This is a genomic window from Lacinutrix venerupis, assembly GCF_003663945.1.
Taxonomy (GTDB): domain Bacteria; phylum Bacteroidota; class Bacteroidia; order Flavobacteriales; family Flavobacteriaceae; genus Lacinutrix; species Lacinutrix venerupis.
The window spans coordinates 230,686-288,356 of record NZ_RCCH01000005.1 but is presented as its reverse complement, the minus strand read 5'-3'; the positions used below and the strand labels follow the sequence as shown (position 1 = coordinate 288,356).

At 30.3% G+C, this 57,671-nt stretch carries 50 protein-coding genes and 1 tRNA gene (2 of these 51 only partly in view); 23 read left to right on the top strand and 28 right to left on the bottom strand.

Translation table 11 applies throughout. The annotated features are described in order from the left end of the window. Positions 1-1,595, bottom strand: partial view of a GEVED domain-containing protein gene (locus CLV86_RS14305; RefSeq protein ID WP_121051898.1) — the 5' portion only. The gene continues 823 nt to the left of window position 1, outside the view; only the first 1,595 of its 2,418 coding nucleotides appear in the window; its start codon is at positions 1,593-1,595; its stop codon lies beyond the left edge, outside the window. A 181-nt stretch (positions 1,596-1,776) separates the two neighbouring features. Here CLV86_RS14305 and CLV86_RS09520 point away from each other — a divergent pair, with 181 nt between their 5' ends. Then, positions 1,777-3,462 carry an ABC transporter ATP-binding protein gene (locus tag CLV86_RS09520; RefSeq protein ID WP_121051896.1) on the top strand — a complete coding sequence of 562 codons (1,686 nt, stop codon included), beginning with the start codon at positions 1,777-1,779 and terminating at the stop codon, positions 3,460-3,462. Positions 3,463-3,769: 307 nt separating this feature from the next. Here CLV86_RS09520 and CLV86_RS09515 read toward each other — a convergent pair whose 3' ends face one another. From CLV86_RS09515 to rsmI, 4 genes are all read right to left on the bottom strand, one after another. Then, positions 3,770-4,423, bottom strand: coding sequence for a CoA transferase subunit B (locus CLV86_RS09515; protein WP_121051967.1), 654 nt, complete (start codon positions 4,421-4,423; stop codon positions 3,770-3,772). 102 nt (positions 4,424-4,525) lie between these two features. After that, positions 4,526-5,227 carry a CoA transferase subunit A gene (locus tag CLV86_RS09510; protein WP_121051894.1) on the bottom strand — a complete coding sequence of 234 codons (702 nt, stop codon included), beginning with the start codon at positions 5,225-5,227 and terminating at the stop codon, positions 4,526-4,528. A 97-nt stretch (positions 5,228-5,324) separates the two neighbouring features. Further along, complete coding sequence (locus CLV86_RS09505) at positions 5,325-6,617, bottom strand: dihydrolipoyl dehydrogenase family protein (protein WP_121051892.1); 1,293 nt, start codon at positions 6,615-6,617, stop codon at positions 5,325-5,327. Between the two features lie 76 nt (positions 6,618-6,693). Further along, positions 6,694-7,365 carry a 16S rRNA (cytidine(1402)-2'-O)-methyltransferase gene (gene rsmI, locus CLV86_RS09500; RefSeq protein WP_121051890.1) on the bottom strand — a complete coding sequence of 224 codons (672 nt, stop codon included), beginning with the start codon at positions 7,363-7,365 and terminating at the stop codon, positions 6,694-6,696. Positions 7,366-7,456: 91 nt separating this feature from the next. Here rsmI and CLV86_RS09495 point away from each other — a divergent pair, with 91 nt between their 5' ends. Continuing rightward, positions 7,457-11,233 carry a DUF7933 domain-containing protein gene (locus CLV86_RS09495; RefSeq protein WP_121051888.1) on the top strand — a complete coding sequence of 1,259 codons (3,777 nt, stop codon included), beginning with the start codon at positions 7,457-7,459 and terminating at the stop codon, positions 11,231-11,233. Here the strand turns inward: CLV86_RS09495 and CLV86_RS09490 are convergent. Further along, entirely contained in the window at positions 11,223-11,591 is a 369-nt protein-coding gene (locus CLV86_RS09490; RefSeq protein WP_121051886.1) for a DoxX family protein, read from the bottom strand. The genes CLV86_RS09495 and CLV86_RS09490 overlap by 11 nt on opposite strands. Before the next feature lie 8 nt (positions 11,592-11,599). Continuing rightward, complete coding sequence (locus CLV86_RS09485; protein WP_076731625.1) at positions 11,600-12,328, bottom strand: hypothetical protein; 729 nt, start codon at positions 12,326-12,328, stop codon at positions 11,600-11,602. A 119-nt stretch (positions 12,329-12,447) separates the two neighbouring features. On the opposite strand from CLV86_RS09485, the gene CLV86_RS09480 reads away from it, so the two are divergent. From CLV86_RS09480 to CLV86_RS09455, 6 genes are all read left to right on the top strand, one after another. Further along, the gene (locus CLV86_RS09480) at positions 12,448-13,089 is read left to right on the top strand and encodes a thymidine kinase (RefSeq protein ID WP_076731624.1); all 642 of its coding nucleotides are present in this window, start codon (positions 12,448-12,450) and stop codon (positions 13,087-13,089) included. Beyond that, positions 13,082-14,188, top strand: coding sequence for an alanine racemase (gene alr, locus CLV86_RS09475; RefSeq protein WP_121051884.1), 1,107 nt, complete (start codon positions 13,082-13,084; stop codon positions 14,186-14,188). The genes CLV86_RS09480 and alr overlap by 8 nt, the downstream gene beginning before the upstream one ends. 99 nt (positions 14,189-14,287) lie before the next feature. Then, entirely contained in the window at positions 14,288-14,689 is a 402-nt protein-coding gene (gene mscL / locus CLV86_RS09470; RefSeq protein WP_121051882.1) for a large conductance mechanosensitive channel protein MscL, read from the top strand. 162 nt (positions 14,690-14,851) lie between these two features. Next, on the top strand, positions 14,852-15,841 hold the full coding sequence (locus CLV86_RS09465; protein ID WP_121051880.1) for an aspartate-semialdehyde dehydrogenase: 990 nt from the start codon (positions 14,852-14,854) through the stop codon (positions 15,839-15,841). Between the two features lie 160 nt (positions 15,842-16,001). After that, positions 16,002-18,167: a prolyl oligopeptidase family serine peptidase gene (locus CLV86_RS09460; RefSeq protein WP_121051878.1), complete on the top strand. Its 2,166-nt coding sequence runs from the start codon at positions 16,002-16,004 to the stop codon at positions 18,165-18,167. 67 nt (positions 18,168-18,234) lie between these two features. Further along, on the top strand, positions 18,235-19,155 hold the full coding sequence (locus CLV86_RS09455; protein WP_121051876.1) for an ABC transporter ATP-binding protein: 921 nt from the start codon (positions 18,235-18,237) through the stop codon (positions 19,153-19,155). Here CLV86_RS09455 and CLV86_RS09450 read toward each other — a convergent pair. The 10 genes from CLV86_RS09450 to pdxA form a co-directional block, all read right to left on the bottom strand. After that, entirely contained in the window at positions 19,139-19,588 is a 450-nt protein-coding gene (locus CLV86_RS09450; RefSeq protein ID WP_076731618.1) for a 3-oxoacyl-ACP synthase, read from the bottom strand. The genes CLV86_RS09455 and CLV86_RS09450 overlap by 17 nt on opposite strands. Continuing rightward, positions 19,588-20,268 (bottom strand): monofunctional biosynthetic peptidoglycan transglycosylase, encoded by a 681-nt coding sequence (gene mtgA, locus CLV86_RS09445; RefSeq protein WP_121051874.1) that lies wholly within the window; start codon positions 20,266-20,268, stop codon positions 19,588-19,590. Before mtgA ends, CLV86_RS09450 begins: the two co-directional genes overlap by 1 nt. A 3-nt stretch (positions 20,269-20,271) precedes the next feature. Beyond that, a complete protein-coding gene (locus CLV86_RS09440; RefSeq protein WP_121051872.1) occupies positions 20,272-21,387 on the bottom strand; it encodes an NAD(P)/FAD-dependent oxidoreductase in 1,116 nt (371 codons plus the stop codon). A 92-nt stretch (positions 21,388-21,479) separates the two neighbouring features. After that, positions 21,480-24,242 carry a zinc-dependent metalloprotease gene (locus tag CLV86_RS14360; protein ID WP_121051870.1) on the bottom strand — a complete coding sequence of 921 codons (2,763 nt, stop codon included), beginning with the start codon at positions 24,240-24,242 and terminating at the stop codon, positions 21,480-21,482. Between the two features lie 260 nt (positions 24,243-24,502). Further along, positions 24,503-25,855, bottom strand: coding sequence for an acetyl-CoA carboxylase biotin carboxylase subunit (gene accC, locus CLV86_RS09430; protein WP_076731614.1), 1,353 nt, complete (start codon positions 25,853-25,855; stop codon positions 24,503-24,505). Positions 25,856-25,947: 92 nt separating this feature from the next. Beyond that, on the bottom strand, positions 25,948-26,430 hold the full coding sequence (accB, locus tag CLV86_RS09425) for an acetyl-CoA carboxylase biotin carboxyl carrier protein (RefSeq protein ID WP_121051868.1): 483 nt from the start codon (positions 26,428-26,430) through the stop codon (positions 25,948-25,950). A 33-nt stretch (positions 26,431-26,463) separates the two neighbouring features. Beyond that, positions 26,464-27,459: a beta-ketoacyl-ACP synthase III gene (locus CLV86_RS09420; protein ID WP_121051866.1), complete on the bottom strand. Its 996-nt coding sequence runs from the start codon at positions 27,457-27,459 to the stop codon at positions 26,464-26,466. A 177-nt stretch (positions 27,460-27,636) separates the two neighbouring features. Continuing rightward, positions 27,637-27,840 (bottom strand): 50S ribosomal protein L32, encoded by a 204-nt coding sequence (rpmF, locus tag CLV86_RS09415; RefSeq protein WP_013869593.1) that lies wholly within the window; start codon positions 27,838-27,840, stop codon positions 27,637-27,639. Positions 27,841-27,849: 9 nt separating this feature from the next. Beyond that, a complete protein-coding gene (locus CLV86_RS09410; protein WP_076731611.1) occupies positions 27,850-28,389 on the bottom strand; it encodes a YceD family protein in 540 nt (179 codons plus the stop codon). Between the two features lie 72 nt (positions 28,390-28,461). Next, entirely contained in the window at positions 28,462-29,541 is a 1,080-nt protein-coding gene (gene pdxA, locus CLV86_RS09405; protein WP_076731610.1) for a 4-hydroxythreonine-4-phosphate dehydrogenase PdxA, read from the bottom strand. A 66-nt stretch (positions 29,542-29,607) separates the two neighbouring features. Here pdxA and CLV86_RS09400 point away from each other — a divergent pair, with 66 nt between their 5' ends. Further along, entirely contained in the window at positions 29,608-30,198 is a 591-nt protein-coding gene (locus CLV86_RS09400) for a riboflavin synthase (protein ID WP_121051864.1), read from the top strand. A gap of 1 nt (position 30,199) precedes the next feature. Here the strand turns inward: CLV86_RS09400 and CLV86_RS09395 are convergent, their stop codons facing one another. The 4 genes from CLV86_RS09395 to mce all read right to left on the bottom strand — a co-directional run bounded on the left by CLV86_RS09395 (position 30,200) and on the right by mce (position 32,647). Beyond that, entirely contained in the window at positions 30,200-30,406 is a 207-nt protein-coding gene (locus CLV86_RS09395; protein ID WP_076731608.1) for a hypothetical protein, read from the bottom strand. A gap of 200 nt (positions 30,407-30,606) precedes the next feature. After that, a complete protein-coding gene (locus CLV86_RS09390; RefSeq protein ID WP_076731607.1) occupies positions 30,607-31,986 on the bottom strand; it encodes a sugar porter family MFS transporter in 1,380 nt (459 codons plus the stop codon). A gap of 123 nt (positions 31,987-32,109) precedes the next feature. Beyond that, positions 32,110-32,183: transfer RNA gene (locus CLV86_RS09385), tRNA-Ile, on the bottom strand. Between the two features lie 62 nt (positions 32,184-32,245). Continuing rightward, positions 32,246-32,647 carry a methylmalonyl-CoA epimerase gene (mce, locus tag CLV86_RS09380; RefSeq protein WP_121051862.1) on the bottom strand — a complete coding sequence of 134 codons (402 nt, stop codon included), beginning with the start codon at positions 32,645-32,647 and terminating at the stop codon, positions 32,246-32,248. A 135-nt stretch (positions 32,648-32,782) separates the two neighbouring features. Here mce and rbfA point away from each other — a divergent pair, with 135 nt between their 5' ends. After that, complete coding sequence (gene rbfA / locus CLV86_RS09375) at positions 32,783-33,184, top strand: 30S ribosome-binding factor RbfA (RefSeq protein ID WP_076731605.1); 402 nt, start codon at positions 32,783-32,785, stop codon at positions 33,182-33,184. Positions 33,185-33,191: 7 nt separating this feature from the next. Then, a complete protein-coding gene (locus CLV86_RS09370; RefSeq protein ID WP_121051860.1) occupies positions 33,192-34,406 on the top strand; it encodes an ABC transporter permease in 1,215 nt (404 codons plus the stop codon). 139 nt (positions 34,407-34,545) lie between these two features. Here the strand turns inward: CLV86_RS09370 and dusB are convergent, their stop codons facing one another. Next, on the bottom strand, positions 34,546-35,541 hold the full coding sequence (gene dusB, locus CLV86_RS09365; RefSeq protein ID WP_076731603.1) for a tRNA dihydrouridine synthase DusB: 996 nt from the start codon (positions 35,539-35,541) through the stop codon (positions 34,546-34,548). A gap of 121 nt (positions 35,542-35,662) precedes the next feature. Here dusB and CLV86_RS09360 point away from each other — a divergent pair, with 121 nt between their 5' ends. Genes CLV86_RS09360 through CLV86_RS09350 form a run of 3 tightly spaced genes read left to right on the top strand, consistent with a single transcriptional unit; the run spans position 35,663 to position 38,002 of the window. Beyond that, positions 35,663-36,406: a prolipoprotein diacylglyceryl transferase gene (locus CLV86_RS09360; RefSeq protein ID WP_121051858.1), complete on the top strand. Its 744-nt coding sequence runs from the start codon at positions 35,663-35,665 to the stop codon at positions 36,404-36,406. Next, a complete protein-coding gene (locus CLV86_RS09355; protein ID WP_121051856.1) occupies positions 36,396-37,787 on the top strand; it encodes a radical SAM protein in 1,392 nt (463 codons plus the stop codon). Before CLV86_RS09360 ends, CLV86_RS09355 begins: the two co-directional genes overlap by 11 nt. A gap of 2 nt (positions 37,788-37,789) precedes the next feature. Beyond that, positions 37,790-38,002 carry a hypothetical protein gene (locus CLV86_RS09350; RefSeq protein WP_121051854.1) on the top strand — a complete coding sequence of 71 codons (213 nt, stop codon included), beginning with the start codon at positions 37,790-37,792 and terminating at the stop codon, positions 38,000-38,002. Between the two features lie 41 nt (positions 38,003-38,043). Here CLV86_RS09350 and CLV86_RS09345 read toward each other — a convergent pair whose 3' ends face one another. Further along, positions 38,044-39,276, bottom strand: a complete 1,233-nt coding sequence (locus CLV86_RS09345; RefSeq protein WP_076731599.1) for a M28 family peptidase — start codon at positions 39,274-39,276, stop codon at positions 38,044-38,046. A 59-nt stretch (positions 39,277-39,335) separates the two neighbouring features. Here CLV86_RS09345 and CLV86_RS09340 point away from each other — a divergent pair, with 59 nt between their 5' ends. Further along, positions 39,336-40,448: a TolB family protein gene (locus tag CLV86_RS09340; protein WP_121051852.1), complete on the top strand. Its 1,113-nt coding sequence runs from the start codon at positions 39,336-39,338 to the stop codon at positions 40,446-40,448. Positions 40,449-40,524: 76 nt separating this feature from the next. Here CLV86_RS09340 and CLV86_RS09335 read toward each other — a convergent pair whose 3' ends face one another. Further along, positions 40,525-42,927, bottom strand: coding sequence for a TonB-dependent receptor domain-containing protein (locus CLV86_RS09335; protein ID WP_121051850.1), 2,403 nt, complete (start codon positions 42,925-42,927; stop codon positions 40,525-40,527). Between the two features lie 162 nt (positions 42,928-43,089). On the opposite strand from CLV86_RS09335, the gene lepA reads away from it, so the two are divergent. After that, a complete protein-coding gene (gene lepA, locus CLV86_RS09330; protein ID WP_076731596.1) occupies positions 43,090-44,886 on the top strand; it encodes a translation elongation factor 4 in 1,797 nt (598 codons plus the stop codon). Positions 44,887-44,960: 74 nt separating this feature from the next. On the opposite strand, the gene CLV86_RS09325 is transcribed toward lepA, so the two are convergent. Continuing rightward, a complete protein-coding gene (locus CLV86_RS09325; RefSeq protein ID WP_076731595.1) occupies positions 44,961-46,811 on the bottom strand; it encodes a cation:proton antiporter in 1,851 nt (616 codons plus the stop codon). A 320-nt stretch (positions 46,812-47,131) separates the two neighbouring features. Between CLV86_RS09325 and CLV86_RS09320 the strand changes: the two genes are divergently transcribed. From CLV86_RS09320 to CLV86_RS09295, 6 genes are all read left to right on the top strand, one after another. Next, on the top strand, positions 47,132-48,004 hold the full coding sequence (locus CLV86_RS09320; protein WP_121051848.1) for an MBL fold metallo-hydrolase: 873 nt from the start codon (positions 47,132-47,134) through the stop codon (positions 48,002-48,004). A gap of 24 nt (positions 48,005-48,028) precedes the next feature. Further along, a complete protein-coding gene (locus tag CLV86_RS09315; protein WP_121051846.1) occupies positions 48,029-49,642 on the top strand; it encodes a S8 family peptidase in 1,614 nt (537 codons plus the stop codon). 67 nt (positions 49,643-49,709) lie between these two features. Continuing rightward, entirely contained in the window at positions 49,710-51,545 is a 1,836-nt protein-coding gene (locus CLV86_RS09310) for a M1 family metallopeptidase (protein ID WP_121051844.1), read from the top strand. 139 nt (positions 51,546-51,684) lie between these two features. Next, positions 51,685-52,050, top strand: a complete 366-nt coding sequence (gene rnpA, locus CLV86_RS09305; RefSeq protein WP_076731591.1) for a ribonuclease P protein component — start codon at positions 51,685-51,687, stop codon at positions 52,048-52,050. A 4-nt stretch (positions 52,051-52,054) separates the two neighbouring features. Next, entirely contained in the window at positions 52,055-53,701 is a 1,647-nt protein-coding gene (locus tag CLV86_RS09300) for a S41 family peptidase (protein ID WP_121051842.1), read from the top strand. Positions 53,702-53,751: 50 nt separating this feature from the next. After that, positions 53,752-54,618 (top strand): OmpA family protein, encoded by an 867-nt coding sequence (locus CLV86_RS09295; RefSeq protein WP_170148530.1) that lies wholly within the window; start codon positions 53,752-53,754, stop codon positions 54,616-54,618. Positions 54,619-54,901: 283 nt separating this feature from the next. Here the strand turns inward: CLV86_RS09295 and CLV86_RS09290 are convergent, their stop codons facing one another. The 3 genes from CLV86_RS09290 to rpiB are packed head-to-tail and all read right to left on the bottom strand — an operon-like array spanning position 54,902 to position 56,698. Beyond that, a complete protein-coding gene (locus CLV86_RS09290) occupies positions 54,902-55,348 on the bottom strand; it encodes a GNAT family N-acetyltransferase (protein ID WP_121051837.1) in 447 nt (148 codons plus the stop codon). A gap of 3 nt (positions 55,349-55,351) precedes the next feature. Further along, positions 55,352-56,269, bottom strand: coding sequence for a cation diffusion facilitator family transporter (locus tag CLV86_RS09285; protein ID WP_076731587.1), 918 nt, complete (start codon positions 56,267-56,269; stop codon positions 55,352-55,354). Next, on the bottom strand, positions 56,270-56,698 hold the full coding sequence (gene rpiB, locus CLV86_RS09280; RefSeq protein ID WP_121051835.1) for a ribose 5-phosphate isomerase B: 429 nt from the start codon (positions 56,696-56,698) through the stop codon (positions 56,270-56,272). 967 nt (positions 56,699-57,665) lie between these two features. Between rpiB and rnr the strand changes: the two genes are divergently transcribed. Further along, on the top strand, positions 57,666-57,671 hold the beginning of the coding sequence (gene rnr, locus CLV86_RS09275; RefSeq protein WP_121051833.1) for a ribonuclease R. 2,193 nt of this gene lie beyond the right edge of the window; 6 of the gene's 2,199 nt are visible here — the first part of the coding sequence; the start codon lies at positions 57,666-57,668; the stop codon falls past the right edge of the window.

The window sequence follows — 57,671 nt, the reverse complement described above, 5'->3', positions numbered from 1 at the left end:
TCGTCTCCAGATCCTTGAGTCCATAATCCAAAATTAGACTCGAAACTTTCACTATATGGGAAAGATGAAATTGCTCCTGTACATCCTGTTGGTGGATTTGATCCTCCAGATGTTATATTTACAGTATAATCCTCTACCTCTCCATACGAGAATGTTTCGCAAGATGTTGGTATACCATTATATTTCATAGATACACGTAAACGCTTATCTCCACTTGCAGTTCCTGCTGGCACTGTAAATGTCCCACTAACTGGAGAAGACTGCGTTGCTGCAAGAGAGAAAATTTGTTCTCCAGAATCTGTAAAATCTCCATCGTTGTTATAATCTATCCATGCTGCGTAACCTTCGCTATATGTTGTTCCTGTCCAGGTTGGTGTTACCGTAATTGTGTAACTTGAACCTTTACTTAAATCTGTAGAAGTACTTGTGAAATCTGAATATAATTGTGCTCCAGAAGATTTATTAATACTTCCTACTTGCACTCTTGAAATATACTCATCGTTTACACTATTACCTTGAGATGCACAATATTGTGTACCTGTTTGACATGGAGTACAAGAACCACCACAATCTACTCCAGTTTCATCTCCGTTTTGTATACCGTCTGTACACGTTGGTTGTGCTACTGCTCCACATTTATCTGATAATGCTAAAGAACGTCTAACTCCTCCGGCTTCTAATACTGCACGCATTCTATTTTTTTGTCCTGTAGTAAACAAGTTCATACAAGAATCATTAGTATAATCCATATAATTTTGAACCATATCTGTAGAACCACAAGAAACTTGACCAACAGGACAACCTCCATTAGAGGTTTGATGAGTTGGTGTATCGCTTACAAAATCGTTTCCACAGTTGCTATCTCCCCAAATATGACGAAGATTTAAAAAATGACCTACTTCGTGAGTTGTTGTTCTACCTCCATCAAAAGGAGCACTTACTGCGCCCACTCTTCCAAAATAGTTATAACCCATTACAACACCATCTGTTGCTGCACTTCCACCTGGAAATTGAGCATAACCCAAAATAGTACCACCATTACTTAACATTTGTGGTACAACCCACATATTTAAATACTGACTAGTATCCCAAGGATCTATTCCTCCTGTAGAAGATCGTTTCATGTCGTCACTAGTTCCCCAATCACGACGTGTTGTAGATTTTCTTGTTATTCCAGTAGTAGCATTTCCATTAGGATCTACAGTTGCAAGACAAAACTCTATTTGAGTGTCTGCTGCTTGTGACCATGTATTATCTGCATCTGGATTAGTTCTTCTAAAATCTTCGTTTAAAACATCTAATTGAGACTGTATTTGTGCTACGCTAATATTCTCGGTAGCATTTCTATACAGTACATGTATTACAACCGGCAATGTTATTATATCTCCTACTACTTTATTTTGGCTATTACTATCCATTTGTTGTAGTTTCTGTCTTGTAAACGTTTCAATGTCTTCCATGCGTTGAGCAAGCTGAGGATCATTTTGTTTTCTATACTCCAAATTTTTCATTGTAGCACATTCTCTATCCACTTGTGCAAAAGCACAAAACGCAAATAAAAAACTCATAATTGATAATGTAATTGTTTTTTTCATGTGAAATGTTTAAAATATTAATCAAAATTTTATTAAATCGATAAGAAATGTATTAAAATAAAATAGAATACATATTTAATTTTCGGTTTTTTAGCTAAAAAACTGTTAATTTTTTTAACATTTGCAATTGATTACGGCATTTACCGTAATTTTTCGTGTAAAAATTCTATTTTTACTAAACATGAATCACTTACTTTCTATAAACAATTTATCTGTTTCATTTTTTTCTAATAAGAAAGAAAACAGAATCATTCATAACATTTCATATTATTTAAAAACTAACGAAATACTAGGCATTGTTGGCGAGTCTGGTTCTGGAAAATCGGTATCTTCATTGGCTATTTTAGGGCTGCTTCCTAAAAAGATTTCAAAAATAACTTCTGGAAGTATTCTTTTTGAAGAAAATGATTTAACCACACTAACACCAAAAGCTTTTCAGTTTATAAGAGGAAAAAAAATAGCCATGATTTTTCAAGAGCCAATGAGCTCTTTAAATCCATCTATGACTTGTGGTAAACAAGTTGAAGAAATATTGTTTCAGCATACAAAATTATCTAAAAAAAATATTAAAGCAGAAACACTCTTATTGTTTGAAAAAGTAAAACTACCAGATCCTTTTCGTGTTTATAATTCTTATCCACATGAAATTTCTGGTGGTCAAAAACAACGTGTAATGATAGCTATGGCTATTGCTTGCAAACCACAAATTTTAATTGCAGATGAACCAACAACAGCTTTAGATGTTACTGTACAAAATGATATAATAGCTCTTTTAAAAGAATTGCAAACTGAAACTAAAATGAGTATTATTTTTATAACTCATGATTTATCGTTGATTTCTCAAATTGCAAATCGTGTTTTAGTTATGTATAAAGGTAAAATTGTAGAACAAAATACGGTTGAAGCTATATTTAAAAATCCAAAACACGACTATACTAAAGCATTAATAAACTCTAGACCATCCTTAACCACAAGGTTAAAAAGACTACCAACTATTAATGACGTTATGAATGGCAATGTATTAAACGAAGAAATAACTTCTGAAATAAGAGCTAAAAATCATGAAAAAATATATAGTAAGACACCCTTATTAGAAGTTGTTAATCTTGAAAAAGAATATATTTCAAAATCTGGATTGTTTTCTAAAGCAGAGAATTTTAAAGCTGTTAATAATGTTAGTTTTAAATTATATGAAGGAGAAACACTAGGTTTAGTAGGAGAATCTGGCTGTGGAAAATCTACATTAGGAAATGCTATTTTACTTTTAGATAAACCTACTAAAGGACATGTTTTGTTTAAAGGTAAAGACATTGTTAACTTATCGGCTTCTGAAGTTAAAAAGCTAAGAAAAGATATTCAAATAATTTTCCAGGATCCCTATTCTTCTTTAAATCCTAGGTTAACTGTAGGTGAGGCTATTATAGAACCTATGGTTGTTCATAATTTATATAATAATACTAATGAAAGACGAGACAAGGCTATTGAAATTTTAGAACGTGTAGGTCTTGATGCTTCTCATTTTAACAGATATCCACACGAATTTTCTGGAGGACAAAGACAAAGAATAGGCATTGCTAGAACTGTTGCATTACAACCTAAATTAATAATTTGTGACGAATCTGTTTCTGCTTTAGATATCTCTGTTCAAGCGCAAGTATTAAATTTATTAAACGAATTGAAAGAGAAATTTAATTTTACTTATGTATTTATCTCTCACGACCTTGCCGTGGTAAAATATATGAGTGACCAATTATTGGTTATGAATAAAGGGAAAATTGAAGAATTAGATGATGCTGATATTATTTATAACTCACCAAAAAAAGAATACACAAAAAAGTTAATAAATGCTATACCTAAAGGATTATAACATAAATACTTTTTTAGTTAAATACATTATATTTCCTATAAGTTTAAAAGTTTTCTTTACTTTTTTATATTGGTTTAAAAGAAATAAATCTGAATTCATAACGTAGGCAGTTTATGATAAATTTGAGTCAAATTATAAAGCTTATATTTTGCATAACAAAGCAATTAAGCTATGGTACATTTGGCTATATAATTTTCGATAGGTTTGGGACTGCTAATATATATTAGATTTTCATATTTATCAGTCAAAAAGCATAATTATTCGACGAAACGCATAAAACTTTAACATTTAATAAATTTTTACTATATTAAATATTCATTTCTGGTATTTCTCCCTCAACAATTAAATTACCTTCTGTAGCTTTTTTAATCTCATCTACAGAAACTCCTGGTGCGCGTTCTAATAATTTAAAACCCTTATCTGTTACTTCTATAACCGCAAGATTAGTTACTATTTTTTTAACACAACCAACACCTGTTAATGGCAAAGAGCATTTTTTTAGCAATTTTGATGCTCCAGCTCTATTAGTATGCATCATTGCCACTATAATATTTTCTGCACTTGCAACTAAATCCATAGCTCCACCCATACCTTTTACCATTTTTCCTGGTATTTTCCAGTTTGCTATGTCTCCATTTTCTGCAACTTCCATAGCTCCTAAAATAGTTAGATCTACATGTTGACCACGAATCATCGAGAAACTCATAGCGCTATCAAAAAAACTAGCGCCTGGTAATGTGGTAATGGTTTGTTTTCCTGCATTAATAATATCGGCATCTTCTTCGCCTTCAAAAGGAAATGGTCCCATACCAAGTACACCATTTTCACTTTGAAATTCTACTTCTATATCCTCTCGCACATAATTTGCTACTAAAGTAGGAATACCAATTCCTAAATTTACATAGTAACCATCCTGCACTTCTTTTGCTATACGTTTTGCTATTCCTGTTTTGTCAAGCATAATATTTTGTTTTTTGTCTTCGCTTACGCGGAAAATTTCATTAATTACTTTAAGCATATAATATGTTTTACATGCTTAAATACGAATAAATTGAAACTACATTTACTCTTTTTGTCTTACCGTTCTTTGTTCTATACGTTTCTCGTAATTTTCACCTTTAAAAATACGTTGCACAAATATGCCTGGAATATGTATTTGGTTAGGATCTAATTCTCCAACTGGTACTAACTCTTCTACTTCGGCTACTGTAATTTTTGCGGCTCCGCACATTACTGGATTAAAGTTTCTAGCTGTACCTTTAAATATTAAGTTTCCGGCTGCATCACCTTTCCAAGCTTTTACAAAAGCAAAATCGGCTTTAAATGCGTGTTCTAAAACATACATTTTACCATCGAACTCTCTAGTTTCTTTGCCTTCGGCAACTTCTGTTCCATAACCTGCAGGTGTATAAATAGCTGGAAAACCAGCTTGTGCTGCTCGACATCTTTCGGCTAAAGTACCTTGTGGAATTAATTCTACATCTAACTCTCCAGAAAGCATTTGGCGTTCGAACTCATCATTCTCACCAACGTAAGAAGACACCATTTTTTTTATTTGCTTTTTTTGTAATAATAAGCCTAATCCAAAATCATCTACTCCTGCATTATTAGAAATACAGGTTAAACCTTTTATTCCACTATCAACTAATGCTTTTATGGCATTTTCTGGAATTCCAGATAAGCCAAAACCTCCAAGCATAAACGTCATGTTATCACTTATACCTTTCGTAGCATCGTTAACCGAGTTTACTTTTTTGTTAATCATTGTTTTGTTTTTATTGTGGCTTAAATTTATGAAATAAAAAAGCCATTTCGTATAGAAATGGCTTGAAAATATTTAATACTAATAATTTTTTTCTTTCTTAATCTTCGTCAGCCAACATAGCCTTTAAATCATTACTATAAGATGGATAAGTGAAAATGAGTCTTTTAAATTCTGAAACAGTCATTTTATTAGAAATTGCCATAGAAAACAAGTTAATATTTTCATTAGCACGTTCACTTAAGATATGTGCACCCACAATCTCTTGAGTACGTTTATTTACTATTATTTTATAAGCGTATGTATTTTGATTGGATTTTTTGGCATTAAACCAATCTGTTGCTTCTCCTTTAAAAACTAAAATGTTTTTATAGCGTTTTTTTGCTTCATCTTCCTGCAAACCAATACTAGATAAATTAGGTTGAGTAAATACAGTTGATGGAACCACAGGAAATTGAAATTCCTTTTTATTATTATTTATTATATTTTCTCCAACTATATAGCCTTGCAAACCGGAAAGTGGTGTTAGCGGTAAAGATAAACTAGATACATCGCCACAAGCATAGACTTTTTTATTGGTTGTACTTTGAAGAAAATCGTTTACTACAATTCCTGTTTCGTCTAATTTTATATTTGCATTGTCTAATTTTAAATCTTTTACAGAAGGTATTCTTCCTGCTGTATTAAAAACTTTTCGGCTTTTATGACGCATCTTTTCTCCATTTAAAGCGTATTTAATTTTTATATTTTTATTTAATTTTTCTACTAAAAATTGATCGAAATTTGAAAGCGCTTTATCTCCTTGTTCAAAAATAGTAACCTTGCAACCTAATATAGCTAGCATTGTTGCAAATTCCATACCTACGTAGCCAGAGCCAATAAAACTTGCTGTTTTAGGAATTTTTTTAAGATTAAGAATAGCATCGCTAGTTTCTAGATGTTTACTTCCTTTTATAGGTAATACTCTTGGTGTTCTGCCTGTGGCAATTACAAAGTAATCTGCTGTAATAGTTTTCCCTTCAACCAAAATTTCATTTTCATTAATAAATTCTGGTGATTGGTGATATAAATCTATATTTAATTTTTTAAAACTCTCTTCAGTTTCTACCGGAATATCTTCAACAAACTGTGTTTTAAATTGCTGTACTTTTTTCCAACTTATTTTTGGGAGTTTTGAAACACCTATTTTTTCTAAGCGTTGAGACTGTTCTAATAATGCAGAAAACTGAATGACTATTTTTTTAGGATCACAACCTCTATTGGCGCAAGTACCACCAAACTCTCGATTATCGGCAATAGCAACGGTTAATTTTTGTTTTACACATGCTTTTGCAACAGTTTGTCCAGCAATTCCGGAACCAATAACGAAGACGTTATAATGTTTGGTTTTCATAATTTTCAGTTTAGAAACTGAAGTTATAAAAGCAATTTTTATTTTATATTAATTATAGCTTAAAGTTTTGATGTTATTACTTTTTCCCACCAACTACAATTACAATTTCTCCTTTTGGTGGCTTGTTTGTGTAATGTGTTAAAACATCTTTGGCAGTACCTCTAATGGTTTCTTCGAACAGCTTGGTGAGTTCTCTTGATACAGAAACTGGCCTATCTTCTCCAAAATATTCACAAAAATGTCCAAGTGTTTTTATGAGTTTATGTGGGCTCTCGTAAAAAATAATGGTTCGGGATTCTTCGGCTAGTAATTTTAAGCGTGTTTGCCTTCCTTTTTTTACAGGTAAAAAACCTTCGAAAACAAACTTATCGTTTGGCAAACCAGAATTTACTAATGCAGGTACAAAGGCTGTAGCGCCAGGCAAACAGTCTACTTCAATTCCATTTTCTACACAAGCTCGTGTTAGCAAAAAACCAGGATCGCTAATGGCTGGTGTTCCTGCGTCGCTAATAAGCGCAATAGTTTCTCCGTTTTTAATACGCTCTACCAAACGCTCTACCATTTTATGCTCGTTATGCATGTGGTGACTTTGCATTGGTGTTTTAATCTCAAAATGTTTTAATAATTTACCTGAAGTTCTAGTGTCTTCGGCTAAAATTGAATCTGAAGATTTTAAAACCGAAACCGCTCTAAAGGTAATATCTTCAAGGTTTCCAATAGGTGTTGGTACTATATAGAGTTTACTCATTATTACTTGCTTATAATTTCAAATTTACAATCTTTTATATGTTTTATACGCAACCTTTTATTAAATTGTCATCTACTAATAAAACCAACCAATGCAAAAAATCGCTATTTGCTTACTATTATTTTATTTTTCATTTTTTAGTGTAAAAGCACAAACTACAGATTTATCTATTGTGGTAGAAGCCCAGAATTTATCTAATACTTCTGTTTCGCAAGTTAATATCTTTCAAGATTTTCAATATTTAATAACTATTTTAAATTCTGGAAACGCAGTAAGCAATGCTACATTTTCTCAAACGCTAAGTACAAATGTTAGTTATTTTACAGCTATGGGACAAAACCAAAATGGAGGTGCAAGTGATGTATCGAATTTGGTTTTTGCTGGTAATACACTTACAGGAACTATTGCAAATATGCCAAGTAACTCTAGTGTAGAGGTGTTAGTAAACGTTCGTGCTCCTATTTCTCCAGGTGGGATTGCAACTAATGTTACTGTTTTTCCACCAAGTGGCACTACAGATAACAACAACTCTAACAACCAATCTATAATATCTATAGATGTTAATGATTTGCCTATTGATTTTTCTGTTGTCTATTCTCAAGTTTCACCACCTGAAGGTACAGGTATTTCTAATTGGGATGATACGGTTACCTATCAATTTACTATAACTAATAACAGTAGTATTGCGTTTCCTTTAGATAGTTTTTCTGGCAGATTACAACTAGCTAATGCTATAAATTTTGGAGTTCCAAACGTGCAGTTTGAGTCTATATCTTGCTTAAATGGAACCAATGGCACCATATGTCCAGATGTTTCTAGTTTACCACAATTAACTACTCTTGTTTCTACCGCTAGCCCTCAATACACTTCACTTTTTCTTTATGATGATCCTATTTTGTTTAATGCTAATAGCTCTTTAAGTTTTGAGGTAGTATATAAATATTTAGAACCTGCCTGCAGTATAGATATTGCGCCTTTGGCAATAGATAGTTATATTCATATTGAAATTCCTCATGCTAACCAATCGTCTAACAACTCTAACACTGTTTTTACACAACTTATCGAGACCTCTGTTTGTGCAACAACAGATTTATGTATTGAAACTACACAAATAACACCTTTACCAACACAAATGGTAAATTGGGATGAAGAAATTACTTTTGAAACCATTGCTTGTAATAATGGACCACTAGATGGCTTTGGTCGGTTTTTTCTTCAAAATTTATCTGTAAATATAGAGTGGGACATAGTGTCTGTTACCTGCGATGCTACTACTGGACCCATAACTTGTAACGATTTTACTATTACAGATCAAGATATTTTTTGGACTACAAGCAATTTTATTGTACCCGCAAATACAACTATAACTTTTACTACAGTTGTAAAATTCTTGGAACCAGACAATTGTTCTACAGGTACTCCAATAGCTTCGGAAGGACATGTAAGAAGTGGTGCTAACCTTTTAGATACCAATGTTCTAGAAAGTAATACTGCAAATAATGCTGAAAGCGATTTTGTGATTTTGCCACCTCTATCAATTTGTGATCCTGAAGATATAGTAGACTTACAAATTACAAAAACACAAACAAACCCAATTTTACCATTAGGAAGTGATAATACTAATACTGTGGGCTGGCAACCTGTTACCTACGAGATTACTGCTACTAATCCAAATACAGATACAGATGCAATAGTAGAAATTATAGACTATATGCCTGTTGGAGCTAATACACTTGCAACAGCTGCTTTAGTATCTGTAAATTGCATCTCCACAACTGGCACAGCAACATGTCCTACAATTAATAACGCAAATATTGGTATTGAAATGGATGGACTTCCTCAAGGCGGATTAGAAGATGTGTTTTGGAGCATTGCTCCTGAAGACAATTATACTTTACCTGCCCAAAGCTCAATTACTTTTGAAGTAGTTGTAGACTGGCAACCAGAATGTTCTAATAATGCAATACCTGTAACAAATGGAGCTAGAATTAATAGTGTTGATAGCATACAAGATTCTAACCTAACTAATAACCAACAAAGTGTGGTAACTTATTTTGCACCATGTGTAGATTTAATAGTACAAACGTATCCACAGTTTACTCAAGTTGTTGTAAACCAAAATTTTAATTGGATTATAGACATTACAAACAGTAATACAAGTTCTAATGCTATTAACATAGATTTTCAAGATATTATAGGAAGTGAATTTACAATTAATGGTACACCTACTTGCGCTGTTACTAATGGTAATGCAAGTTGTACCACATTTACAACGTCAGGAAATACTATAACAGGAGTAATACCTAATATGGATGCCGCATCAACAATACAAATTATAATTCCTGTTACCGCTCCAAGTTATGGTGGTGCTTTTTCTAATAATGCACAAGCAATACCAAACCCAAGTGATAATCAAGAATTAACTATTGAAACTAATATTTCTATTAGTAATGTACAGGTTATTGCTCCTAGCGTTGTAAAATCTTTTACACCTAACCAAATTATTGTTGGGCAAGAAAGTATATTAGAATTTACGGTTAATAATTTAGCTGGAAATCCCGCACAAAATAATATAGATTTTACCGATAATCTCCCTAACGGATTAACTATTTCCGGTCCAATAACTTGGACACAAAGCAATGGTTGTACTGCTACTTTTTCTGGAAATAGTGGTGATACAAGTATAATGGTAAACGATTTAATATTTCCTAGTGGTGTAGCAACTTGTACATTTGCGGTACCGGTAACCTCGACTATTATTGGTAATTATTTAAATAATAACGATAATTTTACAGATCAAAACAATATTGATTCCTCTTTAGCTAGCGCAAGTTTAGATGTTATTGCAGATAATACAAATGTGGATATTGAAGTATTAAAATCTGTATTGCCAACACAAGCTTTTGTAGGAGAAAATGTAACCTTTACCATTAATGCTTCGAACCTTGGAACTTCTGAAGCCACAAACATTTCAATATTAGAAAATTTACCTAGCGGTTATCAGTTTATATCGGCTTCTGTTAGTACAGGAAGTTATGATAGCACAACGTATTTATGGAGTTTAAATAATTTATTACCTAACCAAACTGAAACGTTAACTATTGTTGCCCAGATTGTAGCAGATAATAACTTATTAAATGTTGCTAGTTTAAACAGTGTTACACAAACAGATAGAGACCTTACAAATAATGAAGACACAGCCGAAGTAATTATTTTAGAAACCGATGTAGATATTGAAGTTTTAAAATCTGTATCTCCACAACTTGTAAGTATTGGAGAGACTGTAACATTTACAATTACTGCAACAAATGTAGGTACAACTAATGCTACAGATGTTTCAATATTAGAAAGTATTCCAAGCGGTTATATTATTTCAAGTTTTAATACTTCATATGGTACATATAACAGTAATACTTTTCTCTGGAGTTTACCTAACTTAATAGCTAATCAATCTGAAACATTAAATATAACAGCACAGGTAATTTCATCTAACAACTTGCTGAATATAGCTTCTTTATCTGGTGTAACAGAAATTGATAGAGATGAGACAAACAATGAAGATTCTGCAGAAGTAACTGTAAATGATTGTTTAAAAATTTCTCAAGGTATATCGCCAAATAATGATGGAGATAACGAAATGTTTACTATAAATTGTATTGAAGATTATCCTGAAAATAATGTGAAAATTTTTAATCGCTACGGTAAGTTAGTATTCGAAACCAATAACTATAAAAATAATTGGAATGGTATTGCTAATACTGGCTCTCCAAATTCAGGTAATTTACTACCAGTAGGAACTTACTATTATAGTATTACTATAGACACAATAAATAGACCTTTTGTTGGCTGGTTATACCTTAATTATTAATTACATTACCTCTTACTTTTTTACCTAAAAAATAAGAGACTAAAATAAAAGGAATAACAAAATAAGATAAACCAATATCATGGTTTGCATTAAAATGTGCGGCACTTGCTAAAATAGCATTAAAAAAGAATCCTGCATACGCCCATTCTGTTAACCAATTATTTTTACGTAATAAAATTACTATTACACCAATAATTTTTAAGCTAGCTAAAGGATAGATTAAATACGTAGGATGGTTAAGTGCCTTAAAAAAACCTTCTACCATACTGTATTTGGTAAAGTACATAGTTGCAGAAAATAAAAAAACACCACAAACAAAGAGTGTAGAAACCCAATAAATTATTTTTTGAATTTTCATTCTAAAATTTAATTAAATCTAGCCTCAATAATCTCCATAAAACGCTCCGTATATTCCTCTTTAGATTCCCAAGACTCATAATCTGGTTTTACAGTAGTTTCAATAAAATTTTTAGCTTCATTAAAACTAGTCATTGTGTTTAATTGCGAAATAACACGATCGTATTCCACATTTTTCCCATCAAACAAATGTTTAATAAAAGCTAATTTATCATTTAAACCTATACTTAAACCACGTGATTTTAATTTATCGTTTAAAGATTTCTTTTCTGGAGGTTTAACATCACTAACTTTATCGAATACAGGTATTTTATCGAAATCTGCTGTTATTTCTTCAAAATCATTTTTATGGTATTTAGGTTTAATAGCTTCAAAAACATCATCAACCTGTTGCGTTTCTTGTGGCATTTGCGCAACCATGTCTTTAATTTTCTCCATTAAAGGCTCCATTATTTCTTCGTCATCGCGCTCATCTACATTAACATAGGTTTTATTTCCAACCTCAATATTATCGCTTACCGTATTGTTAAATGCGGTATCTAACATACCAAAGAACGAAGAGTCGTTGCCTATAGTTGGCAAATCTTCCTCAAAATTCTCTTGTGCAAATTTTAAAACTGTAAGTTTTTCGTATAAAGCAGCCACTTCTGTATGCATTTTATTTACATCCTCTTTTCCTTTTAGTTTAAGAATCTTATGAGCAATACTCATTAATTCGGATTCTAATTTCTTCTTCATAAAATTAAATTTTTTATAATTATTGAAATTTATACAATTTAGGCCTTAGATTTTTAATAAATTTGAGCCACCTTTATAGCAACGAGAAATTTATCTCGTTTGTTTGATAAAATTACGAAATGTTTCTTGAAAATACAGTAAATCAAAAAGAACAATTTGGTTGGATTGAAGTTATTTGCGGATCTATGTTCTCTGGAAAAACCGAAGAACTAATTCGCAGACTAAAACGTGCTCAATTTGCAAAACAAAAAGTTGAGATTTTTAAACCTGCAATAGATGTTCGTTATGACGACGAAATGGTGGTCTCTCACGATGCAAACGAAATACGCTCTACACCAGTACCTGCTGCAGCTAATATTCCTATTTTAGCAGACGGTTGTGATGTAGTTGGTATAGATGAAGCTCAATTTTTTGATGACGAGATTGTACGCATTTGCAACGATTTAGCAAATAAAGGTATTCGAGTAATTGTTGCTGGCTTAGATATGGATTTTAAAGGTAATCCATTTGGTCCTATGCCAAATTTAATGGCAACTGCAGAATATGTTACTAAAGTACATGCCGTTTGCACAAGAACAGGAAATTTAGCTCAATTTAGCTACCGTAAAAATAAAAGTGAGGATCTTGTATTATTAGGTGAAACCGAAGAGTATGAACCTTTAAGTCGTGCAGCATATTACAAAGCAGTAACAAGAGAAAAAATAAAAGCTTTAAATGTTAATGATGCTCAAGAGTTAAAATCTAAAGATAAAGATGCCTAAAGGTCAAGAAACCGTTCTGGAAATAGACTTAAACGCTTTAAAACACAATGTTACTTTTATTAAATCTAAACTTAAAAGCAACACAAAGTTTTTAGCTGTAGTTAAAGCATTTGCTTATGGCAGCGATGCTATTGAAATAGCAAAATATTTAGAAACTTTAAATGTAGATTATTTTGCTGTTGCTTATACAGACGAAGGCATAGCTCTTAGAAACGCAGGTGTAAATACACCAATTTTAGTATTACATCCACTTCCTATAAATTTTAAAGATATTGTAGAATACCGCTTAGAGCCTAATATTTACTCTCAAAGAGTTTTAAATAACTTTATAACAACATCTAAAGAACTAAAACAAAACAATTATCCTATTCATTTAAAATTTAATACAGGTTTAAATAGATTAGGTTTTGCTGAAAATGAGATTACCACTATTGCTAATAAACTACAAGAAACACAAGCTATTAAAGTAAAATCTATTTTCTCTCATTTAGCAGCAAGTGAGGATAAAAATGAAGAGAAGTTTACCTTAAACCAAATTGAAAGTTTCAAAAATATTTCAAAAAAAATAATAGATCTTTTAGGCTATCAATCTATTCTACATCAATGTAATACTTCTGGAATATTAAATTATCCTCAAGCGCATTTTAATATGGTAAGAAGTGGTATTGGGCTATATGGTTTTGGAAATGATAAAGAAATTAATAAAAAACTTAAACCTATTGCAACTTTAAAAACAAGTATTTCGCAAATACACACTATAAAAAAAGGAGATAGTTTGGGTTACAACCGCGCTTTTATTGCAAAAGAAACCACAAAAACGGCTACTTTACCTATTGGTCATGCAGATGGTATAAATCGCCTCTTTGGTAATGGAAAAGGATTTGTTTACATAAATAACCAAAAAGCACCAATTATAGGAAATGTTTGTATGGACATGATTATGGTAGATGTTACAAACATTGCATGTCAAGAAAGTGACGAAGTTATTGTTTTTGGTCCACAACATTCGGCAGAAGATTTAGCAGAAAGTATAAATTCTATTTCTTACGAATTGCTAACATCCGTATCTCAACGTGTTAAACGCACGTTTTATCGATAACTATATAAGCTTTTACATTACGACCTTATGATTTTTTAAAAAATTAAGCTAAATTTAATTTTATAATTAATAATTCAACTAATATTAAAAATTAAAATTATGCTTAAAGAATTTAAGGATTTTATTATGACAGGAAATGTCATAGATTTAGCTGTAGCAGTTATTCTTGCTGGAGCTGTAGGAATGGTAGTAAACGGCTTCGTATCGGACATTATGATGCCAATTGTTGGTAATTTTGCTGGCGGTGTAGATTTTGCCGATTTAAAATATGTATTATCTCCAGCTACAATAGGTGCGGATGGAGTTGTTACAAAACCAGAAAATGCTATTATGTATGGTAAATGGATAAACTCAATAATAAACTTAATTATTGTTGGATTTGTATTATTTATGATTGTTAAAGCTTATAATAAAACAAAAACTCCTCCGGCTCCAGCTGCTCCAGCAGGACCATCTGAGTTAGACATATTAAAAGAAATTAGAGATGCTTTAAAAAAGTAATTTAATTTTTTTAAAATATTTTATAAAAATCGGTTTTGTATTGCAAAACCGATTTTTTTTATGCTGTATTTTTACGAAAAAAATAATTATTTTTTTTACACTAACTATTACAAATACAATAGCTTTGTAATTCTATTTTAATTTAGAATAAAATATTAAGTTATGAAATTAGCAGTTATTGGTGTTACAGGCATGGTTGGTGAAGTTATGCGCACAGTACTAGAAGAACGAAATTTTAAAATTACAGAATTTATTCCTGTTGCTTCAGAACGTTCTGTAGGAAAAAAAATAAATTTTAAAAACAAAGAGTTTACAATTGTAAGTTTGGCAGATGCAGTTGCAATGAAACCTGACGTAGCTTTATTTTCGGCAGGCGGAAACACATCTTTAGAATGGGCTCCAAAATTTGCAGAAGTTGGTACAACAGTAATTGATAATTCTTCGGCATGGAGAATGGATCATTCTAAAAAATTAATAGTTCCAGAAATTAATGCAAGCGAGCTATCAAAAAGCGATAAAATTATTGCTAACCCTAATTGTTCTACCATACAAATGGTAATGGCTTTAGCACCACTTCATAAAAAATATAAAATAAAGAGAATTGTAGTATCTACATATCAATCTATTTCTGGAACTGGTGTAAAAGCAGTACAACAGTTAGAAAATGAAATGGCTGGTATAGATGGTGATATGGCTTACCATTATCCTATTCATAAAAATGCAATTCCGCATTGCGATGTTTTTGAAGAAAACGGATATACTAAAGAAGAAATGAAATTAGTGCGTGAAACGCAAAAAATTCTTAACGATAAAACTATTGCCGTAACTGCAACAGCTGTTAGAATTCCTACTTCAGGAGGACATAGCGAAGCTGTAAATGTAGAATTTGAAAACGATTTTAATATTGCAGATGTAAAGCAATTATTAACTGAAACAGATGGAGTAACATTACAAGATAATTTAGACACAAACACCTATCCAATGCCGCTATACGCTAATGGTAAAGATGATGTTTTTGTAGGTAGAATTCGTAGAGATGGTTCACAACCTAATACTTTAAATCTTTGGGTAGTAAGTGATAATCTTAGAAAAGGTGCCGCAACAAATACTGTACAAATAGCAGAATATTTAGTAAAAAATAATTTAGTGTAATTATAATATTGTTAAAAACAGATTTAAACACACTTATTAAAAACCTAAATTACTTTTAATTTAAAAATTAATAGTAAATCATTTTAGTCTTTAAAAGCGCTTTCAATTATAAGGAAGCGCTTTTTTTGTTTATTTTTATACTCTATAAAATTTAGTAGCCATGAAAAAATTAGCAATTTGCTTAATAACACTTTCAATTATTATGTCTTGTAAAGAAGAGCAAAAAAGTAAAAAAGAAATTACACTTAACTATCCAGAAACACAAAAAACAGATACTGTAGACACATACTTTGGAACAGAAGTTAAAGACCCATACAGATGGCTAGAAGATGATAGAAGTGAGGAAACTATGGCTTGGGTAAAAGCACAAAATAAAACTACATACGGCTATTTAGACAACATTCCATTTAGAAATGAATTAAAGGATAGATTAACAAAATTATGGAACTACGAGAAAATTGGAGCGCCTTTTAAAGAAGGAGATTACACTTATTTTTCTAAAAACACAGGACTTCAAAATCAATATGTAATTTATAGATATAAAACAGGAGAAGACCCAAAAACTGCAACTGTATTTTTAGATCCAAATAGTTTTAGTGATGATGGTACAACCTCATTGGGTGGTACTAGTTTTTCTAAAGATGGAAAAATACTAGCCTACGCAATTTCTGAAGGTGGAAGCGACTGGAGGAAAATATTAATAATGAATACAGAAACAAAAGAAATTATTGAAGACACCATAGTAGATGTAAAATTTAGTGGCATGTCTTGGTACAAGAATGAAGGTTTCTATTATTCTAGTTACGACAAACCAAAAGGAAGTGAACTTTCTGCAAAAACAGATCAACATAAAGTGTATTACCATAAACTAGGTACTTCTCAAAAAGATGATAAAGTTATTTATGGTGCAACTCCAGAAGAAAAACACAGATATATTTATGCAAGTGTAACAGAAGATAATAACTACCTATTAATATCACCTCGTACATCTACTTCTGGAAACAAACTTTACATAAAAGATTTAACTAAAACCAACGCTCCTTTAATAGAAGTTATTGGAAATACAGATAGTGATACTTATTTATTAGAAAATGTAGGCTCTAAACTTTACCTAGTAACAAATTTAAATGCACCAAATCAAAAAATTGTTACAGTAGATGCATCAAATCCTACTCCAGAAAATTGGGTTGATTTTATACCAGAAACTAAAAATGTTTTGAGTCCTTCTACAGCAGGTGGTTATATTTTTACTAATTATATGGTAGATGCCGTTTCTCAAATTTTTCAATACGATTACTCTGGAAAATTAGTTAGAGAAGTAAAACTACCAAGTATTGGAACTGCTGGAGGTTTTGGAGCTAAAAAAGAAGACAAGGAATTATACTACTCATTTACAAACTATGTAACACCTAATAATATTTATAAATATAATATTGAAAATGGAACTTCAGAACTATATAAAAAATCGAGTATAGATTTTAATTATGATGATTATGAAAGCACACAAGTTTTTTATTCTTCAAAAGATGGTACAAAAATTCCAATGATAATTACACATAAAAAAGGTATTGAGCTTAACGGAAAAAACCCAACAATTCTTTATGGTTATGGAGGTTTTAATATTAGTTTAACGCCAAGTTTTAGTATTGTAAATGCTGTTTGGATGGAGCAAGGTGGTATTTATGCTGTTGCAAATTTAAGAGGTGGTGGAGAATACGGAAAAGAATGGCACGATGCAGGAACACAATTAAAAAAACAAAATGTTTTTGATGATTTTATTGCTGCAGCAGAATATTTAATAACAAAAAATTATACCACATCAGAATATTTAGCAATAAAAGGAGGATCTAACGGAGGACTACTAGTTGGTGCTACTATGACACAAAGACCAGATTTAATGAAAGTTGCTTTACCTGCTGTTGGCGTTTTAGATATGTTACGTTATCATACATTTACAGCTGGCGCTGGCTGGGCATACGATTATGGAACAGCTGAGGATAACAAAGAAATGTTCGAATATTTAAAAAACTATTCTCCTGTACATAATGTAAAAGAAGGAACACAATATCCTGCAACTTTAATAACCACAGGCGATCATGATGATAGAGTTGTACCAGCACACAGTTTTAAATTTGCGGCAGAATTACAAGCAAAACAATCTGGAGATAATCCAACATTAATTAGAATAGAAACAGATGCAGGTCATGGTGCAGGAACTCCTGTAAGTAAAACTATAGAACAAGCTGCAGATGTTTTTGGATTTACACTTTATAACATGGGTTATAACGTATTGCCTAGTAAAACGAAAGATGAATTTAAAGACTAGAAATTTATAATATATTTTAGACCTTAAAATCTTTATAGACTTTAAGGTCTAATTATATTTATACAATATGTTAAAAGTAAATAACCTATCATTTAATTATAATAAATCTCCAATATTAAAAGCACTTTCTTTTAATGTAAAACCAGGAGAATACCTTGCTATAATTGGCGAAAGTGGTTCTGGAAAAAGCACACTTTTAAAAGTACTTCGTGGTGAATACGACTTAAATAACGGAACTGTATTCTGGAAAAAAGAACAAATTCTTGGTCCAAAACATAATTTAGTAATTGGTTATGATTTTATGAAATATGTTGCTCAAGAATTTGAGTTAGAACCTTTTATTTCGGTTGCAGAAAATATAGGACAACATCTTTCAAACTTTTACAAAGAAGAAAAAAAAGAACGCATTGCAGAACTTCTACAAGTTGTAGAGCTTACTGCTGTAGCAACAACTAAGGTAAAGCTATTAAGTGGTGGACAAAAACAACGTGTTGCATTAGCACGAGCCTTAGCAAAAGCTCCAGAAATTTTATTATTAGATGAGCCTTTTAGCCATATAGATAATTTTAAAAAACAATCGCTAAGGCGCAGTATTTTTAAATATTTAAAGGATAAAAATATTACTTGTATTGTTGCTACCCATGACAAAGAAGATGTTTTAGGTTTTGCAGATAACATGCTTGTTTTAAACAATAACAAAATTGAAGCTTACAACACTCCTAAACAATTATATAAAGACCCAAAGACTGCTTTAGTTGCTTCTTTTTTTGGAGAATTTAATATTATAAATAATGATATTATTTATGCACATCAATTAAAAATAGTAGATAGTTCCAACTTAAAAGCAATCGTAAAAAACAATTATTTTAAAGGACATTATTATTTAATTGAAGCTAATTTAAATGGAGAAAATGTATTTTTTAAAAACAGTAAAAACCTAGAAAAAGGTACTATTATTTATTTAAAGAAAATTAAAAAACCTCACTAATAACAAATTTAGTATCTCTAAAAACTACTGTATCGCCAACTGTTTTAGAAACTAATAAAAGACCTATTGGTGTATTAGGTGAGATTGCATAAAATTTAATATTATCAACCTCTAGTTCACCAGCACTAATACTAATAAAGTAATTTGCTTTATTAGTATAAACTACACTTCCGGGTTTTATTATTTTAGACTGATTAGTAATATCAATTTTAGATAAATTTGTTTTAATTTTTATAATTTCTGCAAGTTGATTTCCTGCTTTTTCTCTCTCTAATTGTAACATTGCTCTGCCTGTTTCATGTTTGTCTCCTGCACTGCTTTTTGTTTCGGAAAGTAGAGATTCTTGTATTTCATTCATTGTAGCTTTAACTGTTAACAAACGATTATCTATGGCATTTAAACACAAGTTATATAACTTTTCTTTTACTGTCATTATTTAGTTTTTAAGTTTAAAGTACCATAAAATTGCATTTGCTTTACAATCCATTGTTTTCTTTGTTGAATAAAAGAAGAAGCTGGGTTTGCTTTATATTTTCTAGGGTTGGGTAATATAGAAGCTATTGCAGCTGCTTCATAACTTGTTAATTTAATTGCAGGTTTATTAAACCAAAATTGTGACGCTGCTTCAATTCCATAAACATTATCTCCCATTTCTATACTATTTAAATAGACTTCTAGAATACGCTCTTTAGTCCAAATTTTTTCAATTAAAAATGTAAAATAAGTTTCTAAACCTTTTCTAAACCAACTTCTTTTTGGCCATAAAAACACATTTTTTGCCGTTTGTTGGCTTATGGTACTTCCTCCTTTTATACGTTTTCCTTTCTTATTATGCTCGTAAGCTTTTTCAATAGCTTCAATATCAAATCCATTATGTGAAACAAATTTTTGATCTTCACTACAAATAACTGCTAATTGTATGTTCTTAGACATTTCCTCAATGGGAATCCAATTATGTTTCCATAGTTTTTTTTCTGATGGGTTTTCAAAATAGCGAATTACCATTAATGGCGTTACAGGAACAGGTACAAATTTAAAAACCACAACTAATCCTATTGAAAGTACAACACTCCAAAAAAATAATTTAACTATAAATCTAAACAGTTTCTTCATAAATTATTTTAAAAAATCTGCTAATTGTTTACCAATATTACTTCCAATAGCAACTCCCATTCCTCCTAATCTAACTCCACAAAACACATTATTACTCAATTGCTTTATAATTGGTTTTTTTTGGCTTCCTACACCCATAATACCACTCCAGCGATGTTCTATTTCAAAAGCTGTATTTGGTAAAATAGTAGATTTAAGCAACTCTTCTAATTTATTTTGAATAATATTAGTTAAAGCCATTGTAGTAGTTTCTTCGGTTTTAAAATCTAGATGCCTACCACCACCTAAGAGTATTCTATTATTTATGTTTCTAAAATAGTAATAGCCTTCTTCTAAATGAAAAGTACCTTTTATTTGTAAATTTTTAATTGGTTTGGTAATTAATACTTGTGCTCTTGCTGGCTTTACTTTTTCTTTAATTAACTGTGAAGCAAAACCGTTAGTTGCAATTAAAAGTTTAGATGTAGTAAATTCAAACTGATTAGTTTTAACTTTAACGGATTCTCCAATATCTATAAAAGATTCAACAACCGTATTGTTTAGTATTTTAACTCCTTTACTTAATACCAATTGTGTTAATGATAACATCATTTTACCGGTATCTATTTGGCCTTCAAATTGGTTAAAAACAATCTTTGGCTTAATATTTTTAAATTGAAAGTTATTTGGTTTTATACTAAAAACATCTGCTTTAAATAATGGTTTTAAAAATTTATTAATGCTTTCTTTTTTAGATAAGCAGTCTTCAAATAATACATTATTTTTTTTTGAAAACAATTCGTAGCCGCCCAATGGTTTATAATCTATTACCTTGTCTCCTAAAGTTTCTCTTAGTTGTTTTAAGCCATCTTGTCTCTGTTTTACTAAATCTAAAACCTCTTCGTTAGAATGTTGCTTTAAATCGGCTAGTATTTCGCTTAAACTACCAAAACATGCAAATCCTGCATTTTTTGTACTTGCTCCTTGCGGTAAAATACCTTTTTCAAGAATTAAAATATTGGCTTTTGGAAATCTCTCTTTTAATTGCAAAGCACAGTTTAGTCCCACAATACCACTTCCTACTATTGTATAATCTACATTGCTTAACCATGTTTTTATTTCCCAAAAAGACATCTCCATAAAACGAAAATAGCTTAAATATTTAAACTATTATAAAATAAAAAAACTCCGAAATTGCTTTCGGAGTTTTTAATTTATTTAAAAGTAGAAAATTATTCTACAATAATCTTTTTAGTTATTGTTCTATCTCCGTCTTTTACATTTAATAAATACATTCCAGATTGAACATCTCCTAAGTTAATAGCTTCATTAAATGCTCCTGAAGTTGTGTAAGATTTATTATAAACCGAACGACCTCTAACATCAAATATAGAAATAGCTATATCATTAGATACTGAGTTAAATTTAATATTAAACTCTCCGTTGTTTGGGTTTGGAAAAACTGAGAATGAATTTTCTAAATCAAAATCTGTTGTTCCTAAAATTGGAATATTACCTGTTTCGCAAATAGTTAAAGTTAAGCTATTCCAAGTAGCTCTATTTCCATCTACTATAATATCTCCAATATTAAAAATCCAGTCACCTAAAGAATTTTCTCCGTCTGCAAAACTTAAAGGTTCTAGAGGTTGAAGAGAAAGGTTAGTACTTGTACTTGTACATGCATTTGGAATACCTTCGTCATCGTAAGTTATTAATGCATCTGGTAATCCAGCACATCCATTATTAGTACCAGATTGTAAGAAATGTAAATTTGTTTGATCTCCAAAAGGGCCTCTTATAGCCATTGCTAATTCAGCATTATTTGTAGTAGTAACATCTACGCTTATATTTAAATCTGAAATAGTTTTAGAGTCGTTTACTGTTAAAATAAATCCTCCAAAGGTTGCATCGTTTTCTTCTAAAAGCGTATTTGCTGCAAAAAAGTAATCTTGGCAAACATCTCCTGGTCCGTAAGTATAATTACCTACTGCAAAATATTCATCATTAACATTAAAGAATATATTGTTAGAAGCCTTAACCATAATTCTACAATATGGTGCACTAATATTACTAGGTACAGTAATATTATAAGATCCTGTATTTGGTACATTAGTAGCTAAAACTACATCAAAATCTTCTGCATCTTGAGTTTGAGATGTAGATAATAAAATATCTACGCTTGATTCATTTATACCATTTCCTGTAGTTCCTGCAACATCCCAAGTAATAGTTTCTGTACTTCCTGGCGTCCATACTATTTGATCTGTATCTTGCGAAGTAACTATAAATGGTCCAGCAACTGCATTTACATTAACTGTCATTTCATCTACAGCAGTCTGTCCTCCAGTAGCATCGTTATCTCTAACTGTTAATCTGAAATTTTGAGATCTTGCTACAGAAGCAAGTTTTTCCCAAGTTGTAGAAACACCTCCGTTAGCTACAACACTTGCTAATTGAGGTATAACTCTTGTAGGACTTGATGTTCCTTCAAACGATCTTACCATTGGTCCTGTAAAGTTAGTTTCTTCTGGTAATCCTGCTGGTCCTAAATCGTACTGTTCCCATGTGTAAGTATGCGTAGCTGTTCCGTCAGTATCTGTTGATGATCCAGTTAACATATATGGTGTAGATTTTGGAATAGTATAATTTGATCCTGCATTTGATGTTGGAGCACTGTTTCCTGTTGGAGTTGTTGTTGCACATTGACTGTTTCCAGAAAATACATTATCCCAAATCATTTGTAAACTTTTTTGATGGAAATAAGCATCACTATTACTTTGAACGTTTTGTGGTGCACAAATACCTGCATATGCCATAATTGTAGTACCACTTCCTGGCTCGTAAGCGTTAGTAGCTTCTCTATTACTTCCAGCACAATTACCTGTGTTTCCATTAAATGTATGTGGTGCTCCAAATTGGTGTCCTAATTCATGAGCAACAAAATCTACATCGTAAGCATCGCCAACTGGCGCTGGTAAACCTGTAATACCTCTTGCTTTGTTTCCTGTACAAGGAGAATTTAACTGTGCTAAACCTCCACCACCTGTACTAAAGGTGTGACCAATATCATAATTTGCAGTACCTATAGCACCATCGATTACTGTTTGACTTTGGTTTATTAATGTTCCTGCATTATCATTGTTAAAATTATCTGAATTGATAAATACAATTGTATCATTATTTGCAACAAGCGTCATTGTTATAGATAAATCTCTTTCATAAATTTGATTGTTTCTATTTATTGTAACAACAATCGCTGCCATAACTGCAACTTTTTTTGAAGCTTCAGTATCTCCAGCTGCAAGTCCTGCAGCCATCCAGTGAAAAGAAGAATATTCAATAGTTGTAGCTATAGCTAATCTGAAATTTCTTAATAAACCGTCATTAGCATTCATTTGTGCTGCACTATTAGAAGCTCTATTTTCATAAATTTCTTCTCCTTCAATTACTCCACATTCCCATGGCTCATTAAGCATAGGTAAATCTTTTTTAGAGTATACTATATAGTCATTATTGTTTTTTGAATATGGATCAATAAATTGAGTTCCATTATTGTTAGACATAGACATTGTGTGTAGTCCTTGAGGAGTAATACTAAATCGAATTACAGTTCCTGGAGTATTAACACTTTCTCCTATATATGTTCTTAATTGTGGATATTTGTTTTGAAGTGCTTCTTCCATTACTGGTGCTTCCTTCACTCTATAAGATTCAAACGTTCCTTCTGCTGTTGGAAAATCTACTATAACATTAGACGTTCCAGCAAAATTATTTCTATTTGGAGCGTTCTGTAATTGTTGCTTTAAAGCGTTAATATCTAACTGATAAAATTCTGCTTTATTTGGTTCTGTTTTTCTATAAACTAATTCGTTATTAGATGCTTTGCTGTAAGACGTTTTAGTCCAAAAAGATTTCCCATTTTGGGAAAATGCTGGTAGTGTTAATAGTACTGAAAGTACTAAAGTAAAAAACCAGTTAAAGTAAAGTTTTTTCATGATTATTTTTTATTTTAATAAATGTGCTTAAATATATGCTGATAATGAAGAATGGGCAACTATTTGAAGTTAAAATTTATGAATATGCTACTAAAAGCAGTATATAATTATAATTTTAAGATATTTCCTTTCTTTTAAGGATATAATTTTTTTAGTCAATTAAAAAATAGTATAAACTACTAAATAAAAAAAATTAATTTTTAGCAATAAGTATTTTTAAAACTAAAACAGCGACTTAAATATTTAAGTCGCTGTTTTTTTTAATCTTCAATTGGTTTTTGCATTACAAAATCTTCCATAAATTTTGTAGTATAATTCCCTGATAGATAATCTGGATGATCCATTAATTGTCTATGGAATGGTATTGTTGTTTTAATGCCTTCTATTACAAATTCATCTAAGGCACGTTTCATTTTATTTATAGCTTCTTCTCTTGTTTGAGCAGTTGTAATTAACTTAGCAATCATTGAATCGTAATTTGGCGGGATAGAATATCCTGCATATACGTGAGTATCTAAACGAACGCCGTGTCCTCCTGGTGCATGTAAAGTTGTAATTTTACCTGGTGAAGGTCTAAAATCGTTATATGGATCTTCAGCATTAATTCTACATTCTATAGAGTGTAGTTGTGGTAAATAATGTTTTCCAGAAATAGGAACTCCAGCAGCAACAAGGATTTGTTCACGTATTAAATCGAAATCAATTACTTGCTCTGTAATTGGGTGTTCTACTTGAATACGTGTATTCATTTCCATAAAGTAGAAGTTACGGTGTTTATCTACCAAAAATTCTACTGTTCCTGCTCCTTCGTATTTAATATATTCTGCAGCTTTTACGGCTGCTTCACCCATTTTTTTACGTAAAGCTTTGGTCATGAATGGAGAAGGAACTTCTTCTGTAAGTTTTTGATGACGACGTTGTACAGAACAGTCTCTTTCTGATAAATGACATGCTTTACCATTAGAATCTCCTACAATTTGAATTTCAATATGGCGAGGCTCTTCAATAAGCTTTTCCATATACATATCATCATTTCCAAAAGCTGCTTTAGATTCTTGTCTTGCAGATTCCCATGCCTCTTGCAGATCTTCTTCTTTCCAAACGGCACGCATACCTTTTCCACCACCACCGGCAGAAGCTTTTAGCATAACTGGATAGCCTGTTTCTTTAGCTACTTTTTTACAATCTTCAAAATTCTCTATTACTCCTTCACTACCTGGTACACATGGTACTCCTGCAGCAATCATTGTTGATTTTGCATTTGCCTTGTCTCCCATTCTATCAATCATTTCTGGAGAGGCTCCAATAAATTTGATATCATGTTCGGTACAAATTTTAGAAAATTTAGCATTTTCTGATAAAAATCCATAACCTGGATGTATAGCATCTGCATTAGTAATTTCTGCAGCTGCTATTATGTTAGACATTTTTAAATATGATTCGCTACTTGGTGCTGGACCAATACAAACAGCTTCATCTGCAAATTTTACATGAAGACTATCTGCATCTGCAGTAGAGTATACTGCTACTGTTTTAATGCCCATTTCTTTACAGGTTCTAATAACACGTAGTGCTATTTCTCCTCTATTGGCAATTAATATTTTTTTAAACATAATTCTTTTGAGTTTATAAGTTTATAGGTTTACTTGTTTATTGCTCTAATTAGTAATGTAAGAGCTTTAAAATTTAAACTTTAAACTTCAGATTATGATGGGTCTACCAAAAATAATGGTTGATCGAACTCTACTGGAGAAGAGTCGTCCACTAAAACTTTAACTATTTTTCCTGAAACTTCAGATTCTATTTCGTTAAATAATTTCATAGCTTCAATTATACATAGTACATCTCCTACTGCAATAGATTGTCCTACCTCAACAAATAATGGTTTATCTGGAGATGGTTTTCTATAAAACGTTCCAATAATTGGAGATTTTACAGTTATATATTTAGAATTATCGTCTGCTGCTGGTGCTGCTGGAGCCTCACTTGCTACTGGCGCTGGCGCTGATGGAGGTGCAGCTTGCATTGGCATTTGTGGCATTTGTGCCATTGGCATTTGCTGTACAATTGTTGTTTCTTCAGATCCTGTTTTTATTGTAATCTTAACGTCTTCTGTTTCTAATTTAACCTCACTTGCACCAGATTTTGCTACAAATTTAATTAAGTTTTGAATGTCCTTTAAATCCATAATATAAGAGTTATTAAGTGTTTTTGTTAGTTTTTAAGAATTATAGGCCCACTTTAAATATATTGAGCCCCAAGTAAAGCCGCCTCCAAAGGCAGCAAAAATAATATTATCTCCTTTTTTTAGTTGCGATTCGTAGTCGTTTAATAATAAAGGTAATGTGGCAGAAGTAGTATTTCCATACTTATCTATATTCATCATTACTTTTTCACTATCTAATTCTATACGATTTGCTGTTGCATCTATAATGCGCTTGTTTGCTTGATGTGCTGCTAACCAAGCTATATCGTCTTTATTTAAATTATTTCTTTCTAGAATTTTAACTGCTACATCTGCCATATTAAATACAGCGTTTTTAAATACTGTTTTCCCGTCTTGAAAAACAAAATTTTCTTTTCTTTCTAAAGTTTCTGCTGTAACAGGATAAGAAGAACCACTTGATTTTACTTGAAGAAACTCTCTTCCAGCACCATTACTTCTCAAGTATTCGTCTTGCAATCCTAATCCTTCTTCATTTGGCTGAAATAAAACGGCTCCTGCTCCATCTCCAAAAATGATGCATGTTGCTCTGTCTTCATAGTTTATCATTGAAGAGTTTTTGTCTGCTCCAATAAGTAATACATTTTTATAACGTCCTGATTCTATATACTTGGCTGCTGTAGACATTCCGAATAAAAAGCTTGAACATGCTGCTTCCAAATCGTAAGAAAAAGCGTTTACGGCTCCTATTTCGGTTGCTGTATAAGCTGCTGTTGATGCTGCTTGCATATCTGGAGTAGCTGTTGCTACAATTACCAATTCTATGTTTTCAGGATTAACGTTAGATTTTTCAAGAAGGTTTTGCGCGGCTTTTATAGCCATATAGGAAGTTCCTTTACCTTCTCCTTTTAAGATACGACGCTCCTTGATACCTGTTCTTGAGGTTATCCATTCGTCGTTGGTATCGACCATAGATTCTAAAATCTTATTGGTTAATACGTATTCTGGCACATAAGCGCCTACAGCTGTAATTGCCGCAGAGATTTTACTCATATTTTTAAGTTAATTTGACCAAAAAATGACTAAAAACACCTAATTTTGGCATAATTTTAATCAAAATAGGAAATTTTGGTTAATTAAGTGCAAATTAAGTTGTTTTTAACTTAAAGAAAAATATATCATAAAAAAAACGCTCACGAGGGAGCGTTTTCTGTATGCACGCATAATAAATTATGCGATATTTTCTTCTGCTACTGCATTGTCAATTAAAACTTGACCTCTATAGTAAAGTTTACCTTCAAACCAATGTGCTCTATGGTATAAATGCGGCTCACCTGTTGTTGGGCAAGTTGCAACCTGTGGCGCAGTTGCTTTATAATGTGTTCTTCTCTTATCTCTTCTTGTTTTCGAGATTTTTCTTTTTGGATGTGCCATTTTATTTTTTTATTTATCCGTTAATAGTTTCTTTAATGTATTCCACCGAGGATCTATTTCCTCTTGGTCTTCTTTTATATCCTTTTCTTTAGGACTTAATTCTTCTAATTTTTTAAGTATGTCTGAATCTAATGTTCCATCTTCAACTCCTGGATGAACTCTTTTTGTTGGCATTGCTAATACAATTAATTCGTATACATATTGTTGTATATTAATTTCGTATTCTCCATGAGGAATGATTAATATATCTATATTTTCATCATTATATTCCTCTCCAAACTTAACAACTAAATCAAACTCATTGTTTAATGGTTGATTATAAGGTTCGTTTGTTACGTCACAATTTATATTAACTGTACCAGAAACTTCAAAATGTAGTTCTAAAAGTGTTGTTTTCTTTTCTAATTCAACATCTACTTTTAAATTACTACTATTAAAGTCATCATACTCAAAATACTCAAAGAACTTATTGTCAATTTCGTAATCAAAATGATGTTTTCCTACTTTTAGTCCTACAAATGGTATTGTAAACTCTTTCAATGGCTTCATTATCACATCTCTTTTGAGCCTGCAAATATACAAATATTTATTTATTGAACAGACTTATTAACAATTTTTTGTTTACTTCTTTTTAGATTCGTACTTTCTCTCGTCAAATCTCTTTCTTTTACTAATAGCAAGCGGATTTTTATTTAGCTCTATAAATTCATTTCTATTATTAAAAATACTTACAGCTGTAAATATTGCTTCTTTAAAAGAACTTGTATCTGCTTCACCTTTTCCTGCTATTTCATAGGCTGTTCCATGATCTGGAGAGGTTCTTACTTTATTTAATCCTGCTGTAAAATTTACTCCTTGCCCAAAAGATAAGGTTTTAAATGGTATTAGACCTTGATCGTGATAAGAGGCTATTATTGCATCGAAATTTTTATAATTATCGCTACCAAAAAAACTATCTGCTGCATATGGTCCAAAAACTAGCTTGCCGCTTTCTTTAATTTTTTGCAAGGTTGGACGCATTACAACATCATCTTCGTTTCCTATAACTCCATTATCACCATTATGAGGATTAATTCCTAAAACAGCAATTCTTGGTTTATTTATTCTAAAATCTTTTTTTAACGAGTTATATACTGTTTCTATTTTTTTTGTAATTAATTCTGAAGATATATGACTAGACACATCTTTTACAGGCACATGGTCTGTTAATAAACCAACTCTTAATGTGTTTGTTACCATAAACATTAAACTATCTCCTTCTAATTCTTTTGCCAAATAATCTGTATGGCCAGGAAATTTAAAAGTTTCAGATTGTATATTGCTTTTATTAATTGGTGCTGTAACTAATACATCTATAGTACCTTCCTTTAAAGATTGGGTTGCTGCTTCTAAAGATTTTATTGCATATTCACCTATTTTTACATCTTGTTTACCAAAATTAATATGTACGTTCTCTTTCCAGCAATTAACAATATTTACCTTTCCATGTATAATTTCTTTTACATTGTTAATTCCATTTAAATTTATATTTAATTTAAAATGGTTTTTAACAAAAGACATTGTTTTGGTAGAGGCAAAAATAACTGGAGTAAAAAAATCCAACATTCTATTGTCTTCAAATATTTTTAATACAATTTCAGAACCTATACCGTTTAAATCTCCTATAGAGATACCTACTATTATTTTTTCTTCTCTCTTCATTAATAATGCTAACTATTGTTCGTAATTTTACACTCGCAAATTTAACCAAATAATATAGTAAAAAGTATGTTTACAGGAATTATTGAAACCTTAGGTTATGTTACAAATCTTAATTATGAATTAGAAAATTTAAATATTACTGTAAAAAGTAATATCTCTAAGGAGCTAAAGATAGATCAAAGCGTTGCACATAATGGTGTTTGTTTAACAGTAATTGAAATTATAGACGATTGCTACACTGTTACAGCTATTAAAGAAACTCTAAACAAAACTAATATTGGAAAATTAAATATTGGCGATGTTATAAATTTAGAGCGCGCTATGAAATTGGGAGATAGACTAGATGGACATATTGTACAAGGACATGTTGACCAAACTGCAGAATGCACTAATATAAAAGAAACTAATGGGAGTTGGTTATATACTTTTAAATATGACTCTTTGCTTAATAATATTACTATAGAAAAAGGCTCTATAACCGTAAACGGTGTTAGCTTAACAGTTGTAAATTCTAAAAGAAGTGAGTTTAGTGTAGCAATAATACCATACACACATGAGCATACTAATTTTAAAAATTTTAAAATTGGCTCTACTGTAAATTTAGAATTTGATGTTATTGGAAAATACGTTTCTAGATTAAACGCATTAAATAAATAATTTAAATATGCTTTTTTCTAAGATGGTATATTTTATAAATACCAAATATTAAGCCAGCTCCTAATAATACAAGTATTCCATTATCGATAGGTAATGGTAAACCAACCGGTCCTGGACCTGATGGCGGAGGCGGAGGTGTTTGGGCTGAGCATACAAAACTTATTAATACAAATAAGGTTGAGGCAATTGTTTTTTTATCTTGTATCATAATTTCAGGCTGTAAATGTATAAAAAAAACCTTCTAAACAAAATTTTTGACTATATATTCGATTAAAAAATTATCTATAAACGGTGTTTTTTTTCGATAAAATGCTTAAAAAAGGATAGTTTAACAGTTTAATAAAAAAGGAAAGAGAACAAAACCCAAAAGTTTTTAATTAAAAAATCTTTTGGGTTCTATTTAGTTTTTTATTTCCAAAAACCTTCAATCTCTTCAAGAGATTTGCCTTTTGTTTCTGGTATAAATTTGTAGGTTACAAATACAATAATTAATATAAAAGCAATAAATATAAAGTACGGTAACGAACCATTCCAAGGAGCACTATTATTAGTTTCACTTCCCATTACTACAGGAAAAGATTGTGATACTATATAGTTTGCTGCCCATTGTGCAGCAACAGCTACAGACATAGCTACGCTTCGTATTTTATTTGGAAACATTTCTGATAGTAAAACCCAAACTACAGGACCCATAGATAGTGCAAATGAAGCGATAAACATAAGTACACCAATTAATGAAACCATACCAACATTTTCTTGCTGTAAACTAACTCCTAAGAGTAAAAATCCAACTATCATTCCTATAGAACCTATATAAAGTAAAGGTTTTCTTCCAAATTTATCTACTGTAAACATCGCTACAAATGTGAAAACTAAATTTACAAATGCTAATAATATTTGTTGCGCTAACACATCTTCTTTACCAAAACCTAATGCTTTTTCAAAAATATCTGCTCCATAGTATAATACAGCATTAATACCTGTAAACTGTTGAAGCATTGAAAGTACTGTACCAATTGCTATTATTACAAAAATAGCTTTAGAGAAGTAACTTACCTTAACGCCATCATTATCTTCATTTATAGATTTTTTAATAAGGTCTATTTCTTTTAAAGCATCTTTTTCATCTTCATTTATTTTTTTTAAAACAACCAATGCTTCATCATCATTTCCTTTTAAAGCCAGCCACCTTGGACTTTTTGGCACAAAGAATAATAAAATTAAAAACATTAAACTTGGCACTAACTCTGACCAAAACATTTGGCGCCAACCAAAAGCTATATTCTCTTCTATTGTTAAATCTTTTCCTATGTAGTATGTTGCAAGAAATACAACAAAAAAACCAATTACGATTGCTAACTGGTAATAAGTAACCATTCGTCCTCTAATATTTGACGGTGCAATTTCTGCAATGTACATTGGCGCATTCATTGATGCTACACCAATACCTAAGCCTCCTATTATTCTAAAAAATACTAACATGCTTACAGACTGAGGGAATATTTCTGGTAAGCCAGAACCATAAGCAGATAGAGAGAAAAATATAGCTGAAATTATTAACGACCATTTTCTTCCAATTTTTATACTTAATGGACCGGCTATAATAGCGCCAATAAAACAACCTAAAAGAGCACTACCAACAACCCATCCTTTTAGAGCATCACTTAAATTAAAGTATTCTGTTAAATAAAACTGTGCTCCATTAATTACACCTGTGTCGTATCCAAATAGTAAACCTCCTAAGGCAGAGACGGCAGCTATTAGCAGTAAAAAAACTCCTTTTTTCATTTTAAAAATATATTTAGTTAGTATTTAAGCTCTAAATATAAGGTATTATCTGTTTAAAAAAAGAATACAGTTTTAAAAACAAAAAAGCCTTTCAATCTCTTGAAAGGCTTTACAATTTTTAAGTGGTCCCACTTGGGCTCGAACCAAGGACCACCTGATTATGAGTCAGGTGCTCTAACCAACTGAGCTATGGGACCAAAATTGGTCTGCAAATCTAATATTATTTTTAAAAGACCACAAGAATTTATTTCTTTATTTCTTATTTTATTTCTTGACAGAGCTCAATAAGCACTCCATTAGACGATTTAGGGTGTAAAAAAGCAACTAATTTATTATCTGCTCCTTTTTTTGGTTTTTCATTTAAAACAATGAAACCTTCGGACTTAAGTCTTTCAATTTCAGCAACAATATCATCAACATCAAAAGCGATATGGTGGATTCCTTCTCCTTTTTTTTCTATAAATTTAGCAATTGGACTGTCATTTTTAGTTGCTTCTAACAATTCAATTTTATTTTCTCCTACTTGAAAAAAAGATGTATTTACACCTTCAGATTTTACTTCTTCAATTTTATAATGTGGTTTTCCAAAGAGTTTATTAAATAATTCGTTTGAATTTTTTAAACTTTTTACGGCAATACCTATATGTTCTATTTTATTCATATTTTATATTTTAAAGATATTATGTAATTTATACTTAAAAAGGTACAAATTTTGCTTTCAAAAATACTATAATATTTAAAAAGCGTATTTTTGCATTTCAAAGCAATTTAATAAAGCTTTGAATTAATACAACAGATGAAAACAGAAGAAAGTCAAAGACAAAAAAAAATAGGATCGGTTTTACAACGTGATCTAGTAGATATATTACAAACGGCAGCTACTCAAGGCGGTATGCGTGGTGTTATAATATCGGTATCAAAAGTTTCGGTAACTGTAGATTTATCTGTAGCAAAAGTATATTTAAGTATTTTTCCTAATGATAAAGCAAAGGAATTGGTTGAAGGTATAAAATCTAACCAACCTTTTATTCGTCATGAGTTAGCTCAACGTACAAAAAACCAATTACGTAGAATGCCACAACTTTACTTTTTTGTGGATGACTCTTTGGAGCATATTGATAAAATTGAACAGTCTTTAAAAGGAATTGATAATCCTTTAAAAGATCCTGATCTTCTAGGAAAACGTAAAAAATCTTAAAATTCTTTTGAGCTTTTCTCTTTATATAGCAAAACGTTATTTACGCTCTAAAAGCACTAATAATGCTATAAATTTTATAACATATATTGCTATTGCCGGTATTATAATAGGTTCTGCATCTTTATTTGTAGTGTTATCTGGTTTTGCTGGCCTTAGAGATTTTACTCTTGAATTTACAACAGTAATTGATCCAGATTTAAAAGCCGAAGCTACCATTGGCAAATCCTTTGTTTTAGATTCTATTCAAGAAAAACAGCTTCAAGACATTCAAGGTATAGCAAGTTTCTCTAAAGTTATAGAAGAACGTGTTATCTCTTCTTTTGATGATAAAAAACAACCTTTAATTATTAAAGGTGTTGATGCAAATTATAATAAAGTTTATGTTTTAGATTCTATTTTATGGAAAGGCAGCTGGTTAACAGATAAAACAAATCAAGTTGTAGTAGGTTATGGTGTTTCTAATAGTTTAAATATAGGTTTATTAGATTATGGAAAACGTATTACTTTATTAGTACCTAAACCAGGAAAAGGACAAATTACCTCGTTAAACCAGGCTTTTAATCAAATAGAAACTGTAAATGTTGGTGTGTTTACTGTAAATGAACAATTAGACGGTTCTTATATTTTTTCAAGTTTAGAAGCTGCACAACAATTGCTTAGTTTTAATAATAATCAAATTACAAACATTGAATTTAGGTTAAAAAAAGGAGCAAACGAAGACAGTATAAAAACCCAAATTCAATCTGTTTTAGGAGATAATATTACATTAAAAAATACAGCGCAGTTAAACGATGCGTTAAACAAAATGTTAAATACCGAAAATCTTCTAGTGTATTTATTATTGACGTTAGTCTCTATTATTTTAATATTTAATGTTATTGGCTCAATAATAATGATGATTTTAGATAAGAAAAAAACACTAACTACACTTTATAGTATAGGAGCAACACTAAAGGATATTAGAAGAATATTTTTTATACAAGGTGCAGCAATGACAATTATTGGATCTTTAATAGGTTTATTTCTTGGCTATTTAGTTTCATTAAACCAAGTATATGGTCCAGAGTATTTAAAAGTTTACATTACACAAACCTTACCGTATCCTCTTTCTATAAAATTAGAAAACATGCTTATTGTTTTTGTTACTATTACTGTTTTAGGTTTAATAGCATCAAAAATAGCTTCTACTAGAATTTCTAAAAATATGGTTAAAACAGGATAGTATTTTAAGAGACTCGCCTAATTATTAAACTCATTAAAATATTTCTCTACTAACTTAAAAAGGAAAATAAACACACCATTTAATCCTTTTTGAAGCGCACATATTTTTAGTTTTAATTAAAAAGAGTAATTAGAAGTCATTATTCTGTAAATTGAAAATCGCCAAATTTTTCTAAAACCTCATCAAAAGCAGCAAACACATCTTTTGAGTCGTCACTTGTTACCATTTTCATGCGATATTCTTTAAAATGTGGAATTCCCTTAAAATAGTTTGTGTAATGCCTTCTGGTTTCAAAAACACCAAGTACTTCACCTTTCCAATCTATAGACATTTGTAAATGCCTTCTGGCTGCTTCTACGCGTTCTTGCATAGTAATTGGTCTATAATGCTCTCCTGTTTCGAAAAAGTGTTTTACTTGTTTAAAAAACCATGGATTCCCAATTGTAGCTCTACCAATCATACAACCATCTAAACCGTAATCGTCTCGCATTTCCATTGCGCGTTCTGGAGAAGTAACATCGCCATTACCAAATACAGGAATATGCATTCTTGGATTGTTTTTTACTTGAGCAATAGGTTTCCAATCGGCTTCACCTTTATACATTTGAGCTCTAGTTCTACCGTGAATTGCAATAGCTTTACAGCCTACGTCTTGTAAACGTTCGGCAACCTCAACAATTTTAATAGAATCGTGATCCCAACCTAAACGGGTTTTAACAGTAATAGGAATATTGGTACGTTTAACCATTTCGGCAGTAAGTTTCTCCATTAAACAGACATCTTTTAAAATACCTGCTCCTGCACCTTTACTTACAACCTTTTTTACTGGACAACCAAAATTAATATCTATAATATCTGGTTTAGATGCAGAAACAATATCTATAGTTTCTAGCATACTATCCATATTAGCACCAAAAATTTGAATACCAACAGGTCTTTCTTTTTCGTAAATGTCAAGCTTCATAACGCTTTTTGCAGCATTACGTATTAAACCTTCACTACTTACAAATTCGGTATAAACAACATCTGCACCTTGCTCTTTGCATAATGCTCGAAATGGTGGATCGCTTACATCTTCCATTGGTGCTAAAAGCAATGGAAAATCTGGAAGTTCTATGTTATCTATTTTTACCAAAGTGTTCAATTTTGTGGCAAAATTAATGCTTTTTCTCTAATTCTTTATAAAAGACCTTATAGGTTTTAAAAACTATAAGCTTTGAAATAAAATTTCTAATATATTTATAAAAAAAATAATCTTGCAAATTCCATTTGAACCCGTAATTTTAGGTTACAACATAAATATACATCTTGTTTTAGAGTACTTGGCTTTTTTTATTGCTTTTCGCTATTATGTTTATTTAAGAAAACATAGTATTGATGTTATTTCTGGAGGCAACAGGTTGTCTATAATATTAGGTGCTGCAATTGGTGCTTTAATTGGTTCTCGTTTGATTGGTTTACTTGAAAATCCATTTGTAAATTGGACTCAAGCAAATATTTTAAATCTTCTTAATACAAAAACCATAATGGGCGGATTGTTTGGCGGATTACTTGGTGTTGAATTAGCTAAAAAGTACATTGGCGAAACACATTCTTCTGGAGATTTATTTGTTTTTCCTATACTATTAGGCATTTTTATTGGTCGTATTGGTTGCTTTTTATCTGGCGTAAAAGAGTTTACTTATGGTAAAGAAACCTCATCTATTTTCGGTATGAATTTAGGAGATGGTTTACTACGCCATCCAACTTCTTTATACGAATTGTTTTTTTTAATACTCTTATTTGTTTTTATAAAATACCTTCAAAAAAAGGCTACTTTAAAAAATGGAGACTTGTTTAAAGTTTTCATGTTAAGTTATTTTGGCTTCCGCTTTTGTATTGAGTTTTTAAAACCAAATGTGTTTTATGTATTAGGACTAAGTAGCATTCAAATTTTATGTGTAATTTGTTGGTTGTATTATTATAAATTCATCTTTCAAAAAATAAAAAATGCCGGTTAGAAAATATACGTATTACGATTTTACATTAAGCTTATGCCCAGAATGTTTACGCCGTGTTGATGCCAAAATAGTGTTTGAAAACGGTAATGTTTATATGTTAAAACGCTGTAATGAGCACGGCAATAGCAAAGTACTTATTGCAGACGATATTGAGTACTATAAAAACATAAGAAACTATAATAAACCAAGCGAAACACCTTACAAGTTTAATACCAAAACACATTATGGTTGCCCTTACGATTGTGGTTTGTGTCCAGACCACGAACAACATTCTTGCTTAACCGTTGTAGAGGTTACAGACCGTTGTAATTTAACTTGCCCAACTTGCTATGCAGGTTCCTCACCTACTTATGGAAGACATAGAACTTTAGACGAAATTAAAGCTATGCTTGATACCATTGTAGCTAATGAAAAAGAACCAGACGTTGTGCAAATTTCTGGCGGAGAGCCAACAATACATCCACAATTTTGGGAAATTATGGATTATGCAAAATCCTTACCAATAAGGCATTTAATGCTTAATACAAACGGTATAAAAATTGCAAAAGATCTCGCTTTCGCGGAAAGACTAAAAACCTACGCTCCAGATTTTGAAATTTATTTACAGTTTGATTCGTTTGAAAACAGTGTACTTAGAGAACTTCGTGGTGCCGATTTAAATACTATACGTAAACAAGCGATTAAAAATTTAAACTCTGTTAACCTCTCAACAACATTAGTTGTAACGCTTCAAAAAGGATTAAATGATAACGAAATTGGAAAAATTATTGATTATGCTTTAAAACAAAAATGTTGTCGTGGTGTTACACTACAACCAACACAAATTGCAGGAAGATTAGATAATTTTAATCCCGAAACAGACCGAATGACACTTACCGAGGTTAGGCGAAAAATAATGGAACAAACCTCAATTTTTAATAGCGACGACCTTATTCCTGTACCATGTAATCCGGATGCTTTAGTTATGGGTTATGCACTTAAATTAGGTGAAGAAGTGTTTCCTTTAACACGCTATATAAACCCAACAGATTTACTAGATAACAGTAAAAACACTATTATTTATGAGCAAGACGAGCAGCTACAAGATAAAATGATAGAACTCTTTAGTACAGGAAACTCTGTAGAAGTTGCCGAAGAAAATTTAAAATCTATTATGTGTTGTTTACCTAATATTGATGCGCCTAACTTAGGTTACGACAACTTATTTAGAGTTATTATTATGCAATTTATAGACGCTTATAATTTTGATGTTCGCGCTATAAAAAAATCGTGTGTACACATTGTAGATAAAGACAATAAAATAATTCCTTTTGAAACTATGAATTTATTTTATCGCGATGATAAAAAAGAACGATTAGAAGAACTTAGAAACGAAATATAATTATGAAAACATTTTTGTTGGAAGCAACCAGTGGTGGAGGTTACGAAGGAATTATAATTTTAATAATTGCCATAATGTTTGGGCCAGCTATTTTACTTGCTATTATTGGTCTTATTGTTTTAAAAAAGAATAAAAAAGCAGCAAAAGTACTATTTATTCTTGCTGTAGTTTATGTACTTGTAAGTTTAGGAATTTGTGGAAGTATAATGGTATAAAATTCAAAATACTTTAAAAAACTAAAAAATAAAGCCACACATTAAAACGTAACTTCTGTTTCTATTAATTCTTCACCTCTTTTTACGGTTACTTTCGTAGTGTTTCCTTTTTTAAAAGTCGATAAAGCTTTCATATAACTCATCATGTCTGTAATATCGTTATCTCCAATTTTAATTACAATATCTCCTTTTTTAATTCCTGCATTTGTAGCTGGAGTATTAGATCTTGTACCATCTATACGCATACCTTTACCATCGTACAAATAGTCTGGTGTAACACCTAAACCTACTTCAAATTTTGGAACCTCACTACTTTCATTTTTAGTTTCTCTAAAAGGTAATTTTCCGTTATTGTCTAGGTCTGTTATTATTTCAAAAATATAATTTGAAATGGTTTGCATACCTTCATAATTTAACTTCTCGGTATCATCACTTGGCTTATGGTAATCTTCATGCTGACCTGTAAAAAAATGAAGTACAGGGATTTCTGCGTTATAAAAAGAAGTATGATCACTTGGTCCAACACCAGACTCTTTAACTACCAATTTAAAATTAGAATTGTTAGAAGTAATTGTTTGTTTTAAAATAGGAGACGTGCCAACACCATACACAGCTAATGTGCTATCTGCTTTTAGGCGTCCTACCATATCCATATTAATCATGTAATCTATTTTTTTAGTATCGATAGTTGGATTTTTTACAAAATAATTAGAACCTAATAATCCCATTTCCTCTCCAGAGAAAGCCATAAATAAATAATTGTTATTTATATTTTTTCCTTTTAATCTATTGGCTAAATTTAAAAGTACTGCAACTCCACTCGCATTATCATCTGCTCCATTGTGTATAGCTGTTTCTCCTCTATGTAAAGAACCTTCTGCGCCTAAACCTAAGTGGTCGTAATGTGCACCAATTATAATTGTATTCTCTGCATTGTTATCTATAAAGCCAATAACATTTGTTCCTGTTATTGTACTATCACCATCTTTTACAGTATAATTAACTTCTTGGTGTGGATCTGTTTTTGGGCGAAATGAAAATGACTGAAAATAGCCTTCTGTACCTTTCTCTTGTAATCCTATATTTTTAAATCTTTCTGCAATGTAAGCCGCTGCTTTTTGTTCTCCATTACTTCCAGTTTGTCTACCTTCTAAAGCATCGGAAGCCAAAAAAGTAACATCATCTTTTATTGAAATTGTTTTAATACTTTCATCTGTTTCTGTTTTACAAGCCATTAAAGACATTAAAAAAAGTGAAGTGATTATGTATTTCATAATAAGAATATTAGTTTTGTACAAAATTAGGCATTAAATACCATTTATTAAAGCAAAGGATGAAAACACCTATATTCTATTTATTACTTACCTCAATACTTTTTTTTTCTTGTAAAAATGAAGTGAAAAATGAAACTGAAAAAACAGAAACTGTATTAGAAAAAGCAGAATCAAACAATCCTTTAATATATCCTGAAGAAACTCATTTTAAAAGCTTGCGCCAAGTTACTTTTGGTGGCGATAATGCCGAAGCTTATTGGAGTTTTGACGATAAGCAGCTAGTTTTTCAATCTAACTATACTAAATGGAATGTTAGCTGTGACCAAATGTTTTTAATGAATGCTAACGATACTTTCGACAGTATTGCACCTCCAATGGTAAGCACAGGAAAAGGTAGAACAACTTGTTCTTATTTTATGCCAGATAACAAACATATTATTTACGCATCTACACATTTAGCAAACGAAAATTGCCCAGACACACCATTACGTAAAAATGGAAAATATATTTGGCCAGTTTACGATACTTTCGACATTTTTGTTGCTGATTTAGAAGGTAATATTGTAAAACAATTAACCAATGAAAAAGGTTACGATGCTGAGCCAACAGTTTCTCCAAAAGGAGATAAAATTGTATTTACATCTACTAGAAGTGGTGATTTAGAATTATATACCATGAATATTGATGGTAGTGATGTTAAACAAATTACAGATGAATTAGGTTACGATGGAGGTGCATTTTTCTCTCCAGATGGTACCAAAATTATTTTCCGTTCTTCTAGGCCAAAAACTGAAAAAGAAATTAAAGATTATAAAGATTTATTAGCTGAAGGTTTAGTAGAACCAACAGATATGGAACTTTATATTTGCAATGCAGATGGAAGCGATTTACGCCAATTAACAGATTTAGGTAATGCCAATTGGAGTCCGTTTTTTCATCCAAGTGGAGAAAAAGTGTTATTCTCTTCTAACTTTGAAGCAGAGCGTGGTTTCCCTTTTAATCTATATTTAATTGATATTGATGGTAAAAATCTTGAACGTGTTACGCATAGTGAAACTTTTGATGCTTTTCCTGTGTTTTCTAACGATGGTAAAAAACTAGCCTTTTCGTCTAACAGAAATAATGGAGGTGGACGTGATACAAACTTGTTTATTGCAGAGTGGAAAGATTAAATATATTCTCTTAAAACATAAAAAGGCATTAAATATTTATACTATTTAATGCCTTTTTGTTTTAAAATATACGCTTTTACTTCTCTAACCTACTACGCTCTTTAAGTTCTTTAGTGCGTTCATTTGTTTTTAAAGTAGTGTTACCAAACTTATAATTAAAACCTAGCTTTACATAACGGTTATCTAAATTTGTATAGTTTCTATTATTTTGATTTCCAAATTTAGACACTACACCAAAGTCTTGACTATTAAACAAATCTGCAAAAGCTAAAGACAAAGTACCTTTATTTTTAAAAACAGATTTACTAAACGTTAAGTCTGATACTAAACGAGAATCTACTTTTTGAAATCCTTGTTGATTTTTACCAACATAAGTTAAAGTAAAATTAGCATTAAGAGATCTATCTTTTAAAAAAGAGAAATTATTATTTAACATAGTATAATTACTCCATTGGTCTATTTTAACATGTTGGTTATCTATAAAAGCCTCGTCTTGTACATTATACAAAGAGGTTACAAAATAAACAGACCAATTATCTTTTATATTAAAATAGGTAATAAAATCAAATCCAAATTCTATTGTATTACCAATATTTGTTGGCGAATAAATCAATAAATTATTAATATTATCCTGTCTTGGAATTTCGTTTATTTGATTGGATATATCTTTATAATACGCTTCTACTGTGTAGCGCGAACCTATCTGCGATCCAATAATATAGTGATTTGTAAATGAAGGTAACAAATTAGGGTTACCAGTTACAACTGTATTATCATTTAAAAAGAAATTAAACGGATTTAATAATTGATAACTTGGTCTAGAAATACTACGGTTATAATTGGTATAAAGGCTTAAATTATCTTTTAAACTATACATTAAATTTAACGTTGGGAACAATTCTAAATAATTTTGCATGCTCTCTACATTATTAGAAACAGAAAGCCCATCTATATTTGTGTTTTCAAGTCTCAAGCCTCCTCTAAAATTCAATTTTCCCCAAGTTTTATCGTAACTAGTATATGCCGCAAAAATAGACTCTTCATAATCATAAATATTAGAATTTTCTGCATTTAAAATTGTATTACCCGTAACGGTATCATTATCGAACTGTGTAATATCACTATCTGTATTTATGTTTGAAGACTTCACTCCAATAGCAAATTCCGATCCGTCATTTCCTGGTAATATGTAATCTATTTGAGAAGTTTTAATATTTGTAGCTTGATGGCTAACTGTATTAAAACTAGTATTAAAATTATCTACGCTACTTGAAAAGAAATATTCGCTATTTACATTTTGATCTCTCTTATAGTTATAGTCTGTATAATGAGCATTAAATGTTAGTTTCCCATGGTTTTTAAAACGATGTACAAAGTCTAAATTAAAACCTAGGTTATGTTTATCGTCATTAGATTGGTTAAGAGAATTAAAATTATAAATTGGAGTATTTGTGTTGTCAAAAATTAATGTTTGACCATGTATATTATAATCGAAAAACGGAACTATTAATCCATTTGCAGAAAAACTTAACGTGTTACTATCGTCTAGAAAATAATCGAAATTTAAATTAACATTATGTGTTTTAGAAGTTGTATTTCTATTATTATTTGTTTCCCATTTTTCATCTAAACTACCTGAATGATCAAGATAATTAACACTGTTATCATTCTCTCTATTAATTTTACTTTGTGTAAAACTGTAATTTAAATTTACGTTTATTTTATTTGTTTTATAAAACTGATTTATACCAGCATTATATCTAGGAAAAACACCTTGTGTATAATTACCATACACATTACCACGATAACCAGTAATTAAGTTTCTAGTCATAACAATATTTAAAACGGCTCCGCTTTCGGCATCATATTTTGCTGGTGGATTTGTTATAACTTCTACTTTTTTAATAGTATTTGCAGGAGAGTTTTCTAAAAGCTGAGTAATTTCGGTGGCAGAAAGGTTTACTTTTTTATCATTAATATAAACTGTTGGTACAGTATTTTTTACAGTTATAGCATTATTTAAAATTAAAACTCCTGGAGTGTTACGCAATACTTCTAATAAACTTCCTTCACTTAAAGCAGTATTAGCAACATTAAATATTAAACGATCGGATTCTTTATTTAAAGTAGGTTTTGCAGACACAAGATTAACTTCATCTAAGGTTTCTAAATTTTCTTTTAATACAATAGATCCAAAACTCTTATTAGAAGAAAGTTCAAATTCTTTAGTAAAAGTTTCGAAACCCATAAAAGACACGCTTAAAGTATAATTATTAGCTTCTACATTTGTAAAAATAAAACTACCATCTTCAGCTGTTGTTTTACCTGTAACTAGTACTCCAGATTCATTTAAAATTAAAATATTTGCATAAGGTATAATTTGACTTTGCTCATCTAATAACGTTCCAGATACTGTAAATTCCTGTGCAATAATTTTAGAAGAAGAAAGGAAAAGCAGGGCGTATAAAATATATTTCATTTGTAAAATTAAGATAGGATGCAATATAATGATTGTTTTTTTAAAATTATTACGGTAAAAACCGTAAATTTTAGGTATTTGTATTACCAATAAAAACTAGAAAAATCGCCAATTTTTGCCTTATATTTGCAAACTCTTGCTTTTATTAAGAGCACATAGATTATGAAGAATATTAGAAACTTTTGCATTATTGCACATATAGATCACGGAAAAAGTACACTTGCCGATCGTTTACTCGATGTAACAGGCTCTGTAACTGCTCGTGAACAACAAGCTCAACTTTTAGATAGTATGGACTTAGAGCGCGAACGTGGTATTACCATAAAATCGCATGCCATACAAATGGACTATGTTTTAGATGGCGAACACTACGTTTTAAATTTAATCGATACGCCAGGTCACGTAGATTTTTCTTACGAAGTTTCTAGATCTATTGCTGCTTGCGAAGGTGCTTTATTAATTGTAGATGCAGCACAAAGTATACAAGCACAAACCATTTCTAACTTATATTTAGCTTTAGAAAATGATTTAGAAATTATACCTGTACTTAATAAAGTAGATTTACCAAGTGCAAATCCAGAAGAGGTAACAGACGATATTGTAGATCTTTTAGGTTGTGACCCAGAAGAAGTTATCCATGCAAGTGGTAAAACTGGTTTTGGAGTTGAAAATATTTTAAAAGCAATTATTGAGCGTGTTCCAGCTCCAAAAGGAGATCCAGATGCACCATTACAAGCCTTAATTTTCGATTCGGTTTACAATACATTTAGAGGTATTGAAACTTATTTTAGAGTATTTAATGGCGAAATTAAAAAAGGACAAAAAATTAAATTTGTTGCCACAGATAAAGAATATTTTGCAGACGAAGTTGGTACTTTAAAACTCAACCAAGTTGCTAAACAAAGTGTAAAAACAGGAGATGTTGGTTATTTAATTACAGGTATTAAAGCTGCAAAAGAAGTTAAAGTAGGAGATACTATTACAGATTTTGCAAACCCAACAACAAATGTAATTGAAGGTTTTGAAGATGTAAAACCAATGGTTTTTGCTGGTATTTATCCTGTAGATACAGAAGATTACGAAGAGCTTAGAAACTCTATGGAAAAGCTACAGTTAAATGATGCTTCTTTAGTTTTCCAACCAGAAAGTTCTGCAGCTTTAGGTTTTGGTTTCCGTTGTGGATTTTTAGGAATGTTACACATGGAAATTATACAAGAGCGTTTAGAGCGTGAGTTTGACATGACAGTAATTACTACTGTACCAAACGTATCGTACTATGCTTATACTAACAAAGAACCAGATGTTCCTTTAATTGTAAATAACCCAAGCGATTTACCGGAAACTACTATGATTAATAGGGTTGAAGAACCTTTTATTAAAGCAACAATAATTACAAAGTCTGATTTTGTTGGTAACGTAATGAGTTTGTGTATCGAGAAACGTGGTATGATTACTAATCAAACCTACTTAACACCAGAACGTGTTGAGCTAACTTTCGATATGCCTTTAGCAGAAATTGTTTTCGATTTTTACGATAGACTTAAAACCGTTTCTAAAGGTTATGCTTCTTTCGATTATTCTCCAATTGGTATGAAAACATCAAAACTTGTACGTTTAGATGTATTATTAAATGCACAACCTGTAGATGCACTTTCTGCATTAATTCATGCAGATAATGCACATACAATTGGTAAAAAAATGACAGAAAAACTTAAAGAATTAATACCACGTCAACAATTCGATATTCCAATTCAAGCTGCTATTGGAGCAAAAATTATTGCTCGTGAAACTGTAAAAGCATTACGTAAAGATGTAACAGCAAAATGTTATGGTGGTGATATTTCACGTAAACGTAAGCTATTAGAAAAGCAGAAAAAAGGAAAAAAACGTATGCGCCAAGTTGGTAATGTAGAAATACCTCAACAAGCATTTATGGCTGTTTTAAAGTTGAATGATTAATTTGAGTTTATAGTATAAAAAAACCTTCAGTTTTCACTGAAGGTTTTTTTATTTTAAAGACATTAAATTATCTTTTAAACTTCTTCGTTTGCTACAACTTCAACATCAAAAGGTTTTCCTAAGTAAACAAGTAGTGAGTTTTCGTCTATAGATTGTATATCTTTATTGTAAGATGAAATTATCTCAAATTCTCCATTGCTGTTTTTAATAAAAAGCGGAATTATTTCTTTATCATTATTACAAATCTCTATTAAACTATCGTAATGCTCTTTATCTTTTAATTCAATTTCCTGAATACTTGGATACTTTCTAGTAACGTTTGTTAATGTGTTATAATCGTCGGTATGGCTAAATAAACCTTCTTTAGGGTTTTTAGACATATCATTCATCTCATCTGTGGTAACTAGTCTAAACGCTCCATTTTCACCAAATTGCTTACTAAATTTGTTAATTGCATATTGATTTATATCTGAACTTCCAGTTAATGCCATTAAATATCCTACATCATTTAATTCTATATTATCCATTAAATTATCTGAATAGATATTTGTTGTAAAAGCTTCTAATCCCAGTTCTTTAGCTTTATTTATATTGCTTTGATTACTATCAATTAATACAACATGTCTTCCATTAGATTCTAAAAAATGTCCTAATAACCTTGAAACTTTTGAAGCTCCTACAATTAAAATACCATTAGATTTTGTTAAAAACACGCCAACTATCTTAGCAAATAATCGAGCAGTAGTTGCATTTAATAATACAGTTCCTAAAACTATTACAAATACTAAAGGCGTAATATATTCTGCACCAGTAATACCTTCTTTAGCTAGTTTTAAACCAAATAAAGAAGCAATACCTGCTGCTACAATTCCTCTTGGTCCTACCCAACTAATAAATAGTTTTTCGTTGAATTTTAATGATGAACCATAGGTACTTAAAAATACGCCTAAAGGTCTAATTATAAAAACAATTATAGCAAATAATAATACTGTGTTCCAGCTAAAAATTAAATATAGCTCTTCCATATTAATATTTGCAGCCAATAATATAAATAGAATAGAAATTAATAATACACTTAAAGATTCTTTAAAGTATAATATATCCTTAAGGTGTGGAGATTTAGAATTACCTAAAACCATTCCCATAACCACAACAGCTAATAAACCTGATTCGTGTGCAAAAACATCGGATAATACAAAAACACCTAACACCGTGGCTAAAGTGAATACATTCATTAAATAATGCGGAACTAGCTTTTTGTTTAAAATAAAATTTAATCCATGAGCAAATGTAAAACCAAAAGTGGCTCCAAAAAGAACAATTTTACCAAACTCTATAAATGCAGTTTTTGTAAATTCTCCTCCTGCATCAACACTTATAAACTCAAAAACTAAAACGGCAACTAATGCTCCAATTGGATCTATTAAAATACCTTCCCATTTTAATACTGCCGATACATCTTTTTTTAATGGAATATTTCTTAAAATTGGTGTTATTACTGTTGGTCCTGTTACTATTATTAATGCAGAAAATAAAAATGAAATTTTCCAACTTAAATCAAAAATATAATGTGCTGAAGCTCCAGCTGCAAAAAAAGTAACTATAGAACCTATAGAAATTAGTTTAGTAATTGCAGGAGCAACATTTTTTATTTCTCCCATTTTTAAAGTTAAACCTCCTTCAAAAAGAATGATGCTTATGGCGAGTGAAACAAAATAAAAGAGGCTTTCTCCAGGAAATAAACCTTCTTCTCCATTCCAAATTGGTTCAATCCATTTGGTACCATCATCACTTAAAAATTCTGCCGCTATTGGTCCTACTAACAGACCTATTAAAATTAATGGTAAAATAGCTGGAATTTTAAATTTCCATGCGACCCATTGGGCCAAAATTCCTAAAATAATAATACCTCCTAATTCTACCATATACAATTGGTTAGTTGTTAAAAATGCTAAATTAAAAATATTTAAATTAATTATGTAAAACTTCCAAGATTACTTGAATGCTTGTAAGGTACTACGAAAAAATCTATCTTCATTTTTTTTAAAACTTTTTTAAGTTGTCCTTAAAAACAACACTTATTTATCATTATGTAATTTAATAAGCATTAAATTAACTCGTAATCGCTTAGCAAGTATAAATAAATTAAAACATTACAATTTTACTAGGTTAATTATAACAATTAAATTCTTAATAAAAACTTAACGTTTACTTACAATCCTTACATTTTTCATAATTTGCAGCTATGAATTTATATCCTATTAACGCAGGTAATTTTAAACTTGATGGTGGCGCTATGTTTGGTGTTGTACCTAAATCTTTATGGACAAGAACCAATCCCGCAGATAGCAATAACATGATTGATATTGCTGCTCGTTGTTTATTAATTGAAGACGGAAAACGTCTTATTTTAATAGATACTGGAATGGGAAACAAACAAAGTGAAAAATTTTATGGTTACTACCATCTTTGGGGAGACGATACTATTGATAAATCTTTAGCAAAATATGGTTTTCATCGTGATGATATTACAGACGTTTTCATGACGCATTTACACTTCGATCATTGTGGTGGTTCTATACAATACAATAAAGATAGAACACTTTTAGAACCCGCTTTTAAAAACGCTAATTTTTGGAGTAATAAAAATCATTGGCAATGGGCAACACAGCCTAATCGTAGAGAAGTTGCATCATTTTTAAAAGAAAATATTTTGCCAATGGAAGAAAGCGGACATTTAAAATTTACTAAATTACCGCAAAACGCTTCAGAAGATATTTTAAAAAACTCTGCTCTAGGATTCGATATTTTCTTTGCTAATGGGCATACCGAAAAACAAATGATTCCTATGCTAAATTATAAAGGGAAAACTATTTGTTTTATGGCAGATTTATTACCAACTGTTGGTCACTTGCCTTTACCTTTTGTAATGGGTTATGACACAAGACCTCTATTGACATTAGACGAAAAAGAAAAATTCCTCAATTTAGCGGCAGATAATAATTATTACTTATTTTTGGAGCACGATGCACATAACGAACTTATAACTGTGCAACATACCGAAAAAGGAGTGCGTTTAAAAGACACTTTTTCTTGTAAAGACATTTTTAATATATAACAACTAAATAAATACTTATAAAAAATGAAACTAATTAATAAAACACTATTGTTTTCAGTATTTTCGGCAGCTATTTTATCAAGCTGTGGTGGTGGAGCACCAATTTTAACTACTCCAGTAGAAAACATAGATAGCTCTCCTTTAAAAGAAGCTGAATTAACAGATGCTGAAGCTAAAAACTGGGGACACCTTGACCTTGCAAAGGATACTATTCCAGGAATGAGTGTTGATAAAGCATATTCTGAAATTATTAAAGGTAATAAAGGACAAAAAATTATTGTTGCTGTAATTGATTCTGGTATAGACATTAGTCATGAAGATTTAGATGGTGTACTTTGGACTAATAAAAAAGAAATTCCTGGAAATGGAATTGATGATGATAAAAATGGTTATGTAGACGATATACATGGTTGGAACTTTTTAGGAGATGGATACGATGAGCAATTAGAGTATATACGTTTAGTTGCAAGCGGAGATACAAATGCGCCAAGATATGCAGAAGCTAAAGCAAAATACGATACAGATTATGCTAAAGCATTAGCAGGTAAACAACAATACGAAGGTATTTATAACTCTGTAAATGATGCTCATAAAACATTAACAGCTCACTTTAATAAAGAAGATTATACATCTAAAGAAGTTGCTGCCATTACTACAGATGATGCAGCATTAAAAGCTGCAGCAGATACTGCAACAAGTATGTTTGGGCGTGGAGCTCCTTCTTTACCAGCAGTACTTGAACAAGTTCAAGGCGGATTAGATTATTACGGAGATCAAGTTGCTTTTAACTTAAATAAAGATTTTAACGGAAGAACTACTGGAGATAACCCAGACGATTTTAACGATAAACCAGGTTATGGTAACGCTAATGTAATGCCGGTAAAAAAATCTGAAAGCCATGGAACTCACGTAGCTGGAATTATTGCTGCAGAGCGTAACAATGGTTTAGGAGCAAATGGTGTTGCTAATAATGTTGAAATTATGAGTATTCGTGCAGTACCTAATGGAGATGAGTACGATAAAGATGTTGCAAAAGCAATACGTTATGCAGTAGATAATGGAGCAAAAGTTATTAACGGAAGTTTTGGTAAGAGTTTTTCACCTCATGCGGATTGGGTAAGAGAAGCTATTAAATATGCTAGTGATAACAACGTTGTTTTTGTTCATGCTGCAGGAAACGATGGAAAAGACGTAGATACAGAACCTAACTTTCCAGACGATAATGTAAACTATGTAGAAGTAGGTAATACTTACATTCGTGTTGGTGCTTTAGCTCCTAAATACGGAACTGGTATGGTTGCAGGTTTTTCTAACTACGGAAAACAAAATGTAGATGTTTTTGCTCCAGGAGCACAAATATATTCTACATACCCAGAGAATGAATATAAAGCTATTAGTGGTACATCTATGGCCTCTCCTGCTGTTGCTGGAGTTGCTGCTTTAGTTTGGTCTCAATATCCAAAACTAACTGCTGCACAAGTAAAACAAGTAATTTTAGATTCTGGTTTAGCAATTAACACTAAAGTTGTTGTTGGTGGAAACGGAGAAGACGTTAGAGATTTTGGAACACTATCAAAATCTGGAAAAATGGTTAATGCTTACAATGCATTAATTATGGCATCGCAATTATCTAAATAATTAATAATTTTAAAAAAACCTCAGTAGCCAAAAGTTACTGAGGTTTTTTTGTTTAAAATAAATTAAAATGAAAAAAGTTCTTCTATTTAGCCTTTCAGCTTCATTATTTTTAATGGGTTGCGGCTCATCTAAAAGTGTATCTACTCCAATATCAAATCAAACTAGTACAAATACCACTTCTAATAAATCTACTTATTGGCAACAACATGTAGATTATAAAATGGAAATTGATATGGATGTTAATAACTTTCAATATCAAGGAAAACAAAACCTAGTATACACAAATAATTCTCCAGATGTATTAAAAAAAGTCTTTTATCATTTATATTTTAATGCTTTTCAACCAGGAAGCGAAATGGATGCTAGATTACAGTCTATAGTAGATCCTGATTCTAGAATGGTAACAGAAGTTAATGGAGAAAAGCAAAGTAGAATTAGCACGCTAAAGGCTAACGAAATTGGTTATATAAATGTTAGCGATTTAAAACAAAATGGAACTGCAGTTAAACATGAAACTGTTGGTACAATTCTAGAAGTAACATTAAATAAACCTATTCAACCAGGAGAAAGTGTAACTTTCGATATGGTTTTTAATGCTCAAGTACCTGTACAAATTCGTCGTTCTGGTAGAAATAATGCAGAAGGTGTTGCACTTTCAATGACGCAGTGGTATCCTAAATTAGCAGAATACGATTTTGAAGGTTGGCATGCAGATCCATACATTGGAAGAGAATTTCACGGTGTTTGGGGAGATTTTGATTTAAAATTAGCTATCGATAAGGATTATGTTGTTGGTGGTACAGGCTACCTTCAACCCAATCCAGAAATGAATGGTAACAAAAAAACACTTCATTTTAAAGCTCCTAATGTTCATGATTTTACTTGGGCAGCAGATCCAGATTATATTCACGATACTGTACAAGTACCAAATGGTCCAGTATTAAACTTTTTTTATAAAAAAGATTTACCAGCAGAAAACTTAGAAAATTGGAAAAATCTTCAGCCTAAAACTGTAGAAATGATGCAATATTTTAGTGAAAATATAGGTAAATATCCTTACGACCAATACTCTGTTATACAAGGAGGAGATGGTGGTATGGAATATGCTATGTGTACTTTAATTACTGGAAAACGTAAATTTGGTAGCTTAATGGGAGTTACAGCTCACGAGTTAGCACACACATGGTTTCAATTTTTATTAGCTACTAACGAAGCTAAACACGAATGGATGGACGAAGGTTTTACAAGCTATATTAGCGATCGTGCAATGGACTATATTACTAAAAAAAATGCAGATAATCCTTCTTTAGGTGCATATAGAGGTTACGATTATTTAGCAAAATCTGGTAAAGAAAAACCACAAACAACACATGCCGATCGTTTTGAAACTAATATGGCTTATAGTATTGCTGCATACAACAAAGGTTCTGTATTTTTATCTCAATTAGGATATATTATTGGTGAAGAAAATTTAAAACAAACCTTAAAACAATATTTTATAGATTGGGCTTTTAAACACCCAACACCAAACGATTTTATTCGTGTTGCCGAAAAAGTATCTAATTTAGAATTAGAATGGTACTTAACAGATTGGACTATGACGACAAATACAATAGATTATGGTGTAAAAAGTATTAATGGTAATACAGTAACGTTACAACGCATTGGCGAAATGCCAATGCCTATAGATTTAGAAGTAACCTATGTTGATGGCTCTACAGAAAGTATTTACATTCCTTTACAAATGATGCGTGGTGAAAAACCAACAAATGCAACTATTATAAAGGATTGGGCATGGGCTCACACAACATATTCTTTTGATGCAAAAAAAGAAGTTAAAAGTGTAGAAATAGATACCAAAAATTTAATGGCAGATATAAACAAAGAGAATAATAAAAAATAAAAATCTCTTAAAATATAAGTTTAAAACCTCATCAATTGATGAGGTTTTTTATTTTCTTAAAAATTTAATTTCTACTTGATGTTTGTATATTAGCATCTTATTGCTATTTTTAAAAAGTAGCACTTTCTTTTACTATATAATGAAACTTACCTATAACAAACACGAAAAACTTAAAAGCCAAAAAACTATCGAACAATTATTTCTCGAAGGAAAATCGGTTTCGGCATATCCTTTGCGGTTAGTCTATTTAAAATGTGGAGATTCTCGTAAAGTTGGTGTTTCGGTTAGTAAGCGTAATTTTAAAAAAGCTGTAGATAGAATTCGTATAAAACGTTTACTACGTGAAGCTTATAGATTAAATAAAAGCATGTTAATTAATAATGATGTTAACAATTATGCGTTAATGATTTTATATATTAGTAAAGATATGCCAGATTTTGAATTGGTTAATACCAAAATGAAGAAAGCATTAACAAAATTTACAGATACTATTTCTAACTTATAGAACTATGAAAAAATTATTAAAACAAAAAGTACTAATTCCTGTTCTAGCACTTACAATTTTACTTACAGGTTCTGCATTTAAATCCTACAATAGCGATTTTTTTGAAATTGCAAAGCAAATTGAAATATTTACAACTCTTTTTAAAGAGTTGAATATGAATTATGTAGACGAAACAAATCCTGGAGAATTAATGGATAATGCCATTAAAAATATGCTAAATGAGTTAGATCCTTATACTAAGTTTTATAACGAACAAGATGTAGAAGCAGCTAGAATTAAAAGAACAGGAGATTATACAGGAGTAGGCGCACAAGTACGTATTTTAAAAGATAAATTATTAATTGTCGAACCATACAAAGGTTATCCAGCAGATAAAGCTGGTTTAAAAGCAGGAGACGAAATTATAGAAATAGATGGCCAAGTAGTATCAGATTATAAAGATGATGCAGGAAACCTGCTTAAAGGAATTCCAAATTCTGAAGCACAAATTACTTATGTAAGACAAGGCAAAACTGCTAATACAACAGTAAAACGAAGTGAAATAGAAATAAATGCAGTCCCGCATTTTTCATTAATAAATGAAACGACAGGTTATATTGTATTAGGAAAATTTAATGAAAAAGCTTCACAACAAACCGGTTACGCCTTAAAAGATTTAAAAGCACAAGGTGCAAAAAATATTATACTAGATTTACGTGGAAATCCTGGTGGATTATTAAGAGAAGCTGTAAATATTGTTAATTTATTTGTTCCAAAAAATCAATTAGTAGTTACAACAAAATCTAAGGTTAAAAAATATAATAGAACATACTATACAAAAAAAGATCCTATAGATACCGAAATACCAGTAATTGTACTTATAAACGGTAGTAGTGCATCAGCTAGTGAAATTGTTTCTGGTACTTTACAAGATTTAGATAGAGCAGTAATTGTAGGATCGAGAAGTTTTGGAAAAGGCTTAGTACAACGCCCTAAAAAATTAACTTATGGTACGCAGTTAAAAGTAACCATTTCTCGTTATTATACACCGTCTGGTCGTTGTATACAAGCTTTAGACTACTGGAATAAAGATGAAAAAGGAAATGCAATACGTGTAAAACAAAAAGATTATAACGTTTTTAAAACTAAAAACGGTAGAAAAGTATTTGATGGTGGTGGTGTTTTTCCAGACGAAGCATTAGATTACTCTAAAAACTCTGCAATTACTAAAGCTATTTTAAGCAATCAAAGTGTATTTGATTATGCAACAAAATACTATTACGAACATCAAAATATTAAAGATATAAACAATTGGGAGTTTACAAATTCAGATTTTAATGATTTTAAAAATTTCTTAAAAGCTTCAAATTTTTCTTTTGAAACCGATACTGAAAAGTCTTTAAATAAAGCACTAGAAATTGCAAAATCTGAAAATTTAGACGATGATATAAAACGCGATTATAATACATTAATCCAAAATTTAGGTCAAGCAAAATTAAAAGCTGTAGACGACAATAAATCTCAACTTATGAGTTTATTAAATGATGAAATTATTAAACGTTATGTATACAGAGAAGGATTGTATGAGTATTATAAACTACATAATAAAGAAATAAAAAAAGCTACAGAAATATTAGCTAATCCTATTAAATATAATAGCTATTTAAACTAAAAACATATAAATTATTATAGATTAATTTATATAATAATCTATTTATTAAAATGAAATTTTTAATCACCATATTATTTTTTGTTTCCTATTTTGGGTTTTCTCAAACTCAATTTACACACGATGTATATTTTGATACAGATAAATATATCGTACCATTAACCGAAGAAAATAGGCTACTACTCTTTATTTCATCGTTAGATAGTATTCCAGTAGAAAAAGTTTCTATCTATGGTTTTACAGACGATAGAGGTTCTAATGAATATAACTTACAATTATCTCAAAATCGTGCAGACGCTATAAAAGAAATGTTTTCTGGCTATGGTATAGATCCTAATTTAATAACAAATGTAAACGGAAAAGGAGAAATACTTTTAAAAGTTTTACATGAAGATGAAGTACACCAAATTCGTGGTTTAAATAGGAAAGTAGAAATAATTGTAACTAAAAAAATTAATAAAAAACAGATAGAAAATAGTATCGAAGAAAATGTTGATGTAGACGATGGTCTAAAAGAAAAAACAACAAACGATATTAAAAAAGGTACTATAAAAAAAGGCGATAAAATACGTTTAGATAAAATTTATTTTAAAACAAGTTATAGTTATGTAACCTCAGATTCTAGAAAAACATTAGAGGAATTGGCTAAAATAATGGTTGATAATAAAAATATTTATTTTACTATTCAAGGTCACGTGTGCTGTACTCAAAACAGTCGTGATGCAGTAGATAAAAAAACAAGAAAAAGAAACTTATCTGTAGCAAGAGCTAAATATATTTACGATTATTTAGCAAGAAAAGGTGTAGATAAAAAACGTATGAAATATGTAGGTTTACGCAGAAAATTTCCTCTTGGTGGAGAACCAAAATTCGATAGACGTGTGGAAATTTTAATAACTTATGTTGGCAAATCTGAGTAAAAACATACTATTGTAGTAATACTTCTATTAAGCTATTTTTTTATGTAATCTTCTAAGTGTTAATTAACAAGGTTAAAATACACTACTGTTTATCTCTTACAATTTACACTTTATCTTATAATTTGTTTTTAAACAAATAATTTTGAAACTGAACCGTATTTTTTCTTTTAATTAAAAAGAACATTTATGTTTGGTATGCTATTAATCAATTATATGTAAGTAAATAATTTTTAGTAGAGTTTTTTACTTATAAAGTCTGTGTAAAAATTTATACAGACTTTTTTTATTTTTTATACAGCATTCCAATGTGTGGAATTCCATCTTCAAGATACTCCTCTCCCACTTCAAAAAATTCTAAATTATTATAAAATTTTTTTAAATAACATTGTGCCGAGATTTTAATTTCTGATGTATTAAAATATTTTTTAATAGCTATAATAGATGCATTCATAATATCATAACCATACTTATGTTGCCTTTGGTTTTTAGCAACCACTACTCTACCAATACTTGACAATTTAAAATAATCACCAGGTCTAAATATGCGAGTATAAGCTACTATTTTTTCGTTTTTGTAACCAATAACATGTAATGCTTTTTGATCTTTAAAATCTATGTCTTGATATACACAGTTTTGCTCTACTACAAAAACTTCACTTCGTAATTGAAGTAAATTATATAATTCTTGTATTGTAAATTCATTAAAAGCTTTAATTTTAATTGTTATCATAATTTAATCTTGCACAATTACATCTTTAACATCATCTTTTTCAAATTCTGGTTGAATGTTAACATGATTGATATCAAATTCTTTAAATAATAGTTTTTCTATTTTAGTTAGAATAACATCAAATTCTGTTAATGTTATATTATGTTCAAAATCTACATGAGCTTCAAAATGTATTTCTTCTTCATTTAATTGCCAAACATGTACGTGATGTACGTTTTTTATTTCTTTAAAAGCATTTAATTTTTTAATTATTAATTCTATAGGAATTGTGTCTGGAGTAAACAACATTAATACTTTTGTAGATTCTTTAAGTAAATGAAAGCCCATCCAAATTAAATAAATAGCAATAGCTAGTGTTAAAGCGCTATCTACCCAAAATAAATTGTAAAACTTCATTAATAATCCACCTATTAAAACGGCTACACTAGCCATCATATCTGTTAAAAGATGTAAATACGCACTACGCATATTCATATTAGATTTACTATCTTTTTTAAGTAATAATACGCTAAATCCATTTCCAAGAATTGCTATAAAGGATAACCAAATAACTAGACTACTTTCTATTTCCTGAGGGTTTTTAAACCTTTTTATAGCTTCTATAATAAGTAAAATAGCAACTATTATTAATGTTGAAGAATTTATAAAAGCAGCTAAAATTTCGGCACGTTTATAGCCAAATGTTTTATGTAGTGAAGCTTTTCTTTTTGTTAATTTATCTGCTATATAGCTAATTATAAGTGATACAACATCGCTAAAATTATGTAAGGCATCACTTAATAAAGCAAGACTTCCAGATAATAATCCACCAATAATTTGGGCAACAGTAATTATTATATTTAAAAGTATAGAAATTAATAAGTTTCTTCCTTTTAAATTAACATGATCATGTGTATGGTTATGTTGATGGTTTTGTGACAATTAACAAGGTATTTTGTCTACTCTATTTTGGTGTCTTCCACCTTCAAATTTAGTATTTAAAAATGTATCTACCATTTCTATAGCCTGTTGTAAAGCTGTAAATCGAGCTGGAATACAAATTATATTTGCATTATTATGTTGCCTTGTTAAAGCTGTAATTTCTTTTGTCCAGCAAATTCCTGCACGTATTCCTTGGTGTTTATTAGCTGTCATGGCAACACCATTTGCACTACCACAAATTAATATACCAAATTCAGCATTATTTTTTTCAACATCATTTGCAACAGGATGTACAAAATCTGGATAATCTACACTATCGGTAGCATCTGTTCCTTGATTTATAATGGCTATTCCATTACTTTCTAAATGTTTTATAATAGCAAATTTGTAATCTGTTCCAGCGTGGTCGTTTCCTATAGAAATAGTCATAATCTAATTTATTATTTGTTTCGTTTTTTATCGAAAACAAAATTATTTTATTTAATGCTGTAAATTTAATAAAACGCTTTTTTAAAACATTAATATGTTATTAAAACTTAATTAAATAAAAAAAACTTGAGTAAATAAATACTCAAGTTTTTAAATAATTGATTAATAGCTATTTATTTAATCCATTATTAAATTATAAAACCATCCCTTAACTTGATTTTATAAATATATATTTAATGATTAGTATGAAATTTCAAAACTTAACTGCAATGCTAAATAATATAAATTAAAAATTTAAAAAAATGTTACCAAATGCTTTATTTTGGTTATCAAATACATCACTAATAAGGTTTTATATAATGTAAACTAATGCATATAAACATAAAATGTAAAACTGTTAACAACTACATCTTTTAATATTGACTATTTGTTAATATCTAATCATAGTTTTTTAAAACTTTTATTAGGATTATTCAATAAATTTTTCAAACAAAAATATAAATATAAACACCAAAAAAGTTATCTATTTTCTTTTGGTTAATTATCATTAAAAAAAATGGATATACAAACACTAAAAAATAAAATACTTATTAAAAAAAGGTTGTCAACTAACGTTATAAACAGTTGTTAATAGTGTTATTAATTTATGTAAAAATCAATACTTTAAGATGTTTATAACGTGTTAGCAGAAACAGAAAAGTAACATTTACAACTATTGGCTAAAAAAGTTATACCGCTATTAACAAGCTATAATAATCATTATTATTTTTTTAAATTTTTAAAAGAAAAAGATTATAATATATATATATGTGAATAAGTGTTTACGTTAACATAATATTAAATAAATTTCTATTAAATATTAAAAGCGTAGCTTTGTATAAACTTAATAATCAATCTTCTCCTTATAAATTAAGTTTAAATAACAGAATTTCACATAACTTAGAAATTCAATTAGATTACAAATTAAATGACA

Coding starts and splice junctions, on each gene's coding strand:
- CLV86_RS09520 (WP_121051896.1), top strand. CDS start 1,777: ATGAATCACTTACTTTCTATAAACAATTTATCTGTTTCATTTTTTTCT.
- CLV86_RS09515 (WP_121051967.1), bottom strand. CDS start 4,423: ATGCTTGACAAAACAGGAATAGCAAAACGTATAGCAAAAGAAGTGCAG.
- CLV86_RS09510 (WP_121051894.1), bottom strand. CDS start 5,227: ATGATTAACAAAAAAGTAAACTCGGTTAACGATGCTACGAAAGGTATA.
- CLV86_RS09505 (WP_121051892.1), bottom strand. CDS start 6,617: ATGAAAACCAAACATTATAACGTCTTCGTTATTGGTTCCGGAATTGCT.
- rsmI (WP_121051890.1), bottom strand. CDS start 7,365: ATGAGTAAACTCTATATAGTACCAACACCTATTGGAAACCTTGAAGAT.
- CLV86_RS09495 (WP_121051888.1), top strand. CDS start 7,457: ATGCAAAAAATCGCTATTTGCTTACTATTATTTTATTTTTCATTTTTT.
- CLV86_RS09490 (WP_121051886.1), bottom strand. CDS start 11,591: ATGAAAATTCAAAAAATAATTTATTGGGTTTCTACACTCTTTGTTTGT.
- CLV86_RS09485 (WP_076731625.1), bottom strand. CDS start 12,328: ATGAAGAAGAAATTAGAATCCGAATTAATGAGTATTGCTCATAAGATT.
- CLV86_RS09480 (WP_076731624.1), top strand. CDS start 12,448: ATGTTTCTTGAAAATACAGTAAATCAAAAAGAACAATTTGGTTGGATT.
- alr (WP_121051884.1), top strand. CDS start 13,082: ATGCCTAAAGGTCAAGAAACCGTTCTGGAAATAGACTTAAACGCTTTA.
- mscL (WP_121051882.1), top strand. CDS start 14,288: ATGCTTAAAGAATTTAAGGATTTTATTATGACAGGAAATGTCATAGAT.
- CLV86_RS09465 (WP_121051880.1), top strand. CDS start 14,852: ATGAAATTAGCAGTTATTGGTGTTACAGGCATGGTTGGTGAAGTTATG.
- CLV86_RS09460 (WP_121051878.1), top strand. CDS start 16,002: ATGAAAAAATTAGCAATTTGCTTAATAACACTTTCAATTATTATGTCT.
- CLV86_RS09455 (WP_121051876.1), top strand. CDS start 18,235: ATGTTAAAAGTAAATAACCTATCATTTAATTATAATAAATCTCCAATA.
- CLV86_RS09450 (WP_076731618.1), bottom strand. CDS start 19,588: ATGACAGTAAAAGAAAAGTTATATAACTTGTGTTTAAATGCCATAGAT.
- mtgA (WP_121051874.1), bottom strand. CDS start 20,268: ATGAAGAAACTGTTTAGATTTATAGTTAAATTATTTTTTTGGAGTGTT.
- CLV86_RS09440 (WP_121051872.1), bottom strand. CDS start 21,387: ATGGAGATGTCTTTTTGGGAAATAAAAACATGGTTAAGCAATGTAGAT.
- CLV86_RS14360 (WP_121051870.1), bottom strand. CDS start 24,242: ATGAAAAAACTTTACTTTAACTGGTTTTTTACTTTAGTACTTTCAGTA.
- accC (WP_076731614.1), bottom strand. CDS start 25,855: ATGTTTAAAAAAATATTAATTGCCAATAGAGGAGAAATAGCACTACGT.
- accB (WP_121051868.1), bottom strand. CDS start 26,430: ATGGATTTAAAGGACATTCAAAACTTAATTAAATTTGTAGCAAAATCT.
- CLV86_RS09420 (WP_121051866.1), bottom strand. CDS start 27,459: ATGAGTAAAATCTCTGCGGCAATTACAGCTGTAGGCGCTTATGTGCCA.
- rpmF (WP_013869593.1), bottom strand. CDS start 27,840: ATGGCACATCCAAAAAGAAAAATCTCGAAAACAAGAAGAGATAAGAGA.
- CLV86_RS09410 (WP_076731611.1), bottom strand. CDS start 28,389: ATGAAGCCATTGAAAGAGTTTACAATACCATTTGTAGGACTAAAAGTA.
- pdxA (WP_076731610.1), bottom strand. CDS start 29,541: ATGAAGAGAGAAGAAAAAATAATAGTAGGTATCTCTATAGGAGATTTA.
- CLV86_RS09400 (WP_121051864.1), top strand. CDS start 29,608: ATGTTTACAGGAATTATTGAAACCTTAGGTTATGTTACAAATCTTAAT.
- CLV86_RS09395 (WP_076731608.1), bottom strand. CDS start 30,406: ATGATACAAGATAAAAAAACAATTGCCTCAACCTTATTTGTATTAATA.
- CLV86_RS09390 (WP_076731607.1), bottom strand. CDS start 31,986: ATGAAAAAAGGAGTTTTTTTACTGCTAATAGCTGCCGTCTCTGCCTTA.
- mce (WP_121051862.1), bottom strand. CDS start 32,647: ATGAATAAAATAGAACATATAGGTATTGCCGTAAAAAGTTTAAAAAAT.
- rbfA (WP_076731605.1), top strand. CDS start 32,783: ATGAAAACAGAAGAAAGTCAAAGACAAAAAAAAATAGGATCGGTTTTA.
- CLV86_RS09355 (WP_121051856.1), top strand. CDS start 36,396: ATGCCGGTTAGAAAATATACGTATTACGATTTTACATTAAGCTTATGC.
- CLV86_RS09350 (WP_121051854.1), top strand. CDS start 37,790: ATGAAAACATTTTTGTTGGAAGCAACCAGTGGTGGAGGTTACGAAGGA.
- CLV86_RS09345 (WP_076731599.1), bottom strand. CDS start 39,276: ATGAAATACATAATCACTTCACTTTTTTTAATGTCTTTAATGGCTTGT.
- CLV86_RS09340 (WP_121051852.1), top strand. CDS start 39,336: ATGAAAACACCTATATTCTATTTATTACTTACCTCAATACTTTTTTTT.
- CLV86_RS09335 (WP_121051850.1), bottom strand. CDS start 42,927: ATGAAATATATTTTATACGCCCTGCTTTTCCTTTCTTCTTCTAAAATT.
- lepA (WP_076731596.1), top strand. CDS start 43,090: ATGAAGAATATTAGAAACTTTTGCATTATTGCACATATAGATCACGGA.
- CLV86_RS09325 (WP_076731595.1), bottom strand. CDS start 46,811: ATGGTAGAATTAGGAGGTATTATTATTTTAGGAATTTTGGCCCAATGG.
- CLV86_RS09320 (WP_121051848.1), top strand. CDS start 47,132: ATGAATTTATATCCTATTAACGCAGGTAATTTTAAACTTGATGGTGGC.
- CLV86_RS09315 (WP_121051846.1), top strand. CDS start 48,029: ATGAAACTAATTAATAAAACACTATTGTTTTCAGTATTTTCGGCAGCT.
- CLV86_RS09310 (WP_121051844.1), top strand. CDS start 49,710: ATGAAAAAAGTTCTTCTATTTAGCCTTTCAGCTTCATTATTTTTAATG.
- rnpA (WP_076731591.1), top strand. CDS start 51,685: ATGAAACTTACCTATAACAAACACGAAAAACTTAAAAGCCAAAAAACT.
- CLV86_RS09300 (WP_121051842.1), top strand. CDS start 52,055: ATGAAAAAATTATTAAAACAAAAAGTACTAATTCCTGTTCTAGCACTT.
- CLV86_RS09295 (WP_170148530.1), top strand. CDS start 53,752: ATGAAATTTTTAATCACCATATTATTTTTTGTTTCCTATTTTGGGTTT.
- CLV86_RS09290 (WP_121051837.1), bottom strand. CDS start 55,348: ATGATAACAATTAAAATTAAAGCTTTTAATGAATTTACAATACAAGAA.
- rpiB (WP_121051835.1), bottom strand. CDS start 56,698: ATGACTATTTCTATAGGAAACGACCACGCTGGAACAGATTACAAATTT.